Here is a 56,000-nt window from a genome sequence, read left to right as displayed (position 1 = left end):
CGCCATGCAGCCACAGTTGGGCTTCATGGAACGTGCAAAATTCCTGCAGGATCGTCAGGTCCGCTTCGGACAAGGGCGCCATGTGTCGCAACAACACGGCAATCGACGAACCACTGAATAATTCCACATGCCCCAATGCCTGAGGCTTGCTCAAGCGCCGCAGCATGTTGGGCAAACGCTGCATGATCGGTTGCAAGGCCTGTACCAGCACCGGGCAATCGTCGATGGCGACGATGTCCTGGCTGGCCACGGCACGAAAGCCGACCTCGAGTTTCTTCGCCTTGGCATCCCAGCGCACGGCCACGCGGGCGCGGCGACGATAGCCGAATTCCGGCCCGCTCAAAGGCGCGGCCCACTCCTGGGGTTCGACACCTGCCACACGGGATAATTGCTCGGCGAGCATGCGCTGTTTCAGGGCGAGTTGTTCGTCATGGGGCAAGTGTTGCAGGCTGCAACCGCCACAGCGGCCGGCGTGCACACAGGGTGCCGGACGGCGCAGTTCGCTGGCGGTAAATACGCGCTCGGTGCGCGCCTCGACCACTTTGCCGTGGGCGCCCAACACCCGCGCTTCCACCTCTTCACCGGCCAGCGCACCCACGACAAACCAGGTGCGGCCTTCAAAGAACACAATGCCACGGCCGTCGTTGGCCAGGCGCTCGATGGTCAGGCGCTGCTTCTTGCCTACGGGAATCTGTGGGGCCCGGCTGCCGCCCGTCGGTTGGAAGCGCAGGCCTCTCTCGTGCTTGGCCATCAGTTGGGCGCGTCGAAAATGCCGGTCGACAGGTAACGGTCGCCACGGTCACAGATGATCGCGACGATCACCGCGTTTTCCAACTCCTGGGACAAGCGCAACATCCCGGCCACGGCGCCACCGGACGACACGCCGCAGAAGATGCCTTCTTCACGGGCCAGGCGGCGGGTGGTGTCTTCGGCTTCACGCTGGGCCATGTCGATGATGCGATCGACGCGAGCCGCGTTGTAGATCTTCGGCAAGTACTCTTCGGGCCAACGACGGATCCCCGGGATCGCTGCGCCTTCCATCGGTTGCAGGCCGACGATCTGGATCTCGGGATTCTGCTCCTTGAGGTAGCGCGAATTGCCCATGATGGTGCCGGTGGTGCCCATCGAACTCACGAAGTGAGTGATGGTGCCCTGGGTCTGGCGCCAGATTTCCGGGCCAGTGGTGGTGTAGTGCGCCTCGGGGTTGTCGCCGTTGGCGAACTGGTCCAGCACCAGGCCACGGCCTTCGGCAGCCATACGCTCGGCGAGGTCGCGGGCACCTTCCATGCCTTCTTCCTGGGTGACCAGGATCAACTCGGCGCCGTAGGCGGTCATCGCCGCCTTGCGCTCGGCGCTGCCGTTGTCGGGCATGATCAGGACCATCTTGTAGCCCTTGATCGCCGCGGCCATGGCCAGGGCAATCCCGGTGTTACCGGAGGTGGCTTCGATCAGGGTGTCGCCGGGCTTGATCTGCCCACGCAACTCGGCGCGGGTGATCATCGACAACGCCGGGCGGTCCTTGACCGAGCCGGCCGGGTTGTTCCCTTCGAGCTTGAGCAACAAGGTATTGCTGGTGTTGCCCGGCAGGCGCTGCAAGCGGACCAGCGGGGTGTTGCCGACGCAATCGGCGATGGTGGGGTACTGCAAGGTCATGGCGTATTCGCAATCCAGACTGCGGGGGCGACTATCATACCGGGAAAGGCTGGCGGGCCATATCACGCAAAGTGTGGTGCTTATCGCTTAATGGAATAACTCAGGCGGGGCCGTGGTTTCTCTGGAACACTTCATCGCCCATCGCGGCAATCTGTCCTTCGATCAATGCCTCGAACGGTTTCAGCAGCGGCTCAAATGAGGTGGGCGCTTCAAGCACCTGCAACGCCTGCACGATGGCCTCCACCGTCGACAACGCCCCGGGCCCCGGTGCCTTGCGCAGCCGATAACGGGACACGGCGCCTTCCGCCAGCGTCACCCGAGGCAGCGCCGCCAATAAAGGATTGAGGTGCAGCAACTTGCGCGCCTTGCGCCAGGTACCGTCCGGCACCACCAACAGCAACGGTTCGTCGGATGGCGTATAGGCCTGCAAGGGTTGGGCATTTTCGTCCGGAAACAACAGACGCGCCTGATAACCCGGCGGATTCAACAACGCCTGCAAATCCTCAAACACCTCCCCCACCACCAACTGCGCATTCACCAAGCCCAGCGCCGCCAACCGCGCGGTATTCAAGGCGTGATTGACCTCACTCGGATGCTGCAACAGCAACACCCGGGTTCGGCTATCCAGCCGGGGAATCAGCGCGCACAGGCAGTGAGTGGTGGGCCGCAGGCAGCGGGAGCATTGGGGTCTGGACATGGGTTTTCAGGCCTGGTTGAGCTGGGCTTTGAGTAAATCGCGGAAGGTCTGGATCAGGGGTTCGCGGCTGCGGCCCCGGCGCATGATCATCGAGAACGGCGCCTGGTAACCAAAGGTTGCCGGCAGCAGTACCCGCAAATCCCCTTTGTCGGCCCAGGCCTGGGCGTAGTGCTCCGGGAGGTAGCCGATGTAGGCGCCGGACAGCACCAGGATCAATTGCGCCTCCATACTTTCCACCGTGGCGGCGCTGTGCTTGAAGCCGTGACGCGCCAGTTCGGCCTGGCTCCAGTAACCACGACCGACCATGCGTTGCTGGGTGATGACTTGTTCGGGAATGCGCCGCTCGTTGAACAATGGGTGACGGGTGCTGCAATACAGCCAGTGCTGTTCGCGGTACAGCGGCATATAGATCAGCCCGCTCATCCGGTTGGAAAACGCACCGATGGCCAGGTCCAGGCGATTATCCTGGACGCCGAGTTGCAACTCGTAAGGACTCATCACCGACAGGTGCAAATGCACCGCCGGGTGTTCCTGACTGTAGGCGCCGATCACTTCGGCAAACGGCAAGGCCTTGTCGCTGACGGTGGAGTCGAGTACGCCGAGTTTCAGGGTGCCGCGCAGTTCGCCTTTGAGCGCGGCGGCGTATTGCTCGAAGCCTTCCAGCTCGCCCAGCAGGCGCAGGGTTTCCTGATGGAACAACTCGCCCTTGCTGGTGAGGCTGAACCCGCCCCGCCCGCGATGGCACAGCACCAGGCCCAACGCGGCTTCCAGCTGGCTCATGTAAGTGCTGATGGCCGAGGTCGACAGGTTGAGTTCGTGCTGGGCATTGGCGAAACCCTGGTGCCGCACGACGCTGACGAAGATGCGCAGGAGTTTCAGGTCGGGCAAGGCGTTGGCCATGGGCTCTCCAGAGGCAAACATAAAACCTGTGGGAGCGGGCTTGCTCGCGAATGCGGTGGATCAATCGAACCCTCCGTGACTGACACACCGTATTCGCGAGCAAGCCCGCTCCCACATTTGAACCGAGTTTACCTCAGGCATTAGTTTAGAAAAATCTGAACTAAGTATTTGCCCCTGCCGATTCTTCCCTTCCCATGCATTTCGCAGAATCGGCTTCTAATAAACAAAACGATGAGGCAATCCCGTGGACAAGATTTTCCACCAACCACTGGGCGGCAACGAAATGCCGCGCTTCGCCGGCATCGCCACCATGATGCGTCTTCCCCATCTGCAATCGGCCCAGGGCCTGGATGCCGCCTTCGTCGGCGTGCCCCTGGACATCGGCACCTCCCTGCGTGCCGGCACCCGTTTCGGGCCGCGGGAAATTCGCGCCGAATCGGTGATGATCCGCCCTTACAACATGGCCACCGGCGCCGCGCCGTTTGACTCGCTGTCGGTTGCCGACATCGGCGACGTGGCGATCAACACCTTCAACCTGCTGGACGCCGTGCGCATCATCGAAGAAGCCTACGACGAGATCCTCGAACACAACGTGATCCCGATGACCCTGGGCGGTGACCACACCATCACTCTGCCGATCCTGCGGGCGATCCACAAGAAACACGGCAAGGTCGGGCTGGTGCACATCGATGCCCACGCCGACGTCAACGACCACATGTTCGGCGAGAAAATCGCCCACGGCACCACCTTCCGGCGCGCGGTGGAAGAAGGCTTGCTGGATTGCGACCGCGTGGTGCAAATCGGCCTGCGCGCCCAGGGCTACACCGCCGAAGACTTCAACTGGAGCCGCAAACAGGGCTTCCGCGTGGTCCAGGCCGAAGAATGCTGGCATCACTCGCTGGCGCCCCTGATGGCTGAAGTGCGCGAGAAAGTCGGCGGTGGCCCGGTGTACCTGAGCTTCGATATCGACGGCATCGACCCAGCCTGGGCGCCCGGCACCGGCACCCCGGAAATCGGTGGCTTGACCACGATCCAGGCGATTGAAATCATCCGCGGCTGCCAAGGCCTGGATCTGATTGGTTGCGACCTGGTAGAAGTTTCGCCGCCGTACGACACCACCGGCAACACCTCGCTGCTGGGCGCCAACCTGCTGTACGAAATGCTCTGCGTATTGCCGGGCGTGGCGCACCGCTGATGAGCGCCCAGGCCGAGGTATTAAAAGCCGCGGCCGACCTGGTGTCGGCCTTCGCCCGCAATGATCGCGACGCCTACTTCGGTGCGTTCAGTGCCGACGCCAGCTTCGTGTTCTACACCCTCCCCCAGCCGCTGCTGAGTCGCGATGCCTACCAGGTGTTGTGGGACAGCTGGCGCCGGGACGAGGGATTTGAGGTGCTTTCCTGCACCTCAAGCAACGCTTTCGTCAGCCTGCACGGTGACGTCGCGGTATTTGTGCATGACGTGGCCACCGAGCTGCGCATGAACGGGGAGCAATTCTTTAGCCAGGAACGCGAGACCATTGTCTTCAAGCGGCAAGGGGTTCGCACACAACAAAAAGAAGGCCTGTGGCTGGCCTGTCACGAACATTTGTCCGCTATGCCGGAAGGGCTGCCGCCCCATTAGCCAATGTGATCGGAGCAGATCATGAATAATAAAAACAACGAAAACAGTATTCGCAACATAGAAACCAACGGCGTCGAACAGATCCCGGACCACGAACGTACCGCCGGGCCGAAGGATTTGTTTCGCCTGATTTTCGGCGGTGCCAACACCTTCGCCACCGCCGTGCTGGGGAGCTTTCCGGTGCTGTTTGGCTTGTCGTTCCAGGCCGGCGTCTGGGCGATTGTGCTGGGCGTGCTGGTGGGTGCGGTGATCCTCGCCCCCATGGGTCTGTTCGGTCCGATCAATGGCACCAACAACGCCGTGTCTTCCGGTGCGCACTTTGGTGTGCACGGGCGGATTGTCGGCTCGTTCCTGTCGCTGCTGACCGCTATTGCGTTCTTCTCACTGTCGGTGTGGAGTTCAGGCGATGCGCTGGTGGGCGGTGCGAAACGTCTGGTGGGCTTGCCGGAAACCGACCTGACCCTGGGCCTGGCCTACGGCGTCTTCGCCATTCTCGTGCTGACGGTGTGCATCTACGGCTTTCGCTTCATGCTGTGGGTCAACCGCATCGCAGTGTGGGCGGCGAGCCTGCTGTTCCTGCTGGGGATCTTCGCCTTCGCGCCGGCCTTCGACAGCCACTTCGCCGGCACCGTTGCCCTCGGCCAGACCGGCTTCTGGGCGGCGTTTATCGGTGCAGCACTGGTGGCCATGAGCAACCCGATTTCCTTCGGCGCGTTCCTCGGTGACTGGTCGCGCTACATCCCGCGGGAAACCTCGAAGGTGCGGATCATGCTGGCGGTGGTGTTCGCGCAGATCGCGACGTTGATCCCGTTCCTGTTCGGCCTGGCCACCGCGACCATTGTGGCGGTCAAGGCACCGGACTATATCGCGGCCAACAACTACGTCGGCGGCCTGCTGGCGGTGGCACCGAGCTGGTTCTTCCTGCCAGTGTGCCTGATCGCGGTGATCGGCGGCATGTCCACCGGCACCACCTCGCTGTATGGCACCGGCCTGGACATGTCCAGCGTGTTCCCGCGCCTGCTGTCCCGGGTCAAGGCGACGCTGCTGATCGGGGTGATGTCGATTGCCTTCATCTTTATCGGACGTTTCGCCGCCAACCTGGTGCAGAGCGTGTCGACCTTCGCCGTGCTGATCATCACCTGCACCACGCCGTGGATGGTGATGATGATCATCGGCCTGATCGTGCGCCGGGGTTACTACTGCCCGGATGACCTGCAAGTGTTCACTCGCGGCGAAACCGGCGGGCGCTACTGGTTCAGCCATGGCTGGAACTGGCGCGGCCTGGGGGCCTGGATCCCGAGTGCGCTGGTGGGCCTGTGCTTCGTCAACCTGCCGGGGCAGTTTGTCGGGCCGCTGGGCAACCTCGCCGACGGCATCGACATCAGCTTGCCGGTGACCCTGGGCCTGGCCTCGCTGGTGTACCTGACACTGCTTCGCGTGTTCCCTGAACCGGCTGCCGTCTACGGACCGACTGTGGCGAGGGAGCCTGCTCCCGTTCGACTGCGCAGCAGTCGCGAGGCTGCCTGATGAATTGCGTGGAATGGATTGGGGCTGCAATGCAGCCCAGCGGGAGCACGCTCCCTCGCCACACAGCCCCCTTTAGCCCCACATAAAAAAGATAATCGGAGACTCGCCGTCATGGCCTTAGATCTATTCGTCGTCCTCATCTACGCCGCCGGCATGCTGGTGCTCGGCTACTACGGCATGCGCCGCGCCAAGACCCATGAAGACTACCTGGTGGCCGGCCGCAACCTCGGCCCGACGCTGTACATGGGCACCATGGCTGCCACGGTGCTGGGCGGTGCGTCCACCGTCGGCACCGTGCGCCTGGGCTATGTACATGGTATTTCCGGTTTCTGGCTGTGCGCCGCGCTGGGCGCGGGGATCATTGCGCTGAACCTGTTCCTGGCCAAGCCGCTGCTGAAGCTGAAAATCTTCACCGTGACCCAGGTCCTGGAGAAACGCTACAACCCCATGGCCCGCCAGGCCAGTGCGGTGATCATGCTGGCCTACGCGCTGATGATCGGCGTGACCTCGATCCTGGCCATCGGCACCGTGCTGCAAGTGTTGTTCGACCTGCCCTTCTGGATGTCGGTATTGGTAGGCGGTGGCGTGGTGGTGGTGTACTCGACCATTGGCGGCATGTGGTCGCTGACCCTGACCGACATCGTGCAGTTCGTGATCAAGACGGTCGGCCTGATGTTTATCCTGCTACCAATCTGCCTGTACCGCGTCGGCGGTTGGGATGAATTGGTGGCCAAGCTGCCCGCGTCGAATTTCAGCTTCACTGAAATCGGCTGGGACACCATCATCACCTACTTCATGATCTACTTCTTCGGCATCCTGATCGGCCAGGACATCTGGCAACGGGTGTTCACCGCCCGTGACGAAAAGGTCGCCCAGTACGCAGGCACCTTCGCCGGTTTCTACTGCATTCTCTACGGCCTGGCCTGTGCGCTCATCGGCATGGCCGCCCACGTACTGATCCCGGACCTGGACAACGTCAACAATGCGTTCGCCGCCATCGTCAAAGTCTCGCTGCCCGACGGTATCCGCGGCCTGGTGATCGCCGCTGCACTGGCCGCGATGATGTCCACCGCCAGCGCCGGCTTGCTCGCCGCTTCCACCGTATTGACCGAAGACCTGCTGCCGCGCCTGCGTGGTGGCAAGCAGTCGAGCTTGAAGATCAACCGTCTGTTTACCTTGCTGACCGGTATCGCTGTGTTGGGTATCGCGCTGGTGGTGAGTGATGTGATCAGCGCACTGACCCTGGCGTACAACCTGTTGGTGGGCGGCATGTTGATCCCGCTGATCGGGGCGATTTTCTGGAAGCGTGCGACGACTTCCGGGGCGATCACCTCCATGACCCTGGGTTTTGTGACCGCGTTGATGTTCATGATCAAGGATGGTTTGGACGCCAATACACCGATCTACTACAGCCTGGGCGTGGGCCTGGTGAGTTTTGTGCTGGTGAGTTTGCTGTCCCGTCGTCCGGAGGCTGTTGCGGCTCGGGCGATCTGAAAAAACAGTTGAAAGAAGCTTTCTTCAGCGGGTGCGACGTCGGATGTCGCACCCGTTTTTTTTATTCCCACATTGCCGAAACCGCCGGCGCTCTGGCCTGGATGACTTCCTGGACCAAAGACGCCCATACCAATCCCTGCGTGGTGCCCCCGGCATAAGTTGCCCCCGCGACAATGCGGTTGTAGGCGGACCAATGCACGATTGAAAGTCCATCTGCGGTGCCGGGCCTGGCACATTCGATTTGTTGCAAGTCGCCACGTTCGATTGCGCGGCTGCAGGACTTTGGAAAGTGTCGAGAAACGGCAGCCAGGCACGCCGCCCGTATCTGCTCCTTGTACTGCGGCGTCGAATCGGGCGGCACCTGCCCGGCGGAGACAAGGATGCAGTTCCCGTCCAGGCGGCAATTCATGACGCCGATTGGCAGGTCGTACTGCAGCTTGAGTCCGCGCATGTCGACACCTTCATCATCAACGGCGCGCAGCTTGAAAAACCAGCCAATGACCGGGATGACCTCTGGCTCGTCCACCCCCATGGCCGTGACGACAAAGTGCTCTCTACTCAGATCGGCAATTTGGACCGGACTCAGGTGCCGTGGCAGGAACTCAACCCCTGAGCGCTGCAAAAGCGTCACCATCTCATCCATTAAATGGATAAATTCCAGATCGTAGCCCGACACCTCAATCGCCCGCCCGACCTCGGGAACTCCATACATTGCCTGGAATTGCAGCTGACTGATCTCTGCAAGCTCTCGCCCCGGCTTGCCACTCGGCCAAGGCCTGTTTTCAATATCCCATTGCTCGCGGATCGCGGCCTCCGTGCCACTGGAGTCGTCCACATAGGCTCGTACAATTCGCGATCGTGCAAATCGTGCCAGCGATGGGTTGTCGGCCAGGAATTTTTCAAACAGCTCGATGCCTGCGCGATTGCACTCAATGGCCAGGTACTGATTTGCGGGAGTCAGGTAATCGTTAGGCAGCGGTTTTGCAGTCGTCTCCGTTGCTGACAGATGACGCATGTTCACCTGCTTGTGACTGGCACCATCGCGCTGCTGATTTCCTCCGTAAACCGTGACCTGATAATTTGCCAGGCGGAACATCACGGCTTGGAGCAGCCCGTTGATACCTCTGCCGATGATCGACACACGCGGCGCACCGGCATCGGCTTGCCGAGAGGGGATCGCCAATGAGTGTGCAAGCTTGCGCCGGACAAGGCCGCGCAAGGCCATCAAGCTCAGTTGCACCGAGACCGCATAGTCGAGGTCGCAATGGCAGGCTTCGGTGGTGGCCGCCTGTGTGGTCAGCGTCGCCGGCTTGTACCATGTGGAGACACTGCAGCCGAGCGCTTGTGTGCGCACCCGAAACGCATCCAGTGTCCTGGGGCCGTAGTCCAATATGAGCTGGATGTCTTCGGAGATTGCCAGGGTCTGCAACGCATCGTCGCTAAAGACATCCGGCTTGGCGACACAGACAAGGCGAGCCTTTCTGTGCAGGCACTGAATGAGGGTCCGATCAATGCGATAAATGGATTCATCATTCAGGGATAAGCATAGGGCGACTGCATTGGCCCCCTCGAGCGCCTCAAGCCAGTCGTCAACCAATGAAACCCTACAATCGGAAGAGGCTTTCGCGAAACTGTCCGGCACTCGATCGCGTCGATCCAACACCTTAATCCGAACATCCGGATCTCGAGCAAGCAACAACTTAACAAGCTCTTTCCCTACATTGCCGTATCCCAGTACACAGATGTCAGGGGGCAAGGAGCCATCTGCCAGCGTCAGCCAGTGCGCAATATAGGCAGCAACATGCGGCGCATTGACCCCTGGCGTGTTAATCACTCGAACATTGTTGCGCTCGCACAGATCCAATCGGATCTTATCCAGGCTTGTACCTCTGCGGACCAAATAGAGTTCGCCAAATGGGTGGGATATACGCCATTGGTTGATGACGTCGGCATCAATAACCTGGTCTGCGACAACGAGCGTTGATGGGCGCAGCAGTGCAATCTGTATAAGCAGAGCCTGCTTGGTTAACGTCGGCGGGAAAAACACCACGTTGCCGGGTGCATCAGCTTTCCAGCCACGCGATGCAGGGGCGATATGCAAGATGTTTTCGGTGGTTGCAATAAGTGACGCGGCGACTGGCGGAACGGAAGAGAACATCATGGTTTTGTCTCCAACAGTTCTGACTGGCTCATACTCCGGAGAGCAGAACTCAATGAAGTCGGAAGCTTGTAAGAACTACAAACGATACAAATCTTTTCGTAATGAAACTCAACCTACGCCTATCCTAATAATCAAATAAGCCCGTCGACTCTGACAAACAGGTAGTCCAATTCCGATACTTATTGCCAAAACGCGACTGACGCGCACACGTCCGGACTACCAATCGGTATTACCGTGGCGTTGTTAAATTAAATATTTGAAGGATTATTCCGAAAGCAGGCGTCTTGAGAAAATCACCAAACCCCGGAAATGAAAACGTCCGGCCAAAGCCAGACGAAGAATTGAAGTACACAGCAACGGGTCATGATCAATCATGACTCCAATACATAGGCAAACCTCCTGGCCGCGCCCAAACAAACATGCTTGAGCGCTTTCCAGGACTTACCTGCGACGCGGGCGACGCTGCTCGTCATCGGTGCGGATTGGCACCGGTTGCAGCGGTGGCTCGATCAAGCCGAGTGCGACGCCGAGGTCGTGCAGCCAGTTTTGCAGTTTCTCTTTCATGGTGCCCCCTTGGGGTAATGCCGAGCGGCTGGAATTCTGTGGCCGCTTCCTACAGATAGTAGTCTTAAGTCTTACGTATTGCTTGAACGAAACCACAACGAACTATTACTGAATTGATCAAAATCCTGACGGATCGTTCAAGCAATCGCTCGGGTTTCGGTTTCCGGTAGCACCTTGCCCTCCTGCTGCAGGTCAATCCACGCATTGAGGTTAGCGCCGAGCATGCCCTTGCGCCACATCAACCAGGTGGTGGCGCTGGCAAAAGGCTCGGCCAGCGGATGAATGGACACGCTGTCCTTGCCCGGCAGGCTGTCGAGCATCGATTCCGACATCAACGCCACGCCGGAACCGGCGATTACACAGGCCAGCATGCCCTGGTAGGACTCGATCTCGATGGCCCGGCCCATGGCCACGCGATCGTGGGAGAACCAGGCTTCCAGGCGCGCCCGATAAGAACAACTGCGTCGGAAAGTGAACACCGAACGGCCGGCAACATCCTGCGGCCCACGCACCGGAGGGTGATCCGCCTCGCAGATCAGCAGCAGGCGCTCTTCGCACAGCGGCACGCCGTCGAGGGTGGCCAGGGTCAACGGCCCATCCACCAATGCGGCGTCCAGGCGCCCGGTGATCAAGCCTTCCAGCAGTTCACCGCTGGGAGCTGACTGCACCTGCAGGTTCACCATCGGATACGCCTTGTGGTAACGCGCCAGCAGCTTGGGCAAATGAATCGCCGCCGTGCTGTACATGCTGCCGAGCACAAAGTCTCCAGCCGGTTGCCCGCCTTGCACCGCGCCATGGGCTTCGTCATGCAGGGCCAGCAGGCGCGCACTGTAGTCCAGCAGCACTTTGCCTGCAGGAGAAAGCTGCAAGCGCTGGCGCTCGCGCACGAACAGTTCGACGCCCAGTTGTTCTTCCATCTGTTTAAGCCGGGTCGACAGGTTGGACGGCACCCGGTGCAAGCGCTCAGCGGCACGGGTGATGGAGCCTTCCTCGGCCACGGCCTGGAAAATCCGCAATTGACTGAACTCCATCACCATTCTCCAAAACTGAACAAGTTACTCACTATTATTCATTTTTAAAGAAAGTCAATCCGCTTTAGCCTGATGGTCACTCGCTGCTCCCAGGAAAACCCACCATGTCACCGCTGATCCGCTTACTCGCCAGCTTTATCGCCCTGATGATGGCCATGGGCATAGGTCGATTCGCGCTCACCCCGCAAATGCCGCATTTGCTCAGTGAAGGGCAGATCGACCTGACCGGCGCCGGCCTGATTGCGGCGGCCAACTACCTGGGCTATTTCGTCGGCGCGGTGGATTCGATCTTTGCCCGCAGCCATCACCATGTACGCGGGCGTTTGTACGGCGGGCTGTGGCTGTGTGTGCTGCTGACCCTGGCGTCGTACTGGGCCCACGGGTTCTGGCCGCATCTGTTGTTGCGCTTTGGTACCGGTGTAGCCAGTGCCTGGGCGCTGGTGATGATTACCAGCCTGAGCCAGCCGCTGGCCATTGCGGCCGGGCGCCCACGCCTGGGTGCGCTGGTATTTGCGGGGCCGGGGCTGGGGATTCTGTTGACCGGGTTGCTGGCGCTGGGCTCCAACCTGTTGGGGCAAGACTCTGCAACCTTGTGGCTGGTGTATGGGGTGGTCGCCCTGGTCATGCTGCTGGCAATCCTGCCGTTCCTGCCCAAGCCTTCCGCTGCCGGCTCGCCCGCTGCCAGCCACACCGACGTGGCCAGCAACGGCAGCATCACACATCTGTGCTGGATCTACGTGTTGTATGGCCTTGGCTACATCATCCCGGCGACATTCCTGTCACAGATGGCCAGCGCGCAATTCAAGGGAGCATGGCAAGCAGACCTGTTCTGGCCCTGCTTTGGCCTGGCTGCCGCGATTGGCGTGGTGGCGGCAAGTTTGCGCCGCAAGGACCCGGACACCACCCGTCGCTGGCTGATGACAACCCTTTGGCTGCAAGCGGCAGGCGTGTTTGCCTGCCTGCTGGGCAACGGTTGGGGGCTGGCGCTGGGGGTGTTGCTGTGCGGTGGGCCATTCCTGGCGTGCATGCAACTGGTGATGGCGCGCTTGCGTGAGGTCGCCCCCCACGGCTACCAGCGCAGCACCGGGTTGCTGACCGCCAGCTTTGCGATCGGCCAATTGAGCGGTCCGTTGCTGGCGTCGGTGAGCAGCCACCTCAGCGGTGGCCTGCAACCGGCGCTGGTGGTAGCAGGCGCCGGTTTGTTGGTGGCCGGATCGGTGCTGGTCAGCCGGCAACCATCGACACAGGCGCGCGAACCTGTTCACGCCGCGCCAACACCAGGAAAAACAGCCCACCCAGGAAGCAGCCGGTAAACCAGGCGAAATTGGCCATGCCCTGCAGCACCGGGGTGAAGGTAATCGCGACGCCCACCAGCGTCGCGGGCACCAGCGCCTTGACCGCCGTCCAGTTCACGCCGCCGTCAAAGTAGTAACGCCCGCTCGGGCTGTCATCGAACAGCGCATCCACGTCGATCTTCTGTTTTTTGATCAGGTAGAAATCCACCAGCAGAATCCCGAACAACGGCCCGATAAACGCGGCGAGGATATCGAGGGTGTAGTGGATCATCAGCGGGTTGTTGAACAGGTTCCATGGGGTGATGAAGATCGAGGCCACCGCCGCAATCATTCCACCGGCACGCCAGCTGATTTTGCTCGGTGCCACGTTGGCGAAGTCAAAGGCCGGCGAGACGAAGTTGGCCACGATGTTGATGCCGATAGTCGCGGTGACAAAGGCGAACGCCCCCAGCAACACAGCCATGTCATTGTCGATGCGCGAAACGGTGGCAATCGGGTCGTGGAGCATTTCGCCGAACACCGGCAAGGTGCCCGAGACGATCACCACGGTGACCAGGGAGAACGCCAGGAAATTTACCGGCAAGCCCCAGAAATTTCCGCGACGCACGTCTTTCATCGTGCGGCAGTAGCGGCTGAAATCACCGAAGTTCAAGGTCGGCCCGGAAAAGTACGACACCACCAACGCGGTTGCCACGATGATTTGGCCAAACGCCTGCCAGCCTGAGAGGGATTTTTCCGCCAGGGTGAAGCTGATATTGGCCCAGCCAGCCTTCCAGACGATCCAGCCTGCCAGGGCAAACATCACCGCATAGACCACAGGCCCCGCCCAGTCGATGAAACGACGGATGGACTCCATGCCCGCCCAGAACACCAGCGCCTGGAGCGTCCACAGGCTGAGGAAACCGAACCAGCCCAGGTACGACAGGCCGGCAAAGTGCGGTTCTGCGTATACCGCCATCTGTGGGAAAAAGCGCAGCACCACGATGATCAATGCACTGGACGCCAGGTAGGTCTGGATCCCGTACCAGGCCACTGCGATCAAGCCACGAATCACCGCCGGGATATTCGCCCCGAATACCCCAAAGGCCAACCGGCAGATTACCGGGTACGGCACTGCCGCCTGCTGGCTCGGCTTGGCCACCAGGTTGGCGATCAATTGCACAATGCAAATCCCGGCGAGCAAGGCGATCAATACCTGCCAACTGGCCAGCCCCAGGGCGAACAGGCTGGCGGCGAATACGTAGCCGCCGACGCTGTGCACGTCGCTCATCCAGAAGGCGAAGATGTTGTACCAGTTCCATTTTTGCGGCAGCGGTCCCAGGTCCTGGTTGTACAGGCGCGGGCTGTAGCCTTTGGGCAATTGTTCGGTCATCGCAGGGCTCCTCGTAAATACCGGCCTGCCACCCGCGACGGGAGTGCGTACGGGAGGCGGCATGGTTTGTATACGAGTTGATGAGCAGAATGCGTGCCAATGCAATAAAACTCGGCACAATCCCCCGTGGAGCTTGGCTCTTCAGGAGGCGTAGAGACGATTGAACGGTGGTGATTCGCTCAGGGATGGTGCAGGGCAATACTGTACACAATCAATTGTGCACCCTGCGCGCACATTGATAGCCCACGGTGCAGCAAACGGCAGTCAGGAAGGTGCCCCAGGCGATGTCCATGAAGGCCAAACCGGCCGACCAGCCCTGCAGGGTTGCCCAATTGCTCAGGTCATAGGTGCCGTAGGCTACCAATCCCAGGAGTGCACCAAGCCGCGCGGCACGCTGCCAGCCGCCGCTCGCCAACGCAGGCAGGACGACAAGCACCACACAACCGAATACATAGAGGAGATAGAACGCCACGGCTGGGAACAGGCGCGGCTGCTCAAGCATCAACGGGCCGAGCAGCGCTTTGTAGGTCGTGCCCATGAGGACACCGAGCCACAGGCCGTCAAGCATCAGAAAGGCAAGCAACGTACCGAGGTAGGCGAAAAGCGTTTTTCTGGACATTGAGGCGGCCTTCTGCAGGAGCAAGCGTGCTCCTACAGAAGAGCAAACCGCGATCAGCTTAGTTCAATGCGATCCGCGTGGATCACAATCTGACCCTGCTTGTAGAGGGCGCCGATGGCCTTCTTGAAGTTGCCTTTGCTGACACCGAACAAACTGCTGATCAGTGCCGGGTCGCTTTTATCGCTGACCGGCAAGGTGCCGTTGTTGTCGCGCAACTTGGCGAGGATCTTGGAGTTCAGGCTGGAGGCCGCTTCTTCACCCACAGGCTGCAGACTCAGGCTGATATTGCCGTCGGCGCGGATTTCCTTGATGAAGCCTTTCTCTTCCTTGCCCGGGCGCAGGAACTTGAACACTTCGTTCTTGTGGATCAGGCCCCAGTGCTTGTTGTTGATAATGGCCTTGAAGCCCATGTCGGTGGCTTCAGCCACCAGCAAGTCAACTTCCTGGCCGACCTTGTAGGTGGCCGGGGTTTTGTCCAGGTAGCGGTCAAGGCGTGCGGTGGCGGTGATGCGCTTGGTGTGTTTGTCGAGGTAGACGTGTACCACGCAATACTCACCGGCGGTCAGCTGGCGCTTTTCTTCGGAGTAAGGCAGCAGCAGATCCTTGGGCAGGCCCCAATCGAGGAATACACCGATACTGTTGACTTCAACCACTTTCAGACTGGCAAATTCACCCACCTGTACTTTTGGTTTTTCGGTGGTCGCGATAAGTTTGTCATCGCTGTCCAGATAAATGAAAACGTTGAGCCAGTCTTCATCTTCACTGGGAATATCTTTGGGGATATATCGGTTGGGCAAGAGGATTTCGCCCTCTTGATCACCATCCAGGTACAAACCAAAGTTAGTGTGTTTAACCACTTGCAAGCTGTTGTAGCGCCCGACTAAAGCCATCTCAAATACCCTCATTGCGTGGGCGGCATTCTACCCGAGTTGACGACGGCGGTCCCGCGTACCGGCGTACAGGCCTGAAAAATCATGGGTTTGCCGAGAAGCGCCCCGCTCGTCAGGTCATCGGGCTGAATCCGGCCAGTACCCACGGCCGGATTTCCTCGAGGGATTCGAGTTAAAACAGCAAGTTAGGTGAGTATTTCACTTAATAATCCAGGCGAATCATAAACCCTGCGTATATTTCAGGGGGATATTTGCCAAGCAATTGTCAAGCATTTCATGTACGATGCATGGCCAAGTTAATTCTCTACAGGTTAGTGGCCGCCATGCGCGTAAAAGCATCCAACAGCAAAGCAAAGCCAGCTCCCGCCGTTGAAACCAGCGAATCGATCAACAGCCAAATTGCTGCATTCCTCAAGCAGGGCGGCGAAATCCAGCAGATTGCCAAAGGCGTAAGCGGCCAGACTTTCGGCCCGTCCAAGCAGATCACCCTGGGTAAAAAGTAAGACTCGCGCATTACACCTGGTCCCTATGCGCTTTGCCTTTCAAGGCGCTAGGACTAGAGCCCGCACTACCCCCTGATACACCCCTTTATTACGCCAATCGACGAACGGGCCTCATCTGCGAACCATCGCCGGTATGCTTGCACACGTCTAGATCGGGCATTTGCCTGATATTTCCCGTTACTGCTCCTCGCTTTTCATGGAGTGAAGCATGCTCAAATCCTGCATATTCCTGGCCGGTGCCCTGTTGGCCAGCCCCCTCGCCGAAGCGCAGGTTTTCCAGCGTGAATTGGGTGATTTCGACCTGAAATTGGGCACGACACCCAGCCGAAGCATGGCTCAAGGCCTGGTAAAGCCCACGGCGCCCGGGAGCGACTCGTTCCATGGCGGCCTGGACCTGAGCCACGGCAGCGGCCTGTACCTCGGCCAATTCTCACCGAGCATGGGCATTTCCCCGACCAGCAACCTGGAAGTCGACTCTTACCTGGGTTTCAAACGCCCCTTCGACCAGACCCTGGGTTATGAACTGGGGATGATTCACTACAGCTATCCCAAGCTGAGCCCCCTCGACAGCCAGGAGTTCTACGGCGGCCTGACCTTGCTGGGCAATCGCTTCGGCGCCTCCTTCAGCAACGACCCGGACCGGCAGGACAGCACCCTGTTCGCCGACCTCGGCGGCACCAAGCCGTTCGGCATCGGCGTCAGCATGAAATACACCACCCACCAGCTCGGCACCCCGGTCTCGGTGGCCGATGGCAGCTCGATCCGCAGCTTCAGCGACTGGTCGGTACAATTTTCCAGGCCATGGATGGGCGTCGACCTGAACCTGATCTACAGCGACTCCAGCCTCAGCGGCGGCGATTGCTCGGCCTACTCCGGACACAACTCGCAATGCGACGGGCTGTTGACCCTGAAGGCCGAGCGGGCGTTTTATTGATGGGCTGAACTGTCGCTGCCCTGACGGGTTCAGATGCAATACTCTCGTCTGCGCAAGGACTCGCTCATGCTGCGTCGGTTAAAATTTCTGGTGATGTTGCTGACCCTCAGCCTGGTGCTTGCCGGCTGCAATCGGGTGGGCCTGGCCTATCGCAATCTGGATGTGATCATCCCCTGGACCCTCAGCGACTACCTGGAAATGAACGCCGGGCAGAAGAGCTGGTTCAACGACACACTCAAGGAACACCTGGCCTGGCATTGCACCACCCAGTTGCCGGGCTACCTGGACTGGCTCGATCGCCTGCAACAGATGGTCGACACCAACCAGGTGACCGACGCCGCCCTGCAAACCCGTACCGCCGAAGCCAAACAAGCTATTGCCGAGAGCGCCCGGGCGATCACGCCGTCCGCCGTCGAGCTACTGCAGGGGCTGGACGACCAGCAAGTACAGGATATGGAGCAAGCGTTCGCCAAGGACCTGCGCAAGCGTCAGGACGAATACCTGAAACCGCCCCTCGAGCAGCAGATCAAGGAACGCGCCGAGCGCATGAACAAGCGCCTCGATGCGTGGCTCGGGCCGTTAAGTGCCAGCCAGCAGAATCGCGTCACCGCCTGGTCGATCGCCTTGGGTGAGCAGAACCAACAATGGATTGGCAACCGCGCCCACTGGCAAACACTATTTATCGCAGCCGTCAAAGACCGCCACAGCAGCGATTTCCCACAGAAGATCGAGCAACTGCTGGTGAACCGCGAAAGCCTGTGGACGCCGGAATATCGCCAGGCCTACGCCCAGACCGAAGCCGCCGCCCGCAGCCTGATCGTCGACCTGATGGCGGAAAGCACAGTGCCGCAACGCCAGAAGCTCACGCAGAAGATCGACAAGGTGCGCAGCGATTTCAAGGCCCTTAAATGCCTGAAGGCTGGCACCCCGTAGACATCAGGCAATCTGTGCTTTCGAAGCCACTTCATCAAACGTCGCCGGATCCAGCGCATCCGCCTGTTCGTCCAGCACCTGCCGGGGGTGATTATTGCCGGGGATGCTGCTGTCGATCAGGCTCAGCAGCTGTGAGCCGCGCGGGGTCAATTTGAAATTCTCCCCATTGCCGCACTCTTCCTCTGACCTCGACTCAATAAAGCCGTGCTTGAACAACAACGCCTCGTAATCCGCTGCGGTCTTTTTGAACTTATCAAGGTTACCGATGGGCTCTCTAGCATTAGCCCTTTCAGCGGCTTCCTCCTCGGCATATTTGCGCGGGGCGAAGTTGGCGCCACCGTTCTGTACCTCATGCAGCAATCGTTCGATCAAATCCCAATCGTAAGTCGTCATCCTGATTCCTCCTGAAGGCACACGAAATAGGCCCTTCAAAGGTGTGACATGCCGGACCCGTCGTCCGTTCAGCCTAGCGGACGGATGCGATTTCGCTGAACTTTTCAGTGCTCACGGCCCTCAACCGTTCATCACCGCCATGGAGGTCCGAATCATGAAAACCCTGCTGAATATGGTCGTCGCCGCCACGCTGCTTGCCGCCCTGCCCGCCTGGGCCTGCACGCTCGAAGAAGCCACCGCCAAACGTGAACAACTGGCCAAGGAAGTGACCAAGCTCACCCAACAGAACCCGGAGAAGGCCAAGGAGATCAACGAAGAACTGCAGAACATGAAGCTGGAAACCGCCAGCGCGGACCTGCCCGACAAGTGCCAACTGATCGACCAGCGCCTCAAGGAAATGGACGAAGCAGCGGCCAAGGCCAAAAACTGAGGCGAAAAAAAACCGGACATTGTCCGGTTTTTTTATGGCTCAAGCCTTACTCGGCAGCCGGTGCTTCCGGCTTGCGGCGCTTCAGAGGCGCCATGCCGTCCTTGCTGACCAACGACAGGTTGTCGGTCTTTGGACGGTTGGCAATCTTGCGCTTGGTCGGCGACTTGGCACCGGCCTTCTTCTTGTCGCCCTTGGCGTCGACCTTTTTCTTCTTCACGCCAACGGCCTTGCCCGATGCCTTGACCTTCTTCGGCCCGCCGTAGGTGCCTTTGACTTCCTTGATGGTGCGGCGCTCGAACGACTGCTTCAAGTAGCGCTCGATGCTCGACATCAGGTTCCAGTCGCCATGGCAGATCAGCGAGATCGCCAGGCCATCGTTGCCGGCACGCCCGGTACGACCGATACGGTGTACGTATTCGTCGCCGCTGCGGGGCATATCAAAGTTGATCACCATGTCCAGGCCATCCACGTCCAGGCCGCGGGCGGCAACGTCGGTGGCGACCAGGATCTTCACGCCGCCTTGCTTGAGGCGGTCGATGGCCAGCTTGCGGTCCTTCTGGTCTTTCTCACCGTGCAGGACGAACGCCTTGTACTCCTGAGCCACCAGGCGACCGTAGATGCGGTCGGCCATGGCCCGGGTGTTGGTGAACACGATAGCCTTCTGATAGGTCTCGTTGGCCAGCAACCAGTTGAGGATCTGCTCTTTGTGCACGTTGTGGTCAGCAGTGATGATCTGCTGACGGGTGGTCGAGTTCAGGTCGCTGACGTTGTTGACCTGCAGGTGCTCAGGGTTGTTCAGGACCTTGGCGACCATCTCGCGCAGGGTCGAACCACCGGTGGTGGCCGAGAACAGCATGGTCTGCTGGCGGTTGACGCACTCTTGCACCAGGCGCTGCACGTCGTCGGCAAAGCCCATGTCGAGCATGCGGTCGGCTTCGTCGAGCACCAGGACTTCAACTTCCTTGAGGTCCAGGTTGCCGGCGTTCAGTTGTTCGATCATCCGGCCCGGGGTGCCGATCAGGATGTCCGGCACCTTGCGCAGCATGGCGGCCTGGACCTTGAAGTCTTCGCCGCCGGTGATCAGGCCGGACTTGATGAAAGTGAACTGCGAGAAGCGCTCCACTTCCTTCAAGGTCTGCTGGGCCAGTTCGCGGGTCGGCAGCAGGATCAGGGTCTTGATGCTGACACGGACTTTCGCCGGGCCGATCAGACGGTTAAGAATCGGCAGGACGAAAGCGGCGGTCTTGCCACTCCCGGTTTGAGCCGTCACCCGCAGGTCACGCCCTTCGAGCGCGAGCGGGATGGCCGCTGCTTGCACAGGCGTTGGCTCGACAAATTTAAGCTCGGCCACGGCTTTGAGCAGGCGTTCGTGCAGGGCGAATTGGGAAAACACGGGTGCTACCTCGAAGAAATACAAAAAAACAGCTGCATAGGGTAACGGTTTCGGGCGCTCAGGCCGAGTTTCTTTACGCGAACTGGGTTAATCAGGCGCTTTTTTGTCAGGGGATTTGTCCACAACCACAACTTTGACGTACTTAAATGCTCTAATCGGCCCGTCACGTCTTACAGAAGAATCGCGTTTACCCATGGATATCAAACAGCTCTGGCTCAACGTCAAAGACCTTTGGGGCACCCTCGACGAACACCCGCTGCTGCATTCCAGCCTCGCGCTGATGGTGTTGCTGGTAGTGGCATTGCTGCTCGGACGAGTGGCCCGGTACCTCATCCTGCACGCCGTCAAGCTGCTGGGCCGGCAACCCGCGCTGCACTGGCTCAATGACCTGCGGCACAACAAAGTCTTCCATCGCCTGGCACAGATGACGCCGTCACTGGTGATCCAGTTCGGCCTGTACCTGGTGCCGGACCTGAGCAAGACCGCCACCCTGTTCATCGGCAATGTCGCCCTGGCGTTCACCATTCTGTTCATGGTGCTGGCGATCAGTGCACTGCTCAACGCCCTGCTGGATATCTACGCCCGCACCGAACACGCCCGCACCCGCTCGATCAAGGGCTATGTGCAGTTGGCGAAGATGGTGCTGTTCGTGTTTGGCGCAATCATCATCGTCGCCACGTTGATCGACCGCTCGCCACTGCTGCTGCTTTCCGGTCTGGGTGCAATGTCGGCGGTGATTCTGTTGGTCTACAAGGACACCCTGCTGTCGTTCGTCGCCAGTGTGCAACTGACCAGCAACGACATGCTGCGGGTCGGCGACTGGATCGAAATGCCCCAGGTCGGCGCCGACGGTGACGTGGTCGACATCACCCTGCACACCGTCAAAGTGCAGAACTTCGACAAGACCATCGTCTCGATTCCCACCTGGCGCCTGATGTCCGAGTCGTTCAAGAACTGGCGCGGCATGCAGGCCTCCGGTGGCCGGCGGATCAAGCGCAGCCTGTATATCGACGCCAGCGGCGTGCGTTTCATCCGCGACGACGAAGAGCTGAAGCTCACCCAGGTACACCTGCTGACCGACTACATGAGCCGCAAGAAGGCCGAGCTCAAGGCCTGGAACGAAGCCCAGGGCAATGTCGCGGCGATGTCCGCCAACCGCCGACGCATGACCAATATCGGCACCTTCCGCGCGTATGCCTTGGCCTATCTGAAAAGCCATCCGGAGATCCAGCCGAACATGACCTGCATGGTGCGGCAGATGCAGACCACCGCCCAAGGCATCCCGCTGGAGATCTACTGCTTCACACGCACCACCGCATGGGCCGACTACGAGCGGATCCAGGGCGATATCTTCGACTACCTGCTGGCGGTGCTGCCGGAATTTGGTTTGAGCCTGTACCAGCAGCCGAGCGGCGGTGACTTGCGGGCGGGGATGTTGCCGGCGGTGCTGGGGGCCAGTCACCTGCCCCCGGCGGAAAAGGCAGTGATGTAGCAACAAAAAACGGCACAACCCGAGTTGTGCCGTATTTTTTTTGTTGGACCTTACTTGACCTGACGCTGCGGCGCGCCGTGAACCATGGTGTAGGCGTAATCCACGCCCATGCCGTAAGCGCCGCTGTGCTCCTGTACCAGGCCCATCACCGCGTCGTAGGTTTCCTTGTGAGCCCAGTCACGCTGGTATTCCAACAGCACTTGCTGCCAGGTGACCGGTACCGCGCCCGCCTGAATCATCCGTTGCACCGACATGTCATGCGCTTCTTTGCTGGTGCCGCCGGAGGCGTCGGTGACGATGTACACCTCGTAGCCTTCGGCCAGGGCTTCCAGGGCCGGAAAGTTCAGGCACACCTCGGTCCACAGGGCCGCCATGATCAGCTTCTTGCGCCCGGTGGCCTTCACCGCGGCCACCAGCGCCTTGTCTTCCCAGGAGTTCATCGAAGTGCGCTCAATTGGCTGCTGGTCCGGGAACACGTCCAGCAGTTCCGGCCAGATGTAGCCGCTGAAGCTCTTGGTCTCAACCGAGGTCAGGATGGTCGGCACGTTGAAGATCTTCGCCGCCTTGGCCAGCGCCACCGTGTTGTTCTTCAGGGTCTGGCGATCGATCGACTGCACGCCAAAGGCCATCTGTGGCTGGTGGTCGATCAGGATCAGGGTGGAGTTGGTTGGGTTGAGCAATTCGCGAATAGACATGGTGACTTCCTTTTAATGGTTTCGATTCGGTAAGGGGTGCGTTCAGCGCCGCTGTGAAGCTTGGCTGGCGGCTTGGAAGTAACTTTATGGGATGGATAAAATCGAGACAATTACCTAAAATCGAGAATCATTGATTCTAAAAAAGGGACAATCATGGACCGTATCGAATGCATGCGGGCGTTTGTCGTCACGGTCGGCGAGAAAGGCTTCGCGGCCGCCGCGCGAGCCATGGACGTACCGCGCTCAAAAGTCAGCAAACAGATTCAGGCGCTGGAAGAATCCATAGGCGTGCAACTGCTTCAGCGCACCACCCGCAGCCTGCATTTGACGGAGGCCGGGGCCGAGTATTTTGAAGCTGCGCGTGAAGTACTGGCCGCCCTGGACGAGGCCGAACAGCGAGCCAGAGACGGCATCGGGGAGTTACGGGGAGTGTTGCGGGTCAATGCGCCGATGTCGTTCGGACTGCATCGCCTGGGAAGATTGATTCCGCTGTTCCATGAACAGCATCCGCATATCGAGCTGCAACTGGTGCTCAGCGACCAACAGGTCGACCCGGTACGCGGTGGTTTCGACGTGACTATCCGCATCGCCAGCATGCCCGACTCAACGATGATCGCCCGCCAGTTGGCACCTGCGCCACGGATCATGGTGGCTGCGCCAGCCTACCTGGCACGCGCGGGCACACCGCAGACCCCGCAAGACCTGCGCCACCACCAATGCCTCAATTATGGGTATCTGCAAAGCGGCGTCAGCCTGCAACTGAGCAAGGGCCAGGAAACCCAGCGGGTCAACGTTACCGGCCCTCTGCACGCCAACAACGGCGACCTGCTGGCCCAGGCGGCAGAGGCCGGGATGGGCATCGCGCTGTTGCCGGACTTTATCGTCGAAGACGCCCTGAGCGCCGGGCGCCTGGTGCCGGTGCTCTGCGAATGGCAGGCGCCGGCAATCACCATCAATGCGGTTTATTCGTCAGCGCGACGCGTGCCGCAAAAGACCCGCGCATTCATTGATTTTTTGCTGACGCAATTGGCGCCGACGACCGCAGGCCCAGCCGGCTGATCCACACCGCCCCGAGAATCACCAAGCCGCCCAGCAGCAACCTGCCCAACGGTTCATGCTGATTCCAGATCAGCAAGTTCAGCAACAACCCCACCGGCACATGCAGGTTGTTCATCACCGCCAATGTGCCACCGTTGACCATGCACGCGCCCTTGTTCCACCAGTACATGCCCAGTGCCGTGCTGACCAGCCCGAGGAATACCAGCACGCCCCATTGCAACGGCGCTTCCGGCAGGAAGTTGGCCTTGCCGAACATCAGGAACGCCGGCAACGCCACCGCCAACGCGCCGAGATAGAAGTAGCCAAAGCGCCGGTAATGCGGCAGGTCACTCGGATGACGGGCCACCAGATGCTTGTAAAGCACCTGCCCGGCGGCGTAGGTGAAGTTGGCCAGTTGCAGCAGCAGGAAGCCCATGAAGAAGTTCGGGGTGATCTGGTCGAAGCGAATCACCGCTGCCCCCGCCACCGCCACCAGTGCGGCCACCAGCGCCCACGGGTTGAAGCGGCGGTTCAGGGCGTCTTCGATCAGGGTCACGTGCAACGGTGTCAGGATGGTGAACAGCAACACCTCCGGCACCGTCAGTACGCGAAAGCTCAGGTACAGGCACACGTAGGTCACGCCGAACTGCAGTGCGCCGATCAACAGCATGCCGCGCATGAACGCCGGCTCCACCGTGCGCCAGCGGGTCAGCGGGATAAACACCAGCCCGGCCAACAGTACACGCACCAGCACCGCGAAATAACTGTCGACGTGACCGGCCAGGTATTCGCCGATCAAGCTGAAGGAAAACGCCTGGATCAGCGTCACAACAAGTAGATAGCCCATGCTCGCCTCATTTTGAATGGGCGCGACATTAGCGGTTTTCCGCGCGTTACGAAACTCAAGGCAAAAAAAACCCGACCTCGCTAAAAGCGTCAGTCGGGCGGGAGCACTCAGGAGCAAAAAGTGCAAAGGGAGGTTCGATACGCGTACTTGAAGGGTTGCGTGGAGCTATCTAAACAGCGGGCGATTATCTGACGATTAACATCTCACGCCACTTGGGCCAACAACGCCTTGGCCTGGTTCAAACCCTTCTCCTGGAAATCACCGCCCAGGTTCACCCCTTCGGCATGAATGAACGTGACGTCATGGATGCCGATAAAGCCCATGACCTGACGCAGGTACGGTTCCTGGTGGTCGGTGCTGCCACCGGCGTGGATGCCGCCGCGGGCGGTCAGCACAAAGGCACGCTTGTCGGTCAGCAGGCCCTGGGGGCCGGTGGCGGTGTACTTGAAGGTCACACCGGCACGCAGCACATGGTCGAGCCAGGCTTTGAGGGTGCTGGGAATCGCGAAGTTGTACATCGGCGCGGCCATCACCAACACATCGGCGGCCAGCAACTCATCGGTCAGTTCGTTGGAGCGGTCCAGGGAGGCCTGTTCAACCGTGCTGCGCTGCTCGGCAGGTTTCATCCAGCCGCCCAACAGATTGGCATCCAGGTGCGGAACCGGGTTGATGGCGAGGTCTCGTACGGTGATCTGATCAGCCGGATGGGCGACTTTCCATTGGCTGATGAATTGTTGGGTCAGCTGCCGGGAGATTGAATCCTGCTGACGGGCACTGCTTTCGATGATCAGAACACGGGCCATGATTATGTAAGCTCCATCGGTGAATGCTGTAAGGCGATGGAGTGAAGGTTAGACAGGGTCCGTTCGATTAAAAAGCGTAAAAAACTGCTATAACCCATCTAGAAATTTGTTTATAAGCGGAGTATTGCTGTACGCAAGCTCCGCTTTTGCCTTATTTCGGTGCGCAGGTCAGCTGGATACGCATCTTGATGATGGCACGGCTGAAATTGGCCGTGGTGTTGGTGGTTTTCCCTGCCGCGACCGTGACCTTGCGCGTACGCGGGGCTTCCGGACCATTGGTAAAGCGTACCTTGCACTCCGCGTCATTGGGGCCGTAGTTGGTGAGTTGGATCGAACTGATATTGCTGTCGACGTCTGACGCGCTGTAATCGATCTTCACGCCCTGAATGTCTTTCGTCACATCGGTACTGAATGCAAACGCACTCAACGGCAGCAACGCCAGCAGCACACAACAGAATTTTCTCATTCGGCAGTCTCCAATAAGGACCGCCAGCTTAGGACAAGAGGAGCTCATCTTGAAAGCGCCCCGCGTTACCCTTGATCAATGGCGCACCTTGCAAGCCGTGGTCGACCATGGCGGCTTCGCCCAGGCGGCCGAAGCGCTGCACCGCTCGCAATCCTCGGTGAGCTACACCGTGGCCCGCATGCAGGATCAGCTCGGCGTGCCGCTGCTGCGCATTGACGGGCGCAAGGCCGTGCTCACCGAAGCCGGTGAAGTGCTGCTGCGCCGCTCCCGGCAACTGGTGAAAAACGCCAGCCAACTGGAAGACCTGGCCCACCATATGGAACAAGGCTGGGAAGCCGAGGTGCGGCTGGTGGTCGATGCCGCTTACCCCAACGCCCGCCTGGTGCGCGCCCTCACTGCCTTTATGCCGCAAAGCCGTGGCTGCCGGGTGCGTTTGCGCGAAGAGGTGTTGTCCGGCGTCGAAGAGCTGTTGATGGACGGCATGGCCGACCTCGCCATCAGCGGGTTCATCATTCCCGGTTACCTCGGTACGGAAATGAGCGACGTCGAATTTGTCGCCGTGGCCCACCCCGAACATCCGCTGCATCAATTGCACCGCGAACTGAGCTTCCAGGATCTGGAAAGCCACATGCAGGTGGTGATCCGCGACTCCGGCCGCCAGCAGCCACGGGACGTCGGCTGGCTCGGCGCCGAGCAGCGCTGGACCGTCGGCAGCCTGCCCACCGCCGCCACCTTCGTCAGCAGCGGCCTGGGCTTCGCCTGGCTGCCGCGACACCTGATCGAACGCGAACTCAAGGAAGGCCTGCTCAAGCTACTGCCCCTGGAACGGGGTGGCAGCCGCAACCCGACCTTCTATCTTTACTCGAACAAGGACAAACCCCTGGGCCCGGCCACGCAGATTCTCGTCGAGTTGCTGCGCACCTTCGACACTGCACCACTGGACGCGCCATTCGCCGCACCGCAGCAAGCCTGAACAAGGAGTTCACGTGGCCTATTTCGAACATGAAGGTTGCACCCTGCATTACGAGGAATATGGCCACGGCGCGCCGCTGATCCTGATCCACGGCCTGGGCTCCAGTTGCCTGGACTGGGAACTGCAAGTGCCCGTGCTGTCCCAACACTATCGCCTGGTGGTGGTGGATGTGCGCGGTCACGGCCGCTCCGACAAACCCCGTGAGCGCTACAGCATCGCCGGCTTCACCGCCGACCTGGTGGCCTTGATCGAACACCTGCATTTGCCGCCGGCCCACGTGGTCGGCCTGTCCATGGGCGGCATGATCGCCTTTCAACTGGCAGTGGATGAGCCGCAAATGCTCAAGAGCCTGTGCATCGTCAACAGTGCGCCCCAGGTCAAGGTTCGCAGCGCCAGCGACTATTGGCAGTGGGCCAAGCGCTGGAGCCTGGCGCGCGTCCTCAGCCTGAACACCATCGGCAAAGCCCTGGGCAGCCTGCTGTTTCCCAAGCCCGAACAAGCCGAACTGCGGCGCAAGATGGCCGAACGCTGGGCAAAAAACGACAAACGTGCTTACCTCGCCAGCTTCGATGCGATTGTTGGCTGGGGCGTACAGGAACAACTTTCGAAAATATCCTGTCCAACCCTGGTCATCAGCGCCGACCACGACTACACCCCCGTGGCGCAGAAAGAAATCTATGTAAAACTGCTGCCCGATGCGCGGCTGGTGGTGATCGAGGATTCCCGCCATGCCACGCCGCTGGACCAACCCGAACGCTTCAACAACACCCTGCTCGATTTTCTCAAGACAGTCGAAACCACAACCCAGGATCACTGACCCATGCTGAAAAAAATCGCCTTCTTTGCCGGTTCCGTACTGTTCGCTGCCAACCTGATGGCGGCCGAACCCGCCAAGGCACCCCACGTCTTGATCACCACCACCAATGGCGACATCGAGATCGAACTGGACCCGGTCAAGGCCCCGATCAGTACCAAGAACTTCCTGGCCTATGTCGACAAGGGCTTCTATACCAACACCATTTTTCACCGGGTAATCCCGGGCTTCATGGTGCAGGGCGGTGGTTTTACCCAGCAAATGTCGCAAAAGCCGACCGAAGCACCGATCAAGAACGAAGCCAGCAACGGCCTGCATAACGTGCGCGGCACCCTGTCGATGGCGCGTACCAACGACCCGAACTCCGCCACCAGCCAATTCTTCATCAACGTTGCGGACAATGCCTTCCTCGACCCGGGCCGTGATGCCGGTTACGCGGTGTTCGCCAAAGTGGTCAAGGGCATGGACGTGGTCGACATCATCGTCAACTCGCAGACCACCACCAAACAGGGCATGCAGAACGTGCCAATCGATCCTGTCCTGATCAAGTCGGCCAAGCGCATCGACTGAAGGCTACAGGGAGTTTCGCGCGGGGCCCGCAGGGCGTCGCGCGCATTTGAACAGGAGAGCCCGCCGCGCGGGCGTCAGACCTAATGCTCTATCGTCGTTTTGAACAACTGATCAACATCTTCCGCGAACCTCCCAGCGCGGCCCCTCCAGACAAAGTCCTGCCCTTCTACGTCTATTACCTGCGCCAGGTATGGCCAAGCTTTGCCGCCTTGCTGGTGGTGGGCCTGATCGGCGCGCTGATCGAAGTGGCGCTGTTCAGCTACCTGAGCCGCATCATCGACCTGGCCCAGGGCACGCCGCCCGCCAACTTCTTCCAGATCCACGCCACCGAGCTGATCTGGATGGCCGTGGTCGCCCTGCTGTTGCGCCCGATTTTCGGCGCCCTGCATGACCTGCTGGTGCACCAGACCATCAGCCCCGGCATGACCAGCCTGATCCGCTGGCAAAACCACAGCTATGTGCTCAAACAGAGCCTGAACTTCTTCCAGAACGATTTCGCCGGGCGCATTGCCCAGCGCATCATGCAAACCGGCAACTCCCTGCGCGACTCCGCAGTGGCCGCCGTGGACGCGATCTGGCACGTGGCGATCTACGCCATCAGCGCCCTGGTGCTGTTCGCCGAAGCCGACTGGCGCCTGATGATCCCGCTGATCACCTGGATCGTCGCCTACAGCCTGGCCCTGCGGTACTTCGTGCCACGGGTCAAGGAGCGCTCGGTCATCTCCTCCGAGGCACGTTCAAAACTGATGGGGCGGATCGTCGACGGCTACACCAACATCACCACCTTGAAGCTGTTCGCTCATACCAATTTCGAGCAGAACTACGCCAGGGAAGCCATTGTCGAGCAGACCGAGAAAACCCAGTTGGCCAGCCGCGTCGTGACCAGCATGGACATCGTGATTACCACCATGAACGGCCTGCTGATTGTCACCACCACCGGCCTTGCCCTGTGGCTGTGGACCCAATCCCTGATTTCGGTGGGCGCCATCGCCCTGGCCACCGGCCTGGTGATTCGTATCGTCAACATGTCCGGCTGGATCATGTGGGTGGTCAACGGCATTTTCGAAAACATCGGCATGGTCCAGGACGGCCTGAAAACCATCGCCCAGCCGCTGGCAGTGACCGACCGGGAAAATGCCCCGCGCCTGGAAGTGCCCCATGGCGAGGTGCGGTTCGATCAGGTGGATTTCCACTACGGCAAGAAGAGCGGGATCATCAGCGGCTTGAACCTGGCGATTGAACCGGGTGAAAAGATCGGCCTGATCGGTCCGTCCGGCGCGGGCAAATCCACCTTGGTCAACCTGCTGTTGCGCCTGTACGACCTGCAAGGCGGCCGTATCCTGATCGACGGCCAGAACATCGCCGACGTCGCCCAGGAAACCCTGCGCGAACAGATCGGCATGATCACCCAGGACACCTCGCTGCTGCACCGCTCGATCCGCGACAACTTGCTGTATGGCAAGCCGGACGCCACCGACGAAGAGCTTTGGGCCGCCGTGCACAAGGCCCGCGCCGACGAGTTCATCCCATTGCTGTCGGACGCCGAGGGTCGCACCGGCCTCGACGCCCACGTCGGTGAACGCGGGGTGAAACTCTCCGGCGGGCAACGTCAGCGCATCGCCATCGCGCGAGTGCTGCTCAAGGATGCGCCAATCCTGATCATGGACGAAGCCACCTCGGCGCTGGATTCGGAAGTCGAAGCGGCGATCCAGGAAAGCCTGGAAACCCTGATGCAGGGCAAGACAGTGATCGCCATCGCCCACCGGCTGTCCACCATTGCCAGAATGGACAGGCTGGTGGTGCTGGAAAAAGGCCAGATCGCCGAGACCGGCAGCCATGCCGAATTGCTCGCACACGGCGGTTTGTATGCGCGATTGTGGCAACACCAGACCGGTGGCTTCGTCGGAATAGACTGATTCCGTTGGTTAACCGCGACCTCAATTCCGAACAATTCTGACAGTTTTCTCTATCCCGCTGGTCTTGCGACACAATCCTGCTGTACTCCAATCAGGCCCCAGGAGGGCCCTGATTTAAGGCAGCAGGGATGCATCACAGACCCGTTAATCAGATAGAGCAATCTATTAAGGATGTGTTCATGTCACTGTTCAAACGTTCCGTTACGGAAGGACTGGGTACGTTTTGGCTGGTGTTGGGTGGCTGCGGCAGTGCGGTACTGGCCGCATCGTCCCCGGTCGGGATCGGTGTGCTCGGTGTGGCCCTGGCGTTCGGGCTCACGGTGCTGACCATGGCATTTGCCATCGGGCACATCAGCGGTTGTCACCTGAACCCTGCAGTGTCGGTGGGGCTGGTAGTGGGCGGAAGATTTCCGGCCAGGGAGTTACCGGCGTACATCGTGTCCCAGGTAATCGGCGGCGTCGTTGCCGCTGCATTGTTGTACTTCATAGCCAGCGGCAAGCCGGGGTTCGAACTGGCTTCGGGCCTGGCCAGCAACGGCTACGGCGAGCATTCGCCTGGTGGTTATTCGATGGCAGCGGGGTTTGTGTGCGAGCTGGTGATGACGGCGACGTTCGTGCTGATCATCCTCGGCGCCACCGACCGTCGTGTGCCGACGGGCTTCGCGCCCATTGCCATTGGCCTGGCGCTGACGCTGATCCACCTGATCTCTATCCCGGTCACCAACACCTCGGTCAACCCGGCCCGCAGTACCGGCCCGGCGCTGATTGTCGGCGGTTGGGCGCTGCAGCAGTTGTGGATGTTCTGGCTGGCGCCGATCCTCGGTGCGGTGATCGGCGGCATAACCTATCGATGGCTGGGCGCGGAAAAAACCGCCTGAGCCAGACGGGTTCAGCCCTGCCGATATGGCAGGGCTGACCTCGCCAGTGCTCTATCAGCCTTGATGTGCCTGCATATACTGGCGCAGCAACTGATTGATGCGCGTCTGATAGCCAGTCCCTTGCCCCTTGAACCACTCAAGAACGTCAGCATCCAGACGGATAGTAACTGCCTGCTTGACCGGCACACGCAATTCGGCACGACGGAAGAAGTCTTCTCCCAACTCGGGGATGTCGCTGGTATCGATCTCCCGATCGTCCATCTTAGCCAGGCGCTCCCAGTCAGTTTTCGATGCTTTCGACATAGTATTTGGCCTCCTGTTTGGTTGCTTTTCGGGCGGAAATAATGCGAATTACGTCACCCCGCCTCTCGGTGTATACAACTACACCTACCAGTAATTTTATCCAGCCAATGCTGACCCAGCGTTCTTCGTCATAATCCGTTCGAGTATCACGTTGTGACAATATTGGATGTTGAAAAATATCCGATACGTCGTTGAAGTCTATGCCGTGCTTGCGGATGTTTATTTGGTTTTTGGATTCATCCCACTCAAAACGCATGGTGCATCCTGTATTTACTTTTGTACATACACTATAGCGAAGTGCTCCCGCCCTCGGCACCTGTCAACCGATCAGTGGTTCAGCCCTGCCGATAAGGCAGGGCTGTCCTCGCCTCCTCGGCATATGCCAGGATCCCCACGCTTTCGCGCTCCAGGAAATCCGCCACGGCGGTCTTCAATCCCGGGTGCCGCAGGTAATGCCAGGAGTGCGTGATCACCGGCTCAAACCCGCGAATCAACTTGTGCTCGCCCTGGGCGCCGGCGTCGAAACGCTGCAGGCCATGGGCAATCGCGTAATCCATGCCTTGGTAGAAGCAAGTCTCGAAATGCAGCCGGTCGAACTCGGCCAGGCAGCCCCAGTAACGCCCATAAAAACTGTCACCGCCGATCAGGCTGAAGGCCATGGCCACCGGCCGTGAGCCTTGCTTGGCCAGCACCACGCGAATCGCCTCGGGCATGCGCTCGGCCAGCAGGCTGAAAAAATTCCGGGTCAGGTACGGCGATTGTCGACGTATGGCGTAGGTGTTGGCGTAACAGGCGTAGACAAAATCCCACTGCGCCTCGCTCAATTCATGGCCTTGCAGCCACTCGAACTCGATGCCCTGCCCCGCCACTTGCTCACGCTCCTTGCGCATCTGTTTTCGCTTGCGCGAACTCAGCGCGTCGAGGAAATCCTGAAAGTCACGGTAACCCCGGTTTTGCCAATGAAACTGGCAGCCCAGACGTTGCAGCCACCCCGGCTGTTGGGCCAGGGCGGTGTCGGCCAGGGCGTCGGTAAAGTTGATATGGGCGCTGGAAAGGCCTTCGATTTCCAGGTAGCCGGGCAGGCTTTTAAGCAGTTCGAAACCGTCCTCGGCGCTGGCAGCCAATAGACGCGGGCCGCTGACCGGGCTGAAGGGCACGGCCGTCAACAGTTTCGGATAGTAATCAATGCCGGCACGCTCGCAGGCGTCAGCCCAGCCGTGGTCGAACACGTATTCGCCATAGGAATGCCATTTGCGATAGCTGGGCAACGCGGCGATCAGCCGGCCACCTTCATAGTGCAGCAAATGCTCCGGCTGCCAGCCAGAGTGCGGGCCGATGCTGGCGCTGTCTTCCAGGGCACTGAGGAACGCATGGCGCAGAAACGGCTGGTCAGCGGGGACCAACCCATTCCATTCATCGGGCGCAATCTCGGACAGGTTATTCAAACGTTGTAACGGCATCCCATTCCCCGACGGTCACGGCTTTGTGTAGGAGCGAGCTTGCTCGCGATGGTCGTTAACGATAACGCGACCATTCTGACAGAACGCGGTGATCTCTGGTTCTTCGCGAGCAAGCTCGCGCCTACAGGACTCGGCGCAAAAAAAAGCCCCGCCAAACGGCGGGGCAAACCAAATGAGGAGCGCTTTGACGGATGAAGAAAGAGCGCTTTGGAGCGGTATTACAGGTTGCCTAGAACACGTATTGCACGCGGGCCACGATGGCGTCGCCGCTGTCGTCGCCATTGGCGTTCTGGATCTTGTCAGTGCTGACCTTGAGGTAGTTGGCAGACACCTTCACCGCTTCGTTGGCGTACCAGTTGACACCGATGGTGTTCAGGCTTGCCTTGGCGTCACCCACTTCACGGGTCGCGCTGTTACGCACCACGTTTTTGTCGTCAACGCTGATGTTGTCGTAGCGGTAGAACACTTCCCACGCACCGAACTGCTTGTTCTGCGGCTTGATGGTGTCGAACTTGGCGCCGTCGAGCTTGTAGACCCGGGACTCGCCGGTCAGCGTGTAGGCCACCTGGCCGTAGAAACCCGTGGCCTTCACATCCTGATAAGCGCTGCTGTCGGCCTTCATCTTGCGGTTCAGGTATTCGGCCTGCAGGGACAGCGGACCGCGGGCGAAGGCAAATTCGCCGCCGAACACCGTGTCGGTGTCGTAGGCGTCGTTCGCGGTCAGGTTGCCGGAGTCCAGCCCTACACCGCCGCCGAAGGTCGCACGGTTGCCGTTGGCCCCGGCATCGTTACCGCCGTTGGTGGCAACGCCACGAGCGTCCAGGCGAGGACGGATCCGCGAGTCGAACGAGGTGTCCTTCAGGTCACGCACCGCCACGTCCACACCCAGGTGCAAAACGTTGCCGCTGTCGTGCATCGGCGCAAACACGGCACGGCCGTTGAACTGCTTCACGCCTTTGCCGTCCTTGTCGTTGATGTCCTTGGACGACACGCTGGAGGACAGGTAGGCCATGTCAGCCACCACGGCGCTGACCTGCAGGCCCATGCCGTTCTCGTGGGAGTTGATCCAGTCGGCGACTTCATAACCGAGGTTACGCTCGATGGCGGTCACCCACTTGGAACTGGTGGCTTTTTCCAGGCCGAAGTCCTGGTCGAAACGACCCGCGCGGATCACCACTGGCTTGAAGCCTACGTACGAGAAGGACGCTTCGTCGAAGTAGCCATCATCGGCATTGCCGGAGTTGTGGGAAAAGTCGTAGTTGATCTGGTATTTCCAGTCCTTGTACACCGTGCCGCCCAATTCGAGGTAGGCGCGTCGGAAATACGTGGCGTCCGCCGAGTTGCCATTCTTGGTGTAAAAACCATCAAACGTGCCGTAATCGGCCTGCAAACGACCACCCAGCTTGAAGCTGAAATTCTGGTCGGTGGTTGCAACCTCAAGGCCGCCCTTGGTTTTGACAACGATATCGGCACCGTCAGTAGTGACAGTACCGGCGAAAGCCTGGGCGGTGACGGCCAGGGCCAAGGCGCTGGCCGCGAAACCGGCGAAGTGCTTGCGGATCATCGAAGAATTCCCCTAATTGATGGTCTTGTGCATTGGTAAAACACGCGGTTTAGAGCCGCTGGTGTTGGGGGGCGATCTTGGCGAGGGGATATTTCAGCTGGGTTGCCGGAACATAAAGATTTTGTTACTCGGGAACTTTTTAATAGCCATTCGAAATAAGCCAGAGCCTACGGAAATCAAGGCTCCAGCCCTGAAAACTGGTGAAAATGGCAGATGATACAAAATGTAAAAACACCTGATAAAAATGAAATATTTTTCATCTTGGTTGTTTTTCCAGCAAAAAAAAGCCCGCATCTTTGGTCGATGCGGGCTTCGTTTCAGTGTGAAAAGTGATGGATATTATTGGTCGCGGGAGCGCTCGGCGGCCAGGCGTTCGGCCAACGCATCAACATCGGCGATAGGCGGCTCGGGCAGGATCTTCAGCGTCGCCTGCATCAAGCGCATCTGCCGGATAAAGCGCCGGCAGTTGGGGCAGAACATCAGGTGATGGCGCACCAGCAGGCGCTCGCGAAAGGTCAGTTGCCCATCGAGATAGTCACTGGAACGTGCCACTTGTTCCTTACAGGTCAACATTCGCCGGTTTCCTCAAAATGCTCCACCGTGGCGAAGACTTTAAGCCGTGCTCGATGCAACAGCACACGAACATTGGAGAGCGATAGCGTCAGAAGATTACAAATCTCCTCCAACTCCAGCCCCTGACGTTCGCGCAGCAGCAGTACGCTGCTTTGCAGTTCGGAAAGACTGGCCAGCGTGTGCTCCAGGCAATTACGCAGTTCGTCTTCGGTAAGCAGCGCTTCGGGAGTGTCCTGATGCCAGGCAAACGGCGCGACCGCCCAGTGGCCATCGTCGGGCACAAAGCGATCATCACCGATGGTGCCATGGGGCGCCGGCAAGTCATCGAGCAGTACTTCCCGGCGGTTTTGCTTGTAGCGGCCCTTTGCCGAGTTGGCAGTAATGGTCAGCAGCCAGGTCTTGAGGCTGGAACGCCCCTCGAATTTCGCCAGGTTACGCACCACCGACAGCCAGGCGTCCTGCACCACCTCATCGGCATGGCGCTGGCCAACGATGGCATAGGCCACGGCACGCATCGCGCTCTGGTAGGTGGTGACCAACTCCTTGTAGGCCCGCTGCTCACCCTTGAGCAATCGTTCAAGCAGGTGCGCGTCGTCCGCTGCTGCCATTCAAGACCTCGATTTCAAAACATGATCAGCGTTTGCGCAGGATCACGCTACCAATCGAATACCCTGCGCCAAACGAGCTAAGCACAGCCACAGCGCCCTTCGGCAAGTCGTCCTGGTAGGTGTGGAACGCAATCACCGAACCCGCCGAACTGGTGTTGGCGTAAGTATCGAGGATCACCGGCGCCTCTTCCACAGAAGCCTCGCGGCCCAGCAGTTTCTTGACGATCAGGTGATTCATGCTGAGGTTGGCCTGGTGCAGCCAGAAACGCTTCACATCGCCGACATTCAGCTGGTTTTCCGACAGGTGCTTGCCGATCAACTCGGCGACCATCGGGCAGACATCACGGAAGACCTTGCGGCCTTCCTGCACGAACAGCTTGTCCGGGGCACCAATCCCCTCTTCCGCCGCGCGGTTGAGGAAGCCGAAGTTATTGCGGATGTTGTTGGAGAACTTGGTCAGCAACTTCGTGCTCACCACGTCGAACTGATGCTCGGAAGTGGCCAGGTCGGCCCGCTCCAGGATCACGGCGGTGGCCGCATCGCCAAAGATGAAATGGCTGTCGCGGTCGCGGAAGTTCAGGTGGCCGGTGCAGATCTCCGGGTTGACCATCAGGATCGCCCGCGCCTGGCCCAGCTGGATGCTGTTGGCGGCGTTCTGGATACCGAAGGTCGCCGAGGAACATGCCACGTTCATGTCAAAGCCAAAACCCTGGATACCCAGCGCTTCCTGGACTTCGATGGCAATCGCCGGGTACGCCCGCTGCAGGTTGGAACAGGCGACGATCACACCGTCGATATCGGCGGCGGTCTTGCCGGCGCGCTGCAAGGCTTGCTCGGCAGCACTGACGGCCATCTGGCAGAGGATCGACCATTCGTCGTTGGAGCGCTCGGGCAGGCGTGGCGCCATGCGCTGCGGGTCGAGAATGCCGGCCTTGTCCATGACAAAGCGGCTCTTGATGCCCGAGGCCTTCTCGATAAAGGCGGCGCTGGATTCGGTCAGGGCCTCCACGTCACCGCGTTCAATGGCGGCGGCGTTATCCAGGTTGAACTGTTGCACGTAAGCATTGAAAGACTGCACCAGCTCTTCGTTGGAGATGCTGTTGGCCGGGGTGTACAGGCCTGTGCCGCTGATGACGACGTTATGCACGGTCGTTCCTCTAAATCTGTTCAGGCAGAAGGGTATTGGTACCGTCGTACCAAACCGTAAGTAGTTTTATGCCGCCCAGCGGCCTTCAAACTGGAAACGCTTTATTCCATCGCGCCACGGCTGCACCAGCCCAACTCGACGATCCCGGCATTTATAACCGCGAAGTTTGCCACAACATCGGACACTTGGCGCCTATCCCGCACAAACACCTTCCCTGTGGCGAGCGAGCTTGCTCGCTCGCCAGAGTTGCTTGCCGCACGTCGGTCACGCTTCGACCAGGCTCCATTGCTTGCTCAGGCGCTTGTCGGAAATCGGTACCTTGGTGCCCAACTGCTGGGCAAACAGCGAAACCCGGTATTCCTCCAGCCACCAGCGATACAGCTCCAGCTGAGGGTCGCGCTTGCCTTCCTGGGCGTGTTTGTTCAGGCGGTTCTGATACTGGCTCCACAAACCGCCCAACTCGGTACTCCAGACCCGGTCCTTCTGCACCTGGCTTGGCAATTTCTCCAGGCGCAGCTCGATGGCCTTGAGGAAGCGCGGCAGTTCCTTGAACCATTGCGCCGGAGTTTCCCGTACGAAGCCGGGGTACACCAGATTGCTCAGTTGCTGCTTGATATCATTCAGCGCCACCGCCTGGGCCAGGTCAATCTTGCCCTTGAAGCGTTTTTGCAGGCCATGCCACAGTTTCAAAATTTCGAGGGTCAGGCGCGCCTGGCGCTCGGCGTGCTCGGTCCAACTGCCACGCTTGCGCTCGGCCAGGGCGGCCAGGCCGGCGCCGTCCCGCGGCAGGCTGGCTTCGCCTTCCAGCACGCAACTGTCGAGGCTGGCCAACAGAATGTCTTCCACCAGGGCTTCGATACGCCCCAGCTCGCGGTACATCAACCCCAACTCGGTCAGGCCCGGCAATTTGCCCCGCAGGAACTTTGCCGGCTCGGCCAGTTGTTGCAGCAGCAGGCGCTGCAAGGCTCGACGGTGCTGGAACTCAGCCTCGGCAGCGGTAGAGAAACGCCCTTCCTTGACCGTGCCGTTTTCTTCGACCAAGGCCGGATACACCGTCATCGAAAGCCCGGCGATGTTTTGCTGGGTTTTCTCGGCCACCGCCGCAAACACCTTGGCCTCCACCGGCTGCTGGCTCTTCGCAGTCTGCGGCACCGCCAACGCAGCTTGGCTGGCCTCGGCGAAACGCGCGGTCAACTCGGCCAGGTCGCGGCCTTCACCGAGGAACTTGCCCTGGCCGTCGACCACTTCCAGGTTCATCTTCAGGTGGCTCTCCACCTGCTGCGCAGCCTCGGCCCAGGCTTCATCGCTGACCCGTGCCCCGGTCATGCGCAGCAGCTCACGCCCCAAGGCCTGAGGCAACGAGCCTTGGCCGAACTCGATACGTTGCAACGCCGCCTTGACGAAATCCGGCACCGGCACGAAGTTCTTGCGCAGGGCCTTGGGCAAGTTGCGCACCAGGGCAATGCACTTGGCCTCGATCACACCCGGCACCAGCCATTCCAGGCGCTCGGGTGGCAAGGCCGGCAACAACGGCGCCGGTACGCGCAGGGTCACACCGTCCCGTGGATGGTTGGGTTCGAAGTGATAACTCAAGGCCAGGGCCAGGTCGCCCAGGTGCAAGGTGTCGGGGTAATGGGCGGCGGTGACTTCACTGGCCTCGCGGGCCAGCACGTCTTCTTCGCGCATGATCAACAGCTGCGGGTCTTTCTGGCTGTTGACCTTGTACCAACTGTCGAAGGTCGCAGTCTGGTGGATCTCGGCGGGCAGGCGCGCATCGTAGAAGGCGTACAGCGTTTCCTCGTCCGCCAGGATATCGCGCCGGCGGGCCTTGGCTTCCAGTTCGTCAAGCTGCTCCAGCAATTGCTGGTTGGCCGTCAGGCAGCGGGCCCGGGACTGGATCTCGCCGCGCACCAGGCCTTCGCGGATAAACAGCTCGCGAGACGTCACCGGATCAATCGGCCCGTAATGCACCGGCCGGCGCCCGACGATGATCAACCCGAACAGGGTGATCTGCTCAAACGCCACCACCTGGCCGCGCTTCTTTTCCCAATGGGGTTCGAAGTGGTTTTTCTTGATCAGGTGCCCGGCCAACGGCTCGACCCAGTCGGCGTCGATCTTGGCCACCATCCGCGCGTACAGCTTGGTGGTTTCCACCAGCTCGGCGGTCATCAGCCATTGCGGACGCTTCTTGCCAATACCCGACGACGGGTGAATCCAGAAACGCCGCTGACGCGCGCCGAGGTAATCGCCCTCTTCGGTCTTCTGGCCAATCTGGCTGAGCAGGCCGGACAGCACCGCCTTGTGCAGTTTGGGGAAGTCCGCCGGTTCTTTGTTGACGGTCAACTGCATGTCGCGACAGATCAGGCTCAACTGGCGGTGGGAGTCACGCCATTCCCGCAGGCGCAGGTAGTTCAGGAAATTCTTGCGGCACCAATTGCGCAGCGGGCTGGCGGTCAATTCCTGGCGCTGCTCTTCAAAACCCCGCCACAGGTTCACCAACCCGGCGAAGTCCGAATCCGCGTCCTTCCATTGTGCGTGAGCCTGGTCGGCGGCTTGCTGGCGCTCCGGCGGACGCTCGCGCGGGTCCTGGATCGACATGGCGCTGGCGACGATCAGCACTTCCTGCAGGCTGCCAAGCTTGGCTGCCTCCAGCAACATGCGGCCCATGCGTGGGTCCACCGGCAGACGCGCCAACTGGCGGCCCATCGGTGTCAGCTGGCTGTTGCGGTCAACGGCGGACAACTCTTGCAGCAGGTTGAAACCGTCGCTGATGGCCTTGCCGTCCGGCGGCTCGATAAACGGGAAATCGGTGATCTCGCCCAGGCGCAGGTGCAGCATCTGCAGGATTACGGCCGCGAGGTTTGTGCGAAGAATCTCGGGGTCGGTAAATTCCGGGCGCCCAATAAAATCCTCTTCGCTGTACAAGCGCACGCAGATACCGGGTTCGACCCGCCCGCACCGGCCTTTACGCTGGTTGGCACTGGCCTGGGAAATCGCCTCGATCGGCAGTCGCTGCACCTTGGCCCGGTAGCTGTAGCGGCTGATGCGCGCGGTGCCGCTGTCGATCACATAACGAATGCCTGGCACGGTCAGCGAGGTTTCCGCGACGTTGGTCGCCAGCACCACACGCCGGCCTGGGTGCGACTGGAAGATCCGCTGCTGCTCCGCCGGCGACAGGCGCGCATACAGCGGCAGGATTTCAGTGTGCTTGAGCTGGGCCTTGCGCAGCATGTCGGCGGCGTCGCGAATCTCGCGCTCGCCGGGCAGGAACACCAGCACATCGCCGGGGCTCTTGCGCTCGCTGCGCTCGAAGGCGGCGATCTCATCGAGAGTGGCGAGAATCGCCTGGTCGACGGTCAGGTCGTCCTCGACGCGGTTGCCCTCCTCGTCCTGCTCCAGGGTCAGCGGGCGGTACCAGGTTTCCACCGGGAAAGTGCGGCCCGACACCTCGACAATCGGCGCATCGTCGAAGTGCTTGGAAAAGCGCTCCAGGTCGATGGTGGCCGAGGTGATGATGACCTTGAGATCCGGGCGACGCGGCAGCAGGGTTTTCAGATAACCCAGCAGGAAGTCGATGTTCAGGCTGCGTTCGTGGGCTTCGTCGACGATGATCGTGTCGTAGCGTTCGAGATAGCGGTCGTTCTGGGTTTCGGCCAGCAGGATGCCGTCGGTCATCAGCTTGATCAGGGTGTTGGAATCACTCTGGTCTTCAAACCGCACCTGATAACCCACCAGGGAACCCAGCGGCGTCGCCAACTCTTCCGCGACCCGGCTCGCCACGCTGCGCGCCGCAATCCGCCGCGGCTGGGTGTGGCCGATCAGGCCATATTGACCGCGGCCGATTTCCAGGCAGATTTTCGGCAACTGGGTGGTTTTACCCGAACCGGTCTCACCGGCAATGATCAGCACCTGATGCTTGAGCAACGCTTCCTTGATCTCGTCACGCTTGGCGGCGATCGGCAGGCTGTCGTCATAGCGAATCACCGGCAGGCTGGCGCGCCGCGCCGTCACCTGGGCGCAGGAGGCCTGCATCCGCGTCACCCACTGCGCAAGTTTTTCCTCATCGGGTTTCTTGCGCAGCTCAAGCAGCTGCCGCCGCAAGCGGTGGCGGTCGGCGAGCATGGCGTGATCGAGGTTTTTCAGCAGTTGGTCGATAGCGGGCGCTTGGTCAGTCATCAGGTACGCAAAGGTCGTCTATGTAGGCAGGGGGCGGATTGTCGCAGAAAAGCGCCGCCGCGCGCTCCCCTCATTCATTGTCCAGGCCCTTGCGCCGGTAAGGAAACACATCGATTACCTTGCCGGCGCGAATCGCCTCTTGCAGGCCTTTCCAGTAGTCGGCGTTGTACAACTCGCCGTGCAGTTCGTCGAACAGGCGGCGCTGGCCGGAATCAGCAAACAGGAATGGCGGAAACTCCTCGGGGAACACGTCCAGCGGACCGATGGAATACCAGGGCTCGGAGGCCATTTCATCTTCCGGGGTACGCGGCGCCGGGATGTGGCGGAAGTTGGCCTCGGTCAGGAAACAGATTTCGTCATAGTCGTAGAACACCACGCGACCGTGGCGGGTGACGCCAAAATTCTTCAGCAGCATGTCGCCCGGGAAAATATTCGCCGCCGCCAGTTGCTTGATCGCCAGGCCGTAGTCTTCCAGGGCTTCGCGCACCTGGGCTTCGTTGGCGTTTTCCAGGTAGAGGTTCAGCGGGGTCATGCGCCGCTCGGTCCAGCAGTGGCGGATCAGTACCGTATCGCCTTCGACTTCGACGGTACCGGCGGCGACTTCAAGCAGTTCGGCCAGGCATTCAGGCTCGAATTTGCTCAACGGAAAACGGAAGTCGGCGAACTCCTGGGTGTCGGCCATGCGCCCTACCCGGTCGACACTTTTCACCAACCGGTACTTCTCGATCACGGTGGCGCGGTTGACGTTTTTCGACGGTGAAAACCGGTCCTTGATGATCTTGAACACGGTATTGAAGCCCGGCAGGGTAAACACGCTCATGACCATGCCGCGCACGCCCGGCGCCATGATGAACTGGTCATCGGTGGTGGCAAGGTGGTTGATCAGCGCCCGGTAGAATTCGGATTTGCCGTGTTTGTAGAAGCCGATGGAGGTGTACAACTCGGCGATGTGCTTGCCCGGCAGGATGCGCTTGAGGAAGCCGATAAACTCCGCCGGCACCGGCACGTCCACCATGAAATAGGAGCGGGTGAACGAGAAGATGATCGACACATCGGCCTCGTCGGTGATCAGCGCGTCGATCTGGATGCCGCGCCCTTCCCGATGCAGCAGCGGGATCACCAGCGGCCACTGTTCGTCGCGGGTGTAGATGCGCCCGACGAGGTACGCGCCTTTGTTGCGGTACAGCACCGAGGAGAATAGTTCGACGTTGAGGTCCGGGTCCTTGCACACCCAGTCCGGCAGGTTTTCGCGCAATTGCGCCTCCAGGCGGCGCAGGTCGGCGGGCAAGTCGGCGTAGGGTTCGCTGAAACTGTAGTCGGCGAAAATCTGTTCCAGCATGCCTGCCAGCTTGCCGCCCGGCTTGTAGGTTCGGGTCTGCGCCGCCCGGGCGCGGCGTAGGCTCGGCCGGGTGGTGTGAATGAACATGCAGCCGTCGCTGATCAGGTCATGGCTGAACAGCCCGCAAAACGTCGAGTTGTACCAGGTCTCGGACAGCTCATCGTCAAACCGCAGGTCGATCAGGCTGATGTAGGCACTTTTCACCAGCGGCCAGTCGGCAATGTCGAGCAACACGGCTTCATCGAAAGCCGCCCGCAGCCGCGCCGTGACTTCGCTGACCTTCTCTTCGTAAAGATTGATGCGCGCAGCCGATGCCGCCTGCCCTTGCTGCCACTGCGCCTTTTCAAAGCGCTCCCGGGCGCCGTCGGTGATCTGGCGGAAGTGCTCGCGGTAGTCGTCGAAGCCGTCGAGGATCATCTGCGCAATGTCGAGGGCGGGCGTTGGCTGCGGCATTCGGGAAACCTCTGCGGGCATTTGGAGTGAGCTGAGCTTAGCCAGTGTGCGGGAACAGGAGAAGGATCATTTTTCATTCAGACTTGTACAAGATTGTTCATTTCGTACATTTATTTACTCTTTATTTAATTCGACTAACTGGTCAACAAAAAACCCGCGCGTCACCCTCCCCGCATTAAACGTTTCATCTATAGGCCTTGTGTGACGTGGCCTGCCTGTGCGAGCCGGGGTAAATAAGAGTCTTTGCTCTACTGCTCCGTTACTGGTGGCTTCTCGACCATTGGATCCAACGTAAGGGAAACCCTGACTACCCTAGCTAGTGGCACTTTGCTATATAGCGCGCCCTCTCCCACCTAACAAGGTCAGAAGACCGATCCGGGAACAGGTTCTAACCGCCAAAGGAGCATTGAGATGTCATTGAGGAATATGGGGATCGGCCTGCGCGCCAGTCTGAGTTTTGGGGTTTTGGCCAGCCTGTTGATCGTGGTCGGCCTGTTTGGTTTAGGCCAGATGGCCAAGCTGCGGGAAAGCGCACTGATCATCGAAGAGTCGTGGATGCCGAGTATTGAAAACATTCACGACAGCGCCGCCTACGTCGCCAGCATCCGTCTGGAAGCGTTGCGCTTGCTCACCACCGATGAGTCCCGGGTGCGTGACAACAGCAAAAACCTGATCACCCGCCAGCGTGGCGACCTTGAAGAACTGCTGAACCGTCACGAAACCCTGCTGAGCAACGAGCAGGAACGCGACCTGCTCAAACAGTTGAAAGCCAACGTTGCGAGCTATATGACGATCGTCGGCCAGATGATTCAACTGGTCGACCAGGACCAGCAGCAAAACGCCATGGACCTGCTCAACAGCCGCCTCGCCCCCCAAGGCATGGTCCTCAATAAAAGCCTGGAAGACATGATCACCTTCAACCAAAAAGGTGTGGAAGACGCCGCAACATCGGCGGCGCAGATGTACACCAGCGCCCAATGGGTGGTCGGCACCATCATCGTCACCGCCTTGATGGCAACTTTACTGCTGGCCTGGCTGCTGACCCGCAGCATCACCGCGCCCATTGGCCAGGCACTGACAGTGGCCCGCACCATCGCCTCCGGCGATCTGAGCCGGCCGATCGTCGTGGAGGGCAAGGATGAGCCGGCGCAACTGCTCACCGCGCTGGCCACCATGCAGGCCAACCTGCAGGAAACCATCCGTGGCATCAGCGAATCGTCGCAGCAGTTGGCCTCGGCGGCGGAAGAGATGAGTTCGGTAATGGAGCAGAGCACCCGCGGCCTGCAAGCGCAGAACGACGAGATCGAACAGGCTGCCACCGCCGTGACGCAGATGAGCGCGGCAGTCGATGAAGTGGCGGGCAATGCGGTGTCCAGCGCCGAAGCCTCCAAGGCCTCCGACGAAGACAGCAAGCACGGTCACTACCAGATCAGCGAAACCATCAGCTCGATCCAGAACCTGGTGGACGAAGTCCTCGGTGCCTCGACCAAGGCCGAGGGCCTGGCGGCACAGGCCCAGGACATCAGCAAGGTGCTTGAAGTGATTCGCGGGATTGCCGGGCAGACCAACCTGCTGGCACTCAACGCGGCGATTGAGGCGGCCCGCGCGGGCGAGGCCGGTCGTGGTTTTGCCGTGGTGGCTGACGAAGTGCGCTCCCTGGCACAACGCACCCAGGACTCCACCGAAGAAATCGAGCAGATGATCAACGGTATCCAGCAAGGCACCCAGGACACCGTCGGCGCCCTGAACAGCAGCGCCGAACACGCCGGCCAGACCTTGCAGCGAGCCAACAGCGCCGGCAGTGCACTGGAGAAAATCACGGCGGCGATCTCGCAGATCAGCCAGCGCAACCTGGTGATCGCCAGCGCCGCCGAGCAGCAAGCGTTGGTGGCTCGTGAGGTGGACCGCAGCCTGGTGAACATCCGGGACCTGTCGACGCAAACCGCCGCCGGTGCCACCCAGACCTCGGCGGCCAGCCAGGAACTGTCGCGGCTGGCGGTGGACCTCAATGGCTTGGTGACGCGTTTCGTGCTGTAAAACATGTATTAGCGATTGTGTCAGACAGGTCGGTGGGCAACACTTCCGCCCTTATCAAACTGGAGTTCCTCCGTGAGACCTGTCGACACCCTGCACCTGTTGGTGCTGGCCGCTATCTGGGGCGCGAGTTTTTTGTTCATGCGAATTATCGCGCCGGAAATCGGCACCCTTCCTACCGCGTTTTTCCGGGTGTCGATTGCCGCCACCGGCCTGCTGGTGATCCTCGCCATGATGCGGGTGAGTTGGGATTTCCAGGGCAAGTTCAAGACGGTCCTGTTGCTCGGGGTGATCAACTCGGGCATTCCCGCGACCATGTATTCAGTGGCGGCCCAAGTGCTGCCGGCCGGTTACTCGGCGATCTTCAATGCCACGACGCCACTGATGGGCGTGCTGATTGGCGGGTTGTTCTTCAGTGAGCGCCTCACGCCGTCGAAAATCGCCGGGGTATGCCTGGGCCTGTTCGGCGTTGGCATCCTGACCCGCGCCGGGCCGGTGGCCTTCGACATGGAATTGTTGATGGGTGCGCTGGCATGCCTGTTGGCGACCACCTGCTATGGCTTTGCCGGCTTTTTGGCACGCCGCTGGCTCGATCAACAGGGCGGGCTGGACAGTCGCCTGGCGGCCCTGGGCAGCATGCTCGGGGCCACGCTGTTCCTGCTTCCGCTGTTTGCCTGGAGTGCCATCAGCCATCCACCGGTCAGCTGGGGTGGCTGGCCTGTATGGTTGTCGCTGCTGGGGTTGGGGCTGGTATGCACGGCGTTTGCCTACATCCTGTACTTCCGCTTGCTGACGTCCATCGGCCCGGTGAAGTCGATGACCGTGACCTTCATGATTCCGCCATTCGGGGTATTGTGGGGCGCGTTGCTGCTGGATGAGCCGTTGTCCATGGCGCATCTGTATGGCGGGTTATTGATTGCGGGGGCGTTGTGGCTGGTGCTTCGGCCGGGGAAATTGGCCCGCAAGCTGTAGGAGCTTTTTGGCTCCTACAGCATTGGGTTTATCAGCCCTTACGGAACACAAAAGCCAATCCGACGATGATCAAGCCCATCCCCAGCAAGCTCAACATTGCCAGCTTGTTGCCGAAGATCAGGTAATCCATCACCGCCGTCACCGCGGGCACCAGATAGAACAAGCTGGTGACATTCACCAGGTTGCCCCGGGCAATCAGCCGGTACAGCAACAGCGTCGCCAGCAACGACACCACCAGCCCCATCCACAGCACCGGCACGAAAAAGCCGGTGTTGTGTTCAAAGTGGAACGGCTGGAACGGCACAAACACCGAGCACAACAGCAAGCCGGCCAGGTATTGCACAGGCAACGTGCCCAACGGGTTATCGGTGATGCGCTTCTGCATGATCGAACCAAAGGTCATGCTGGCCAGGGCCAACAGGCCAAAAAGCATGCCTGCCAGGGACATGCCGGACATCCCGATGCCCTGGTACACAACCATGATCAACCCCGCCAATCCCAGCGCGAGGCCGAACATCCGGCTCCAGGAGCGCCGGCGCTCCATCAACACCACGGTCAGGATCGGCTGCACGCCCATGATGGTTGCCATCATGCCGGGCGTGACTTTGAGGTCCAGGGCCAGCAGATAGAAAATCTGGTAGGCCCCCAACAGCACCAGCCCGGTAGCCGCCGCGTAAAGCATCGGCCTGCCGGGACGCGGCAACTTCAGCTTGAGGATCGGTACCAGTATCACCAACCCCGCCAGGGCGATGGCGAAACGGATCAGCAGAAACGCAAAGGGTGAAGCGTGGGCCAGGCCCCATTTGGAGAAAATCGCCCCGCTGCTCCACAGCAAGACAAACAGGCTCGTCGAGGCCGCCGCGGCCACGGATTGTTTCGAAAGAACAGACATGGATACCACCTGTGATCAGGCAAAAAGCCAACTCAGCAACAGCTGAAATTCAGTAGGTTTTTTCAGGCGGGCACAGGGGAACAGCCATCAGCTGATCAGCCCGAAATGCCAACACCCGGCGGTGATACGACTGCGTACACCGGCGTGCTACTGACAGGTGGGGGGTAGTGACTGATCTGCGCAGGCTGCTGGCTCCCGCACGGCACGACCGCAGCGTTGACCGCTGAATCGACTACCGCTATGCGCAGGGAAGCTGGCATGTGCTGATCTTTTATGAAGGGATGAACAAGGTGTCTTGAAACACCTGCGGCCGACTATAACCAGCTGGGGACATGCTTTGCAATAACTTCGCCCGCACAAATCCAGCGCATAAAAAAACCGCTCATCGGAGCGGTTTTTTCGTGCCTGCAAAAGTCTTAACCAAACAACCAATACCCCAGCGCCGTCAGCACCACCACCGCCAGCACTGGCCGCAGGATGCGATAAGCCTTCGGATGCTTGCGCTTCCACTGCTTGACCACGCCACTGAAGCTGTCGCTGAAGCGCTTGCTCCAGGCATACGCCTGGTTGATCCCGCCAACGCGTTCGTCATCCAGGTTCTGCGGCGCGGTGGCGCGCCCCAGTTGCGCGCTGACCCAACGGTTGATGCGGGTCATCAGGCGGTTGCTCAGCGGGCGTTCGATGTCGCAGAACAGGATCACCCGGGTGTGCTCGGTTTCGTTCTTCACCCAGTGCACGTAGGTCTCGTCGAACATTACATCTTCACCGTCGCGCCAGGCGTACACCTGGCCGTCGACGAAAATACGGCAGTCGTCGGAGTTCGGCGTGGACAGCCCCAGGTGATAACGCAGGGAACCGGCAAACGGGTCGCGATGCGGGTTGAGGTGGCTGCCACCTGGCAACAGGGCGAACATCGCGCCCTTGACGTTGGGAATGCTGCTGACCAGGGCCACGGTTTTCGGGCACAGCAGTTCAGCCGACGGCAACGGTTTGTCGTACCACTTGAGGTAGAAACGCTTCCAGCCCTTCTTGAAGAACGAGCCGAAACCGGCGTCGTTGTTCTTCTCCGCGGCGCGGATGTAGCCCTCGTCGAACAGGTGCATGGCCTCTTCGCGAATCACTTCCCAGTTGTCCTTGAGCACGTCCAGCTCCGGGAACTTGCTGCGGTCCAGGTACGGCTTGGACGGCACGGCGGAGAAGATGTACATCAAGGCGTTGTACGGGGCGAACAGCGCTGAATGGTTGACGAACTGACGCAACATCGGCAAACGGGCCTTGCCACGCAAATGCACATACAGCGTGCTGCCGATAAACAGCAGCAACACCGACAGTTTGGCGGCCAAAGAAAAGGTCATGCAGCAACTCCTGGAAATAGGCGTCTGGCCATTAGCCTCCCGTTACGGGGAAACCAGACGTAGCAGCCGGCCATGATAAACACTCCGGGCCTCGGGAAAAACCCGCGCACTCCAACAATCAGCATCTAGCGGTGCGCGATAACGGGCCAATTATGCATAAGGGCCACGCCATCGCGCTGATTTGAATCAAGCCTGGTTTTCCTGATCGGTGAACAAATCGGCGAACAGCATGCTCGACAGGTAGCGTTCACCGGAGTCCGGCAGCACCACGACGATGGTCTTGCCCTGCATTTCCGGCTTCTCTGCCAGTCGCACCGCCACGGCCATCGCCGCGCCGCAGGAGATACCACACAGAATCCCCTCCTCCTGCATCAGGCGCAACGCCATGGCCTTGGATTCTTCGTCGCTGACCAGTTCGACCCGGTCGACCATCGACAGGTCGAGGTTCTTCGGCACAAAACCGGCGCCGATACCCTGGATCTTGTGGGGGCTGGGCTTGATCTCTTCACCGGCCAGCGCCTGGGTAATCACCGGCGAACTGATCGGCTCCACCGCCACCGACAGGATCGGCTTGCCCTGGATGTTCTTGATATAGCGCGACACCCCGGTGATGGTGCCGCCAGTGCCCACGCCCGCTACCAGCACGTCCACCGCGCCATCAGTGTCATTCCAGATTTCCGGACCGGTGGTTTTCTCGTGGATCGCCGGGTTGGCCGGGTTTTCGAACTGGGCCGGCATAAAGTACCTGGCCGGGTCGCTGGCAAGGATTTCGCCGGCTTTTTCAATCGCGCCCTTCATGCCCTTGGCCGGCTCGGTCAACACCAGTTCGGCGCCGAGGGCCTTGAGCACCTTGCGGCGCTCGATGCTCATGGAGGCGGGCATGGTCAGCAACAGCTTGTAACCACGGGCGGCGGCGACAAATGCCAGGCCGATCCCGGTGTTGCCGGAAGTTGGCTCGACAATGGTCATGCCCGGCTTGAGTTTGCCGCTGCCTTCGGCATCCCAGATCATGTTTGCGCCAATCCGGCACTTCACCGAATACCCCGGGTTACGCCCTTCGATCTTGGCCAGGATAGTCACGCCACGCGGCGCGATACGGTTGATCTGAACCAGGGGCGTGTTACCGATGGAGTGCGCGTTGTCTGCAAAAATGCGGCTCATGACGGGTCCTTAAGGCAATTTCAGGAAGGCCCCAAGGGTATGCCTCGTGTTGCAAGGCGTCCAGTCAAGCGAACGTCCGGCGGCGCCAGCAGTCAATCGCCTACACGGATGGAGAATTTTCCTATGAAACGTCGCTACAGTTGGCCGCTCTGGACCCTCGTCGGGGTCGTGGTACTGCTGGTCGTCCTGGATATCGCCCTGCCCTATCTGGTGCGCAATTACCTGAATGACAAACTCGCCGACATGGGCGATTACCGCGGCCAGGTCACCGATGTCGACCTCGCACTGTGGCGCGGCGCCTATCGGATCAACGGCTTGCAGATCGTCAAGGTCGACGGCAAGGTGCCGGTACCGTTCGTCAAGGCGCCCGTGATCGACCTGTCGGTCAGCTGGCATTCGCTGTGGTACGACCACGCGGTGGTGGCCGAGGCACAGTTCATCAAGCCGGAGCTGAACTTCGTCGACGGCGGCACCAACAAACAGGCGTCCCAGACCGGTCAGGGCACCGACTGGCGGGCCCAACTGAGCAAACTGTTGCCGATCACCCTCAACGAGGTACGCATCGACGACGGAAAGATCGCGTTCCATAACTTCAGTTCGAAACCGCCGGTCAATATGTACGCGACCCAGGTCAACGCCAGCTTCTACAACCTGACCAACGTGGTGGATGTCAAAGGCCAGCGCGACGCGCGCTTCGACGGCAAGGCGCTGTTCCTGGGCCAGGCACCGCTGGAAGCCACCGCCACGTTCGACCCCTTGAGCAATTTCGAAAACTTCGAATTCCGCTTCCGGGCCCGGGATATCGAACTCAAGCGCATGAATGACTTCGCCTCGGCCTACGGCAAGTTCGACTTCAATGCCGGCACCGGCGACCTGGTGGTGGAAGCCCAGGCCGAAAAAGGCCAGTTGACCGGCTACATCAAGCCTTTGCTGCGCAATGTCGAAGTGTTCAACTGGCAGCAGGATGTCGAGAACAAGGACAAGGGCATCTTTCGGTCGATCTGGGAGGCGGTGGTTGGCGTCAGCGAAACCGTGCTGAAGAACCAGCAGAAAAACCAGTTCGCCACCCGCGTGGAGCTCAGCGGCAACGTGCACCAGCAAGATATCAGCGCGTTCCAGGCGTTTTTGCAGATTTTGCGCAATGGTTTTGTCCAGGCCTTCAACGCCCGCTATGAACAACCCAAGCCCTCGACAGATTGATCTTCAACGTGACTGCCCATTCAGAGACTGAATAGCCCGTCTGCGTTCACAGTCGCCGGGGCTGCGCGGTATAGTCGGGCCAAGCTGATTACTCGCCCGCTTCGGTCCTGCACCGTTCGGCGTCACGTTCGAGGATTGATAGATGAAGTTCGAAGGCACCCAGGCCTACGTTGCCACCGATGACCTGAAACTGGCCGTCAACGCCGCCATCACATTGGAGCGGCCACTGCTGGTCAAGGGCGAACCGGGCACCGGCAAGACCATGCTCGCCGAGCAACTGGCCGAATCCTTTGGCGCCAAGCTGATCACCTGGCACATCAAGTCCACCACCAAGGCGCACCAGGGCCTGTACGAGTACGACGCGGTGAGCCGCCTGCGGGACTCGCAGCTGGGCGTGGACAAGGTGCACGACGTACGCAACTACCTGAAAAAGGGCAAGCTCTGGGAAGCCTTCGAGTCCGAGGAGCGGGTCATCCTGCTGATCGACGAAATCGACAAGGCCGACATCGAGTTCCCCAACGACCTGCTGCAAGAACTCGACAAGATGGAGTTCTACGTCTACGAAATCGACGAGACCATCAAGGCCAAGAAGCGCCCGATCATCATCATTACCTCCAACAACGAAAAAGAGCTGCCGGACGCGTTCCTGCGCCGCTGCTTCTTCCACTACATCGCCTTCCCGGACCGCACCACCCTGCAAAAGATCGTCGACGTGCACTACCCGGACATCAAGAAAGACCTGGTCAGCGAAGCCCTCGACGTATTCTTTGACGTGCGAAAAGTACCGGGCCTGAAGAAAAAACCGTCCACCTCCGAACTGGTGGACTGGCTGAAACTGCTGATGGCCGACAACATCGGCGAAGCGGTACTGCGCGAGCGCGACCCCACCAAGGCCATCCCGCCCCTGGCCGGTGCCCTGGTGAAGAACGAGCAGGACGTGCAGTTGCTGGAACGCCTGGCGTTCATGAGCCGTCGCGGTAACCGATAAGGGCGATTGCCATGCTGCTCAACCTGTTCAATGAAATGCGTGCAGCCAAGGTGCCGGTGTCGGTGCGTGAGCTGCTGGACCTGATCAACGCGCTGAAACAGCGCGTGACCTTCGCCGACATGGACGAGTTCTACTACCTGGCCCGGGCGATCCTGGTGAAGGACGAACGGCATTTCGACAAGTTCGACCGGGCCTTCGGCGCCTACTTCAATGGCCTGGAAAAACTCGATGATCACCTGCAGGCGCTGATCCCCGAAGACTGGCTGCGCAAGGAATTCGAACGCTCGCTGACCGACGAAGAGCGCGCACAGATCCAGTCCCTCGGCGGCCTCGACAAGCTCATCGAAGAATTCAAGAAACGTCTCGAAGAACAGAAAGAACGCCACGCCGGCGGCAACAAGTGGATCGGCACCGGCGGTACCAGCCCCTTCGGCTCCGGCGGCTTCAACCCCGAAGGCATTCGCGTGGGGGATGCCGGCAAGCGCCAGGGCAAGGCGGTCAAGGTCTGGGACCAGCGCGAGTACAAGAACCTCGATGATTCGGTGGAACTGGGCACGCGCAACATCAAGATCGCCCTGCGCCGCCTGCGCAAGTTCGCACGCCAGGGTGCGGCGGAAGAGCTCGACATTGACGGCACCATCGACCATACGGCCCGCGATGCCGGGCTGCTGAATATCCAGATGCGCCCGGAGCGGCGCAACACCATCAAGCTGTTGCTGCTGTTCGACATCGGCGGCTCGATGGATGCCCATGTGAAGACTTGCGAAGAGTTGTTCTCGGCGTGCAAGACCGAGTTCAAGCACCTGGAGTATTTCTACTTCCACAATTTCATTTATGAATCGGTGTGGAAGAACAACATGCGCCGGGGCTCGGAACGCACCTCGACCCAGGATTTGCTGCACAAGTACGGTGCCGACTACAAAGTGATCTTTATCGGCGATGCGGCCATGGCGCCGTATGAAATCACCCAGGCCGGCGGCAGCGTCGAACACTGGAATGAAGAGCCCGGGTATGTGTGGATGCAGCGGTTCATGGAGAAGTACAAGAAGCTGATCTGGATTAATCCGTACCCGAAAGATACCTGGGGCTATACGGCGTCCACCGGGATTGTCCGGGATTTGATCGAGGACCAGATGTTTCCGTTGACGTTGCGCGGGCTTGAGGAAGGGATGCGCTTTTTGTCGAAGTAAGTTGTTTCCCAGACAACCACGATCAAATGTGGGAGCGGTCTTGCGCGCGAAAGCGCAGTGTCAGTCACCGAATATATTGGCTGATACACCGCCTTCGCGAGCAAGCCCGCTCCCACATTTTGTCCTGCGGCGGTCTTTAGTTTCTGGCAAGGTACTGCAAATACTCCACTTGCTGGCGATGCGCCGTCTCCTGCACCACCGGCGCCAACCTCACCTTCTCCCCCGGCAAGCACTGCGCCAGCCGCGCCAACGCCAATGGCGTCAACGCGCCCAATCGTGGGTAGCCGCCAATGGTCTGCCGGTCATTGAGCAACACAATCGGCTGCCCATCCGGCGGCACCTGGATCGCCCCCAGCGGGATGCCTTCCGAGATCAGCGACGGCCCCTGATACTCCAGCGGCGTGCCAAGCAAGCGCATGCCCATGCGGTCGGCACGGCTGTCGAGGGTCCACTCGCTGTTGAACACATCAAACAGACTCTGCCCGCCAAACTGACCGATCTGCGCCCCGAGGATCACCTCCAGTGGCGCCTTGAAATCCAGCTTCGGCAATTGCCCGGCGGACAACACCTGCATCGCACCGCCCACGCCCGAATAGGTCAATTGCGCACCTTCGGCCAGTGACCGGCCAAAGCCATCCAGCCCGCCCAGTTCTTCACGGCCCACCGTGGCGCAGCTGCCCAGCACCTGCGGCGCATCAAACCCGCCCGGCGCTGCCAGGTAAGCCCGCGCACCGCTGAAAGGCTGGGTAAAACGCAAGCGCTGGCCCTTTTGCAGAATAAAGCTGCGCCCCGGGCTGATCGCGCGCTCGTCGACATACGCGCCCAAGTCCGCCCCGGCCAGCGCCAGCAGGCAATAGGCCTCGGCCTGCACGGTGAAGCCACCCAAGGTGATTTCCACCACCGGCGCATCCAGGGCATTGCCCAGCAACCAATTGGCCCACGACATCGACACCCAATCCAGCGCGCCGCCCTGGGTCACGCCCAAATGCCTGACGCCAAAACGTCCGGCGTCCTGCAACAGGCACAGCGGCGTGCTGGCCTCGATCAACAAGCGGCTCATGCCTGGGCCTCCAACGGTGTGTCATCGCCACCCAGGTTGATGAATTCGCGATGGCTGACCGCTTCGTAACGCACGGTGTCCCCCGGCTGCATCAGACTGTAGCCGTCGCGTTCGCGGTCAAACAACTTGGCCGGTGTGCGGCCGATCAGGTTCCAGCCACCTGGCGAGACCACCGGATAAGCCGCCGTCTGCCGCTCGGCGATGCCCACGCTGCCCGCCGCCACCCGCTTGCGCGGGGTGTTGAGCCGCGGTGTCGCGAGCTGTTCATCCACCAGCCCCATAAAGGCAAACCCCGGGGCGAAGCCCAAGGCGAATACCTGGTACTCATGCTGGCTGTGACGGCGAATCACCTCCTCCACTGCCAGGCCACTGCGCTGCGCCAGCAACGCCAACTCCGGGCCGACACTCAGGTCATACCAGACCGGCAACACATGGCATCGCCCGCTGCCCTTGGGTTCGGGCTGCAATTCCTTGAGCGCCTGGTCGATCAACGCCCGTGCCTGGCCAGGGTCCAGCGCCAGCAGGTCGTAGTGCACCATCAGGGTCGTGTAGGACGGCACCAGGTCCACCAGCGCCGGGCCAAAACCTTCGCGCAAACGGCGGGTGGCGGCGAGCATCCAGGGCATGTTGTCTTCGGCGATCACCTCAAACAGGCGCACCATCAGGCAGTCGATGGCCACCACTTCAATCCGTGGCTTCATGCTGGGGTCAACGCCTCGCGGATGCGCTGCACGGCAGCCACTGAGCTGGCGTTATCGCCATGCACGCACAAGGTATTGGCTTGCAGGTGCAACGGACTGCCATCACTGGCGACCAACTGGTCTCCCCGGGCGATGATCAAGGCCTGCTGGATGATCTTTTCCGGGTCATGATGCACCGCGCCCGGCAACTGGCGGGAGACCAGATGGCCGGCGCTGTCGTAGGCACGGTCGGCAAAGGCTTCGAACCACAGGGTCACGCCATATTCGTCACCCAGGGCCTGGGCGGCGCTGTTGTCACGGGTGGCCATCAGCATCAATGGCAGGCTGGCGTCGTAGGCCGCCACGGCCTGGATCACCGCTCGCAATTGCGCAGGCTTGGCCATCATGTCGTTGTACATCGCGCCATGGGGTTTGACGTAGCTGACCCGCCCGCCCTGGGCCCGGCAAATACCGTCGAGGGCGCCGACCTGGTAGTGCAACAGGTCCTGGATTTCCTGCGGGGTGTAGGCCATGGAGCGGCGGCCGAAACCCTGCAGGTCCTGGTACGCCGGGTGCGCGCCCACCTGCACGCCATGCTCGAAGGCCAGGCTGACGGTCTTGCGCATGATGCTCGGGTCGCCGGCGTGGAAACCGCAGGCTACGTTGGCGCAATCAATGAACGGCATGACTTCGGCGTCCAGACCCAAGGTCCAGTTGCCAAAGCTTTCGCCGATGTCGCAGTTCAATAGCAGGCGGCTCACGGTAGGGCTCCTGTAGGCTTTATTTTTTTGTAGTGTGGGATCTTTTACCAAGATCTCGCAACGATGTTGTCCCGAGCCCCAACGACGCTTATCGTGAGACAGCTCGATTTTTGGCGGTTGCGGCACGCTGCGTCCAACTAATAAAAAACAATCCATGCATAAGAAAAGTTGATCCCATGAATTTGAAGTTCCTCGAAACCTTCGTCTGGGTGGCCAAGCTCAAGAGCTTTCGCCTCACGGCAGAGAAGCTGTTCACTACCCAGGCCTCGATCTCCAGCCGCATCGCCGTGCTGGAAAGCGAGTTGGGGGTGAAGCTGTTCCTGCGCGATTCCCGAGGTGTGAGCCTGACGCCGGAAGGCTTGAAGGTGCTCGATTATGCCGAGCAGATGATGGCGACCATGCAAGGGCTCAAGCAGTCCCTGGAAACCACCAGCAGCAAGGTCGGGCGTATCCGCATCGGAGTGATGGACACGGTGATTCACACTTGGCTGAGCGCGCTGGTGGCAGAACTGACGGACAACTTTCCGCGGGTAGAAATCGAGTTGGTCGCCGATACCGCGCTGAACCTCAGCGATCAGTTGCAAAAAGGCTTTCTCGACCTGATCCTGCAAACCGACCTGCTGCGCCAGGAAACCTTGCGCAGCCTGGAACTGGCCAGCCACCCCATGGGCTGGATCGTCGCCAGCCACTCGATCTACAACCGCGACTACGCGTCCCTCGCCGAACTGGCCCAGGAGCGCATCATCACCTACTCGAAAAACTCCTGTCCGCACCAGGACGTGCTCAGCCTGATGCAGGCTAACGGCGTATCCGCCCCACGGATGAACTGTGTGAACTCGGTGTCAGCGATCACCCGCCTGCTGCGGGACGGGTTCGGGATTGGTGCGTTCCCGCCCGTATTGGTCAGTGAAGAGCTGGCACGAGGTGAATTGACCATGCTGCCCATGGAACAACGGCCGCCGAACCTGCAGGTGGTGGTGTCGTGGCGAGTGGGCGTGGAGTTGGTGGAGGAGATTGTGGCGCTGTGCCAGAGCGTGGTGCAGCAGTATGCGCAGAAGGTGGGCGAGGACTTGATGGTGTTGAGCAAACCCATGCCACTGAAGGAACCGATTTAAAACTGTGGGAGCGGGCTTGCGCGCGAATGCGGTGTGCCAGCCACCCCATATGTCACTGACGCACCGCA

At 60.2% G+C, this 56,000-nt stretch carries 53 protein-coding genes (1 of these 53 running past the window's edge); 22 read left to right on the top strand and 31 right to left on the bottom strand.

Annotated elements, in window-relative coordinates; genetic code table 11:
- The 4 genes from rlmD to ACW9I6_RS07030 all read right to left on the bottom strand — a co-directional run.
- Positions 1-751 carry the 5' portion of a 23S rRNA (uracil(1939)-C(5))-methyltransferase RlmD gene (gene rlmD, locus ACW9I6_RS07045; protein WP_008438175.1) on the bottom strand. 602 nt of this gene lie to the left of the window's left edge, so 751 of the gene's 1,353 nt are visible here — the first part of the coding sequence; its start codon is at positions 749-751; the stop codon falls past the left edge of the window.
- The gene (gene cysM, locus ACW9I6_RS07040; protein WP_003210736.1) at positions 751-1,653 is read right to left on the bottom strand and encodes a cysteine synthase CysM; all 903 of its coding nucleotides are present in this window, start codon (positions 1,651-1,653) and stop codon (positions 751-753) included. Before cysM ends, rlmD begins: the two co-directional genes overlap by 1 nt.
- Positions 1,654-1,753: 100 nt before the next feature.
- Positions 1,754-2,350, bottom strand: coding sequence for a tRNA-uridine aminocarboxypropyltransferase (locus ACW9I6_RS07035; RefSeq protein ID WP_003210735.1), 597 nt, complete (start codon positions 2,348-2,350; stop codon positions 1,754-1,756).
- A gap of 6 nt (positions 2,351-2,356) precedes the next feature.
- The gene (locus ACW9I6_RS07030; protein ID WP_003210734.1) at positions 2,357-3,250 is read right to left on the bottom strand and encodes a LysR family transcriptional regulator; all 894 of its coding nucleotides are present in this window, start codon (positions 3,248-3,250) and stop codon (positions 2,357-2,359) included.
- Between the two features lie 244 nt (positions 3,251-3,494).
- On the opposite strand from ACW9I6_RS07030, the gene speB reads away from it, so the two are divergent.
- The 4 genes from speB (at position 3,495) to ACW9I6_RS07010 (ending at position 7,891) form a co-directional block, all read left to right on the top strand.
- Positions 3,495-4,445, top strand: coding sequence for an agmatinase (speB, locus tag ACW9I6_RS07025; protein WP_457339093.1), 951 nt, complete (start codon positions 3,495-3,497; stop codon positions 4,443-4,445).
- Entirely contained in the window at positions 4,445-4,870 is a 426-nt protein-coding gene (locus ACW9I6_RS07020; protein ID WP_008438173.1) for a YybH family protein, read from the top strand. The genes speB and ACW9I6_RS07020 overlap by 1 nt, the downstream gene beginning before the upstream one ends.
- A 21-nt stretch (positions 4,871-4,891) precedes the next feature.
- Entirely contained in the window at positions 4,892-6,397 is a 1,506-nt protein-coding gene (locus ACW9I6_RS07015) for a purine-cytosine permease family protein (protein WP_177028531.1), read from the top strand.
- Between the two features lie 111 nt (positions 6,398-6,508).
- Positions 6,509-7,891, top strand: a complete 1,383-nt coding sequence (locus ACW9I6_RS07010) for a sodium:solute symporter (RefSeq protein ID WP_008438170.1) — start codon at positions 6,509-6,511, stop codon at positions 7,889-7,891.
- Between the two features lie 61 nt (positions 7,892-7,952).
- On the opposite strand, the gene ACW9I6_RS07005 is transcribed toward ACW9I6_RS07010, so the two are convergent.
- From ACW9I6_RS07005 to ptrR, 3 genes are all read right to left on the bottom strand, one after another.
- Complete coding sequence (locus ACW9I6_RS07005; protein ID WP_457339092.1) at positions 7,953-10,052, bottom strand: FAD-dependent oxidoreductase; 2,100 nt, start codon at positions 10,050-10,052, stop codon at positions 7,953-7,955.
- 441 nt (positions 10,053-10,493) lie between these two features.
- Positions 10,494-10,616, bottom strand: coding sequence for a PA1414 family protein (locus ACW9I6_RS07000; protein WP_003210728.1), 123 nt, complete (start codon positions 10,614-10,616; stop codon positions 10,494-10,496).
- A gap of 137 nt (positions 10,617-10,753) precedes the next feature.
- On the bottom strand, positions 10,754-11,647 hold the full coding sequence (ptrR, locus tag ACW9I6_RS06995; RefSeq protein ID WP_003210727.1) for a putrescine utilization regulator PtrR: 894 nt from the start codon (positions 11,645-11,647) through the stop codon (positions 10,754-10,756).
- Between the two features lie 104 nt (positions 11,648-11,751).
- Here ptrR and ACW9I6_RS06990 point away from each other — a divergent pair, with 104 nt between their 5' ends.
- Positions 11,752-12,960, top strand: coding sequence for an MFS transporter (locus ACW9I6_RS06990; protein ID WP_457339091.1), 1,209 nt, complete (start codon positions 11,752-11,754; stop codon positions 12,958-12,960).
- Here ACW9I6_RS06990 and ACW9I6_RS06985 read toward each other — a convergent pair.
- The 3 genes from ACW9I6_RS06985 to ACW9I6_RS06975 form a co-directional block, all read right to left on the bottom strand.
- Positions 12,872-14,314, bottom strand: a complete 1,443-nt coding sequence (locus ACW9I6_RS06985) for an NCS1 family nucleobase:cation symporter-1 (protein ID WP_087694816.1) — start codon at positions 14,312-14,314, stop codon at positions 12,872-12,874. The two genes, ACW9I6_RS06990 and ACW9I6_RS06985, sit on opposite strands and share 89 nt — an antisense overlap.
- 211 nt (positions 14,315-14,525) lie before the next feature.
- Entirely contained in the window at positions 14,526-14,933 is a 408-nt protein-coding gene (locus ACW9I6_RS06980; protein WP_457339095.1) for a DUF2177 family protein, read from the bottom strand.
- Between the two features lie 53 nt (positions 14,934-14,986).
- Entirely contained in the window at positions 14,987-15,823 is an 837-nt protein-coding gene (locus tag ACW9I6_RS06975; protein WP_008438162.1) for a CvfB family protein, read from the bottom strand.
- Positions 15,824-16,146: 323 nt separating this feature from the next.
- Here ACW9I6_RS06975 and ACW9I6_RS06970 point away from each other — a divergent pair, with 323 nt between their 5' ends.
- From ACW9I6_RS06970 to ACW9I6_RS06960, 3 genes are all read left to right on the top strand, one after another.
- A complete protein-coding gene (locus tag ACW9I6_RS06970; RefSeq protein WP_003210722.1) occupies positions 16,147-16,326 on the top strand; it encodes a hypothetical protein in 180 nt (59 codons plus the stop codon).
- 208 nt (positions 16,327-16,534) lie between these two features.
- Positions 16,535-17,260 (top strand): TorF family putative porin, encoded by a 726-nt coding sequence (locus tag ACW9I6_RS06965; protein ID WP_003210721.1) that lies wholly within the window; start codon positions 16,535-16,537, stop codon positions 17,258-17,260.
- Between the two features lie 66 nt (positions 17,261-17,326).
- Positions 17,327-18,193 carry a DUF6279 family lipoprotein gene (locus ACW9I6_RS06960; protein WP_177008948.1) on the top strand — a complete coding sequence of 289 codons (867 nt, stop codon included), beginning with the start codon at positions 17,327-17,329 and terminating at the stop codon, positions 18,191-18,193.
- A gap of 3 nt (positions 18,194-18,196) precedes the next feature.
- Here ACW9I6_RS06960 and ACW9I6_RS06955 read toward each other — a convergent pair whose 3' ends face one another.
- Positions 18,197-18,586 carry a hypothetical protein gene (locus tag ACW9I6_RS06955; RefSeq protein WP_008438132.1) on the bottom strand — a complete coding sequence of 130 codons (390 nt, stop codon included), beginning with the start codon at positions 18,584-18,586 and terminating at the stop codon, positions 18,197-18,199.
- Positions 18,587-18,740: 154 nt separating this feature from the next.
- Between ACW9I6_RS06955 and ACW9I6_RS06950 the strand changes: the two genes are divergently transcribed.
- Positions 18,741-19,016: a hypothetical protein gene (locus ACW9I6_RS06950; RefSeq protein ID WP_457339090.1), complete on the top strand. Its 276-nt coding sequence runs from the start codon at positions 18,741-18,743 to the stop codon at positions 19,014-19,016.
- A 46-nt stretch (positions 19,017-19,062) separates the two neighbouring features.
- On the opposite strand, the gene ACW9I6_RS06945 is transcribed toward ACW9I6_RS06950, so the two are convergent.
- The gene (locus ACW9I6_RS06945) at positions 19,063-20,409 is read right to left on the bottom strand and encodes a DEAD/DEAH box helicase (RefSeq protein ID WP_003210717.1); all 1,347 of its coding nucleotides are present in this window, start codon (positions 20,407-20,409) and stop codon (positions 19,063-19,065) included.
- Positions 20,410-20,602: 193 nt separating this feature from the next.
- On the opposite strand from ACW9I6_RS06945, the gene ACW9I6_RS06940 reads away from it, so the two are divergent.
- Positions 20,603-21,901: a mechanosensitive ion channel family protein gene (locus ACW9I6_RS06940; RefSeq protein ID WP_003210716.1), complete on the top strand. Its 1,299-nt coding sequence runs from the start codon at positions 20,603-20,605 to the stop codon at positions 21,899-21,901.
- 50 nt (positions 21,902-21,951) lie between these two features.
- Here ACW9I6_RS06940 and ACW9I6_RS06935 read toward each other — a convergent pair whose 3' ends face one another.
- Positions 21,952-22,596: a hydrolase gene (locus ACW9I6_RS06935; protein WP_457339089.1), complete on the bottom strand. Its 645-nt coding sequence runs from the start codon at positions 22,594-22,596 to the stop codon at positions 21,952-21,954.
- Positions 22,597-22,749: 153 nt separating this feature from the next.
- Here ACW9I6_RS06935 and ACW9I6_RS06930 point away from each other — a divergent pair, with 153 nt between their 5' ends.
- Positions 22,750-23,655: a LysR substrate-binding domain-containing protein gene (locus ACW9I6_RS06930; protein ID WP_457339088.1), complete on the top strand. Its 906-nt coding sequence runs from the start codon at positions 22,750-22,752 to the stop codon at positions 23,653-23,655.
- Here ACW9I6_RS06930 and ACW9I6_RS06925 read toward each other — a convergent pair.
- The 3 genes from ACW9I6_RS06925 to ACW9I6_RS06915 form a co-directional block, all read right to left on the bottom strand.
- On the bottom strand, positions 23,600-24,481 hold the full coding sequence (locus ACW9I6_RS06925) for a carboxylate/amino acid/amine transporter (protein WP_178965536.1): 882 nt from the start codon (positions 24,479-24,481) through the stop codon (positions 23,600-23,602). The genes ACW9I6_RS06930 and ACW9I6_RS06925 overlap by 56 nt on opposite strands.
- Positions 24,482-24,684: 203 nt before the next feature.
- Entirely contained in the window at positions 24,685-25,284 is a 600-nt protein-coding gene (locus ACW9I6_RS06920; RefSeq protein ID WP_003210712.1) for an FMN-dependent NADH-azoreductase, read from the bottom strand.
- A 151-nt stretch (positions 25,285-25,435) separates the two neighbouring features.
- Positions 25,436-25,750 carry a hypothetical protein gene (locus ACW9I6_RS06915; protein WP_032899698.1) on the bottom strand — a complete coding sequence of 105 codons (315 nt, stop codon included), beginning with the start codon at positions 25,748-25,750 and terminating at the stop codon, positions 25,436-25,438.
- Between the two features lie 49 nt (positions 25,751-25,799).
- On the opposite strand from ACW9I6_RS06915, the gene ACW9I6_RS06910 reads away from it, so the two are divergent.
- The 5 genes from ACW9I6_RS06910 to aqpZ all read left to right on the top strand — a co-directional run bounded on the left by ACW9I6_RS06910 (position 25,800) and on the right by aqpZ (position 30,901).
- Complete coding sequence (locus ACW9I6_RS06910; protein ID WP_003210710.1) at positions 25,800-26,723, top strand: LysR family transcriptional regulator; 924 nt, start codon at positions 25,800-25,802, stop codon at positions 26,721-26,723.
- Between the two features lie 13 nt (positions 26,724-26,736).
- Positions 26,737-27,540 (top strand): alpha/beta fold hydrolase, encoded by an 804-nt coding sequence (locus ACW9I6_RS06905; RefSeq protein ID WP_102605388.1) that lies wholly within the window; start codon positions 26,737-26,739, stop codon positions 27,538-27,540.
- Positions 27,541-27,543: 3 nt separating this feature from the next.
- Positions 27,544-28,107, top strand: coding sequence for a peptidylprolyl isomerase A (locus ACW9I6_RS06900; RefSeq protein WP_003210708.1), 564 nt, complete (start codon positions 27,544-27,546; stop codon positions 28,105-28,107).
- Between the two features lie 83 nt (positions 28,108-28,190).
- Complete coding sequence (locus tag ACW9I6_RS06895) at positions 28,191-30,023, top strand: ABC transporter ATP-binding protein (RefSeq protein WP_457339087.1); 1,833 nt, start codon at positions 28,191-28,193, stop codon at positions 30,021-30,023.
- Between the two features lie 179 nt (positions 30,024-30,202).
- Positions 30,203-30,901, top strand: coding sequence for an aquaporin Z (aqpZ, locus tag ACW9I6_RS06890; protein WP_457339086.1), 699 nt, complete (start codon positions 30,203-30,205; stop codon positions 30,899-30,901).
- Between the two features lie 54 nt (positions 30,902-30,955).
- On the opposite strand, the gene ACW9I6_RS06885 is transcribed toward aqpZ, so the two are convergent.
- The 9 genes from ACW9I6_RS06885 to aceK form a co-directional block, all read right to left on the bottom strand.
- Positions 30,956-31,204: a BrnA antitoxin family protein gene (locus ACW9I6_RS06885; RefSeq protein ID WP_003210705.1), complete on the bottom strand. Its 249-nt coding sequence runs from the start codon at positions 31,202-31,204 to the stop codon at positions 30,956-30,958.
- The gene (locus tag ACW9I6_RS06880; protein ID WP_177050393.1) at positions 31,182-31,460 is read right to left on the bottom strand and encodes a BrnT family toxin; all 279 of its coding nucleotides are present in this window, start codon (positions 31,458-31,460) and stop codon (positions 31,182-31,184) included. The genes ACW9I6_RS06885 and ACW9I6_RS06880 overlap by 23 nt, the downstream gene beginning before the upstream one ends.
- Positions 31,461-31,539: 79 nt before the next feature.
- Entirely contained in the window at positions 31,540-32,664 is a 1,125-nt protein-coding gene (locus ACW9I6_RS06875; RefSeq protein WP_457339085.1) for a GNAT family N-acetyltransferase, read from the bottom strand.
- A gap of 229 nt (positions 32,665-32,893) precedes the next feature.
- The gene (locus tag ACW9I6_RS06870; protein ID WP_003210703.1) at positions 32,894-34,228 is read right to left on the bottom strand and encodes an OprO/OprP family phosphate-selective porin; all 1,335 of its coding nucleotides are present in this window, start codon (positions 34,226-34,228) and stop codon (positions 32,894-32,896) included.
- Between the two features lie 339 nt (positions 34,229-34,567).
- Positions 34,568-34,801, bottom strand: a complete 234-nt coding sequence (locus ACW9I6_RS06865; protein WP_003210701.1) for an anti-sigma factor family protein — start codon at positions 34,799-34,801, stop codon at positions 34,568-34,570.
- Positions 34,795-35,409: an RNA polymerase sigma factor gene (locus ACW9I6_RS06860; protein ID WP_008437987.1), complete on the bottom strand. Its 615-nt coding sequence runs from the start codon at positions 35,407-35,409 to the stop codon at positions 34,795-34,797. Before ACW9I6_RS06860 ends, ACW9I6_RS06865 begins: the two co-directional genes overlap by 7 nt.
- Positions 35,410-35,434: 25 nt before the next feature.
- Positions 35,435-36,556 (bottom strand): beta-ketoacyl-ACP synthase III, encoded by a 1,122-nt coding sequence (locus ACW9I6_RS06855; RefSeq protein WP_003210699.1) that lies wholly within the window; start codon positions 36,554-36,556, stop codon positions 35,435-35,437.
- Positions 36,557-36,820: 264 nt separating this feature from the next.
- A complete protein-coding gene (hrpA, locus tag ACW9I6_RS06850) occupies positions 36,821-40,732 on the bottom strand; it encodes an ATP-dependent RNA helicase HrpA (RefSeq protein ID WP_134325915.1) in 3,912 nt (1,303 codons plus the stop codon).
- Positions 40,733-40,802: 70 nt separating this feature from the next.
- Positions 40,803-42,524, bottom strand: coding sequence for a bifunctional isocitrate dehydrogenase kinase/phosphatase (gene aceK / locus ACW9I6_RS06845; RefSeq protein WP_102368332.1), 1,722 nt, complete (start codon positions 42,522-42,524; stop codon positions 40,803-40,805).
- Between the two features lie 411 nt (positions 42,525-42,935).
- Between aceK and ACW9I6_RS06840 the strand changes: the two genes are divergently transcribed.
- Positions 42,936-44,561, top strand: a complete 1,626-nt coding sequence (locus tag ACW9I6_RS06840) for a methyl-accepting chemotaxis protein (protein WP_177022939.1) — start codon at positions 42,936-42,938, stop codon at positions 44,559-44,561.
- Between the two features lie 72 nt (positions 44,562-44,633).
- A complete protein-coding gene (locus ACW9I6_RS06835) occupies positions 44,634-45,530 on the top strand; it encodes a DMT family transporter (protein WP_003210695.1) in 897 nt (298 codons plus the stop codon).
- 31 nt (positions 45,531-45,561) lie between these two features.
- On the opposite strand, the gene ACW9I6_RS06830 is transcribed toward ACW9I6_RS06835, so the two are convergent.
- From ACW9I6_RS06830 to cysK, 3 genes are all read right to left on the bottom strand, one after another.
- Positions 45,562-46,422: a DMT family transporter gene (locus ACW9I6_RS06830; protein ID WP_178903211.1), complete on the bottom strand. Its 861-nt coding sequence runs from the start codon at positions 46,420-46,422 to the stop codon at positions 45,562-45,564.
- A 416-nt stretch (positions 46,423-46,838) separates the two neighbouring features.
- On the bottom strand, positions 46,839-47,777 hold the full coding sequence (locus ACW9I6_RS06825; RefSeq protein ID WP_003210693.1) for an aspartyl/asparaginyl beta-hydroxylase domain-containing protein: 939 nt from the start codon (positions 47,775-47,777) through the stop codon (positions 46,839-46,841).
- A gap of 186 nt (positions 47,778-47,963) precedes the next feature.
- On the bottom strand, positions 47,964-48,938 hold the full coding sequence (cysK, locus tag ACW9I6_RS06820) for a cysteine synthase A (RefSeq protein ID WP_102368330.1): 975 nt from the start codon (positions 48,936-48,938) through the stop codon (positions 47,964-47,966).
- A gap of 123 nt (positions 48,939-49,061) precedes the next feature.
- On the opposite strand from cysK, the gene ACW9I6_RS06815 reads away from it, so the two are divergent.
- From ACW9I6_RS06815 to ACW9I6_RS06805, 3 genes are all read left to right on the top strand, one after another.
- Positions 49,062-50,138, top strand: coding sequence for a DUF748 domain-containing protein (locus ACW9I6_RS06815; RefSeq protein WP_087692565.1), 1,077 nt, complete (start codon positions 49,062-49,064; stop codon positions 50,136-50,138).
- A gap of 142 nt (positions 50,139-50,280) precedes the next feature.
- The gene (locus tag ACW9I6_RS06810) at positions 50,281-51,126 is read left to right on the top strand and encodes an AAA family ATPase (protein ID WP_003210690.1); all 846 of its coding nucleotides are present in this window, start codon (positions 50,281-50,283) and stop codon (positions 51,124-51,126) included.
- Positions 51,127-51,137: 11 nt separating this feature from the next.
- On the top strand, positions 51,138-52,316 hold the full coding sequence (locus ACW9I6_RS06805; protein WP_003210689.1) for a vWA domain-containing protein: 1,179 nt from the start codon (positions 51,138-51,140) through the stop codon (positions 52,314-52,316).
- Positions 52,317-52,452: 136 nt separating this feature from the next.
- Here ACW9I6_RS06805 and ACW9I6_RS06800 read toward each other — a convergent pair whose 3' ends face one another.
- Genes ACW9I6_RS06800 through ACW9I6_RS06790 form a run of 3 tightly spaced genes read right to left on the bottom strand, consistent with a single transcriptional unit; the run spans position 52,453 to position 54,817 of the window.
- On the bottom strand, positions 52,453-53,376 hold the full coding sequence (locus tag ACW9I6_RS06800) for a 5-oxoprolinase subunit C family protein (protein ID WP_457339083.1): 924 nt from the start codon (positions 53,374-53,376) through the stop codon (positions 52,453-52,455).
- Positions 53,373-54,077 (bottom strand): 5-oxoprolinase subunit PxpB, encoded by a 705-nt coding sequence (gene pxpB, locus ACW9I6_RS06795; RefSeq protein ID WP_003210687.1) that lies wholly within the window; start codon positions 54,075-54,077, stop codon positions 53,373-53,375. Before pxpB ends, ACW9I6_RS06800 begins: the two co-directional genes overlap by 4 nt.
- A complete protein-coding gene (locus ACW9I6_RS06790) occupies positions 54,074-54,817 on the bottom strand; it encodes a 5-oxoprolinase subunit PxpA (protein ID WP_457339082.1) in 744 nt (247 codons plus the stop codon). The genes pxpB and ACW9I6_RS06790 overlap by 4 nt, the downstream gene beginning before the upstream one ends.
- A gap of 176 nt (positions 54,818-54,993) precedes the next feature.
- On the opposite strand from ACW9I6_RS06790, the gene ACW9I6_RS06785 reads away from it, so the two are divergent.
- Positions 54,994-55,932 carry a LysR family transcriptional regulator gene (locus ACW9I6_RS06785; protein ID WP_008437943.1) on the top strand — a complete coding sequence of 313 codons (939 nt, stop codon included), beginning with the start codon at positions 54,994-54,996 and terminating at the stop codon, positions 55,930-55,932.
- Positions 55,933-56,000 lie beyond the last annotated feature (68 nt).

It is taken from the genome of Pseudomonas sp. SDO5522_S412 (assembly GCF_054071215.1).
The sequence above is the reverse complement of the archived record's forward strand: the minus strand, read 5'-3'. Positions and strand labels throughout refer to the sequence as shown.

What these genes read in the sequence shown, in the direction of transcription:
- ACW9I6_RS06825 (WP_003210693.1), bottom strand. Translation starts at nt 47,777, where the DNA reads ATGACCTTTTCTTTGGCCGCCAAACTGTCGGTGTTGCTGCTGTTTATC.
- ACW9I6_RS06965 (WP_003210721.1), top strand. Translation starts at nt 16,535, where the DNA reads ATGCTCAAATCCTGCATATTCCTGGCCGGTGCCCTGTTGGCCAGCCCC.
- ACW9I6_RS06815 (WP_087692565.1), top strand. Translation starts at nt 49,062, where the DNA reads ATGAAACGTCGCTACAGTTGGCCGCTCTGGACCCTCGTCGGGGTCGTG.
- ACW9I6_RS07000 (WP_003210728.1), bottom strand. Translation starts at nt 10,616, where the DNA reads ATGAAAGAGAAACTGCAAAACTGGCTGCACGACCTCGGCGTCGCACTC.
- ACW9I6_RS06810 (WP_003210690.1), top strand. Translation starts at nt 50,281, where the DNA reads ATGAAGTTCGAAGGCACCCAGGCCTACGTTGCCACCGATGACCTGAAA.
- ptrR (WP_003210727.1), bottom strand. Translation starts at nt 11,647, where the DNA reads ATGGAGTTCAGTCAATTGCGGATTTTCCAGGCCGTGGCCGAGGAAGGC.
- ACW9I6_RS06830 (WP_178903211.1), bottom strand. Translation starts at nt 46,422, where the DNA reads ATGTCTGTTCTTTCGAAACAATCCGTGGCCGCGGCGGCCTCGACGAGC.
- ACW9I6_RS07030 (WP_003210734.1), bottom strand. Translation starts at nt 3,250, where the DNA reads ATGGCCAACGCCTTGCCCGACCTGAAACTCCTGCGCATCTTCGTCAGC.
- ACW9I6_RS06840 (WP_177022939.1), top strand. Translation starts at nt 42,936, where the DNA reads ATGTCATTGAGGAATATGGGGATCGGCCTGCGCGCCAGTCTGAGTTTT.
- pxpB (WP_003210687.1), bottom strand. Translation starts at nt 54,077, where the DNA reads ATGAAGCCACGGATTGAAGTGGTGGCCATCGACTGCCTGATGGTGCGC.
- ACW9I6_RS06895 (WP_457339087.1), top strand. Translation starts at nt 28,191, where the DNA reads ATGCTCTATCGTCGTTTTGAACAACTGATCAACATCTTCCGCGAACCT.
- cysM (WP_003210736.1), bottom strand. Translation starts at nt 1,653, where the DNA reads ATGACCTTGCAGTACCCCACCATCGCCGATTGCGTCGGCAACACCCCG.
- ACW9I6_RS06980 (WP_457339095.1), bottom strand. Translation starts at nt 14,933, where the DNA reads ATGTCCAGAAAAACGCTTTTCGCCTACCTCGGTACGTTGCTTGCCTTT.
- ACW9I6_RS06940 (WP_003210716.1), top strand. Translation starts at nt 20,603, where the DNA reads ATGGATATCAAACAGCTCTGGCTCAACGTCAAAGACCTTTGGGGCACC.
- ACW9I6_RS07015 (WP_177028531.1), top strand. Translation starts at nt 4,892, where the DNA reads ATGAATAATAAAAACAACGAAAACAGTATTCGCAACATAGAAACCAAC.
- ACW9I6_RS07020 (WP_008438173.1), top strand. Translation starts at nt 4,445, where the DNA reads ATGAGCGCCCAGGCCGAGGTATTAAAAGCCGCGGCCGACCTGGTGTCG.
- ACW9I6_RS06870 (WP_003210703.1), bottom strand. Translation starts at nt 34,228, where the DNA reads ATGATCCGCAAGCACTTCGCCGGTTTCGCGGCCAGCGCCTTGGCCCTG.
- ACW9I6_RS06960 (WP_177008948.1), top strand. Translation starts at nt 17,327, where the DNA reads ATGCTGCGTCGGTTAAAATTTCTGGTGATGTTGCTGACCCTCAGCCTG.
- ACW9I6_RS06975 (WP_008438162.1), bottom strand. Translation starts at nt 15,823, where the DNA reads ATGGCTTTAGTCGGGCGCTACAACAGCTTGCAAGTGGTTAAACACACT.
- hrpA (WP_134325915.1), bottom strand. Translation starts at nt 40,732, where the DNA reads ATGACTGACCAAGCGCCCGCTATCGACCAACTGCTGAAAAACCTCGAT.
- ACW9I6_RS06885 (WP_003210705.1), bottom strand. Translation starts at nt 31,204, where the DNA reads ATGTCGAAAGCATCGAAAACTGACTGGGAGCGCCTGGCTAAGATGGAC.
- cysK (WP_102368330.1), bottom strand. Translation starts at nt 48,938, where the DNA reads ATGAGCCGCATTTTTGCAGACAACGCGCACTCCATCGGTAACACGCCC.
- ACW9I6_RS07010 (WP_008438170.1), top strand. Translation starts at nt 6,509, where the DNA reads ATGGCCTTAGATCTATTCGTCGTCCTCATCTACGCCGCCGGCATGCTG.
- ACW9I6_RS06930 (WP_457339088.1), top strand. Translation starts at nt 22,750, where the DNA reads ATGGACCGTATCGAATGCATGCGGGCGTTTGTCGTCACGGTCGGCGAG.
- ACW9I6_RS06900 (WP_003210708.1), top strand. Translation starts at nt 27,544, where the DNA reads ATGCTGAAAAAAATCGCCTTCTTTGCCGGTTCCGTACTGTTCGCTGCC.
- ACW9I6_RS06950 (WP_457339090.1), top strand. Translation starts at nt 18,741, where the DNA reads ATGAAAACCCTGCTGAATATGGTCGTCGCCGCCACGCTGCTTGCCGCC.
- ACW9I6_RS06920 (WP_003210712.1), bottom strand. Translation starts at nt 25,284, where the DNA reads ATGGCCCGTGTTCTGATCATCGAAAGCAGTGCCCGTCAGCAGGATTCA.
- ACW9I6_RS06915 (WP_032899698.1), bottom strand. Translation starts at nt 25,750, where the DNA reads ATGAGAAAATTCTGTTGTGTGCTGCTGGCGTTGCTGCCGTTGAGTGCG.
- aqpZ (WP_457339086.1), top strand. Translation starts at nt 30,203, where the DNA reads ATGTCACTGTTCAAACGTTCCGTTACGGAAGGACTGGGTACGTTTTGG.
- ACW9I6_RS06990 (WP_457339091.1), top strand. Translation starts at nt 11,752, where the DNA reads ATGTCACCGCTGATCCGCTTACTCGCCAGCTTTATCGCCCTGATGATG.
- ACW9I6_RS06985 (WP_087694816.1), bottom strand. Translation starts at nt 14,314, where the DNA reads ATGACCGAACAATTGCCCAAAGGCTACAGCCCGCGCCTGTACAACCAG.
- ACW9I6_RS06955 (WP_008438132.1), bottom strand. Translation starts at nt 18,586, where the DNA reads ATGACGACTTACGATTGGGATTTGATCGAACGATTGCTGCATGAGGTA.
- ACW9I6_RS06800 (WP_457339083.1), bottom strand. Translation starts at nt 53,376, where the DNA reads ATGAGCCGCTTGTTGATCGAGGCCAGCACGCCGCTGTGCCTGTTGCAG.
- ACW9I6_RS06805 (WP_003210689.1), top strand. Translation starts at nt 51,138, where the DNA reads ATGCTGCTCAACCTGTTCAATGAAATGCGTGCAGCCAAGGTGCCGGTG.
- ACW9I6_RS06925 (WP_178965536.1), bottom strand. Translation starts at nt 24,481, where the DNA reads ATGGGCTATCTACTTGTTGTGACGCTGATCCAGGCGTTTTCCTTCAGC.
- ACW9I6_RS06875 (WP_457339085.1), bottom strand. Translation starts at nt 32,664, where the DNA reads ATGCCGTTACAACGTTTGAATAACCTGTCCGAGATTGCGCCCGATGAA.
- ACW9I6_RS06785 (WP_008437943.1), top strand. Translation starts at nt 54,994, where the DNA reads ATGAATTTGAAGTTCCTCGAAACCTTCGTCTGGGTGGCCAAGCTCAAG.
- ACW9I6_RS06865 (WP_003210701.1), bottom strand. Translation starts at nt 34,801, where the DNA reads ATGTTGACCTGTAAGGAACAAGTGGCACGTTCCAGTGACTATCTCGAT.
- ACW9I6_RS06970 (WP_003210722.1), top strand. Translation starts at nt 16,147, where the DNA reads ATGCGCGTAAAAGCATCCAACAGCAAAGCAAAGCCAGCTCCCGCCGTT.
- aceK (WP_102368332.1), bottom strand. Translation starts at nt 42,524, where the DNA reads ATGCCGCAGCCAACGCCCGCCCTCGACATTGCGCAGATGATCCTCGAC.
- ACW9I6_RS07035 (WP_003210735.1), bottom strand. Translation starts at nt 2,350, where the DNA reads ATGTCCAGACCCCAATGCTCCCGCTGCCTGCGGCCCACCACTCACTGC.
- ACW9I6_RS06860 (WP_008437987.1), bottom strand. Translation starts at nt 35,409, where the DNA reads ATGGCAGCAGCGGACGACGCGCACCTGCTTGAACGATTGCTCAAGGGT.
- ACW9I6_RS06880 (WP_177050393.1), bottom strand. Translation starts at nt 31,460, where the DNA reads ATGCGTTTTGAGTGGGATGAATCCAAAAACCAAATAAACATCCGCAAG.
- ACW9I6_RS07005 (WP_457339092.1), bottom strand. Translation starts at nt 10,052, where the DNA reads ATGATGTTCTCTTCCGTTCCGCCAGTCGCCGCGTCACTTATTGCAACC.
- ACW9I6_RS06935 (WP_457339089.1), bottom strand. Translation starts at nt 22,596, where the DNA reads ATGTCTATTCGCGAATTGCTCAACCCAACCAACTCCACCCTGATCCTG.